The organism is Streptomyces sp. NPDC050759 (assembly GCF_044456945.1).
In the GTDB taxonomy this organism is placed as follows: Bacteria; Actinomycetota; Actinomycetes; order Streptomycetales; family Streptomycetaceae; genus Streptomyces.
Map to the genome: position 1 here is coordinate 111,527 of NZ_JBITGI010000022.1, position 43,305 is coordinate 154,831.

Here is a 43,305-nt window from a genome sequence, read left to right on the forward strand (position 1 = left end):
CTTGGCGTGCCGGGCCCGGGCAGCTGCCCCGACCGGTGTCACGGAAGGGTCCGGTCAAGGCGTCGCGCCCGGCACGCTGTCTCCGTACCCACGTTGGCCGAGCACACAAACCTGACAGGAACCGATGTCTGACGTTTCGCGCCCTTCGCCCGCCGAAGCCCGTGCGGAGGCCCGCACCGCGGTGGTGATTCCGGCCGCCGGAAGGGGCGTACGCCTCGGTCCGGGCGCCCCCAAAGCGCTCCGCGCGCTGAACGGCACCCCGATGCTGATCCACGCGGTCCGCGCGATGGCCGCGTCCCGTGCCGTCTCCCTGGTCGTCGTCGTGGCCCCGCCCGACGGCGCCGGCGAGGTCAAGTCCCTCCTCGACGCCCACGCACTGCCCGAGCGGACGGACTTCCTCGTCGTCCCGGGCGGTGACTCCCGTCAGGAATCGGTCCGGCTCGGCCTGGACGCCCTGCCCCCCGACTTCGGCATCGTCCTGGTCCATGACGCGGCCCGCCCGCTCGTCCCGGTCGACACGGTCGACGCGGTCATCGAGGCCGTACGGGAGGGCGCGCCCGCCGTCGTCCCGGCGCTGCCCCTCGCGGACACCGTGAAGGAGGTCGAGCCGGCGACCGCTCCCGGTGCGCCGGAGCCCGTGGTGGCGACCCCGGTCCGCGCGCGCCTGCGTGCCGTACAGACACCGCAGGGCTTCGACCGGACGACCCTGATCCGCGCCCACGAGAGCATCACCGAGGACGTCACCGACGACGCGAGCATGGTCGAACAGCTGGGGCTCACGGTCATGGTCGTGCCCGGCCATGAGGAGGCCTTCAAGGTGACCCGCCCGCTGGACCTGGTCCTCGCGGAGGCGGTCCTGGCCCGCCGGAGGCTCAACGATGGCTTCTGAGCAGCCCGTGATCCTGCCGCAGGTCGGCATCGGCACCGACATCCACGCCTTCGAGGAGGGCCGCGAACTGTGGTGCGCGGGCCTGAAGTGGGAGGGCGAGGGCACCGGACTGGCCGGCCACTCCGACGCGGACGTCGTCGCCCACGCCGCGTGCAACGCGCTCTTCTCCGCGGCCGGCCTCGGCGACCTCGGTCAGCACTTCGGCACCGGCCGTCCCGAGTGGTCGGGTGCATCCGGCGTCACCCTGTTGACGGAGGCGGCCCGGATCGTGCGTGCGGCGGGCTTCCGGATCGGCAACATCGCCGTACAGGTGGTGGGGCCGCGCCCGAAGATCGGCAAGCGCAGGGACGAGGCGCAGAAAATCCTGTCGGAGGCGGCAGGAGCCCCGGTGTCGGTGTCGGGGGCGACCACGGACGGCCTCGGATTCCCCGGCCGCGGCGAAGGCCTGATGGCGGTGGCGACGGCCTTGGTCGTCAGGGAAGGGTGACAGTCGGCCGTAAGGGAGATGCGACAGTCGGCCGTAAGGGAAGGGTGACAAAAGGACTGCTCCACGCACCCCCCTCCGCCCACTACCCTAGGTCCCGTGACTATTCGCCTGTACGACACCAGCGCCCGGCAGATCCGTGACTTCGCCCCGCTCACGCCGGGCTGTGTCTCGATCTACCTCTGTGGCGCCACGGTGCAGGCGGCCCCGCACATCGGCCACGTCCGGTCCTACCTGAACTTCGACATCATGCGCCGCTGGTTCCAGTACCGCGGCTACGACGTCACGTTCATCCGCAACGTCACCGACATCGACGACAAGATCATCACCAAGGCGGCCGAGCAGGGCCGCCCCTGGTGGTCCATCGGCTACGACAACGAGCGCGCCTTCAACGACGGCTACAACGCGCTCGGTTGCCTGCCGCCGACCTACGAACCGCGCGCCACCGGCCACATCACCGAGATGATCGAGATGATGCGCGGCCTCATCGAACGCGGACACGCCTACGAGGCCGACGGCAGCGTCTACTTCGACGTGCGGTCCTGGCCCGCCTACCTGGAGCTGTCCCGGCAGGACCTGGACGAGATGCGCCAGCCCGCCGAGGAGGGCATCACCGGCAAGCGGGACCCGCGGGACTTCGCCATGTGGAAGGCCGCCAAGCCCGGCGAGCCCGACTGGGAGACCCCGTGGGGCCGCGGCCGCCCCGGCTGGCACCTGGAGTGCTCGGCGATGGCCCACAAGTATCTCGGCTCCGTCTTCGACATCCACGGCGGCGGCCTGGACCTGATCTTCCCGCACCACGAGAACGAGATCGCCCAGGCCAAGGCCTACGGCGACGAGTTCGCCCGCTACTGGGTGCACAACGCCTGGGTCACCATGAGCGGCGAGAAGATGTCCAAGTCGCTCGGCAACTCGGTCCTCGTCTCCGAGATGGTCAAGACCTGGCGCCCGATCGTGCTGCGCTACTACCTCGGCACCCCGCACTACCGCTCGATGATCGAGTACAGCGAGGAGGCCCTGCGCGAGGCCGAGTCGGCGTTCGCGCGGATCGAGGGCTTCGTGCAGCGCGTGGTGGAGAAGGCCGGGGGAGCCGTCGAGCCCTCCGCCGAGGTGCCGCCCGCCTTCGCCGAGGCCATGGACGACGACCTGGGCGTCCCCCAGGCGCTCGCCGTCGTGCACACCACCGTCCGGCAGGGCAACAGCGCGCTCGCGGCCGACGACAAGGAAGCCGCCGTGGCCCGCCTCGCCGAGGTGCGCGCCATGCTCGGCGTCCTCGGCCTCGACCCGCTCGACGCCCACTGGGCCGGTGAGTCCGACCGGGGCGAGGACCTGCACGGCGTGGTCGACAGCCTCGTACGCCTGGTCCTCGACCAGCGGGAGGCGGCCCGCGCCCGCAAGGACTGGGCCACCGCCGACGCCATCCGCGACCAGCTCGGCCAGTCGGGCCTGACCATCGAGGACGGCCCGCAGGGGCCGCGCTGGTCGCTGGGTCCCCGCTAGCCCTTTCCTTGATCGATTGTGCCGCCCGGCCCTCCGGGCGGCACACTGCATAGACGTACGAACATTTCACCGACGCAGACACTCACGGAGAACAGGTAGGTCATGGCAGCCAACAACCGCCGCATGTCCGGCAAGAAGGGCGCGCAGGTCGGCAGTGGCGGCCAGCGACGCAGGGGCCTGGAGGGCAAGGGGCCGACCCCGCCCGCCGAGATGCGCAAGGGCCACAAGAAGAACCGTGTCGCCAACTCCAAGGCGAAGCAGGCGGTACGCCGTCCCGTGGCGCGCGGCCGCGGCGGCAAGGGCACCTCGGAGATGGTCGTCGGCCGCAACCCCGTCGTCGAGGCGCTGCGCGAGGGCGTGCCCGCGGTGACGCTCTACGTCCAGCAGTTCATCGACAACGACGAGCGGGTCCGCGAGGCGCTCCAGCTCGTCGCCGACCGGGGCGGCGTCCACCTCATGGAGGCCCCCCGCCCCGAGCTCGACCGCATGACCAACGGACTCAACCACCAGGGCCTGGTCCTCCAGGTCCCGCCGTACGAGTACGCCCACCCCGAGGACCTCGCCAACGCCGCCTACGACGACGGCGAGGACCCGCTGATCGTCGCCCTCGACGGCGTGACCGACCCGCGCAACCTCGGTGCCGCCGTCCGCTCCGTCTCCGCCTTCGGCGGCCACGGCGTCCTCGTGCCCGAACGTCGCGCCGCCGGCATGACCGCCGGCGCGTGGAAGTCGTCCGCCGGTACGGCCGCCCGCACCCCGGTCGCCCGCTGCACCAACCTGACGCGCGCCCTGGAGGCGTACAAGAAGCAGGGCATCGCGATCGTCGGCCTCGCCGCCGACGGCGAACACGAGATCGGCGACCTCGAGGCCCTCGGCGGCCCCGTCGTCATCGTGGTCGGCAGCGAGGGCAAGGGCCTGTCCCGCCTGGTCGGCGAGACCTGCGACTACCGGGTGCGGATCCCGATGCCGGGCGGCGCCGAGTCGCTCAACGCCGGTGTGGCGGCGGGAATCGTGCTCTACGAGGCGGCTCGTCGGCGGGCCTGAACGGCCGTTCGGCGCCGTCCCCCACATGGGGTGTTCCTGGCGTACGGGGCAAGCTTGACGGGGTCCGGACAGATCCGGCGAGTCAAAGCAGTGTCCTAAGCACACGTCACTCGGTTAGATGAGTGTGGACACCAGAACACCCCGCACACCCACGGGGGGCAGCTCGTCGGGATTCGATACCGGGTTCGATGACGCTCCCGCGCTGAGCATGGTGAAGGTGCCGAGCGATCCGGCGCAGATCATCGTCAACCACGCCAGTTTCCGCGTCCAGTTGGGCGCGTCGACCCGGCGTACTGCTCAATCCCCGCGGATCGCACGGCACTTGAGCGCCACCCAGGACACCGCACGCATCCCGGCCGCCGGCGGGGCGCCCGCCGCGGGCCGCCGTCGGCCCGTCGTGTGGAGCGGCAGGTCCGCCCCCGACGACACCGGCGCCCACCGCCTGCTGCAGGCCGTACGAGGCGGCAGCGTCGGCCATGCCGAGCCGCCCGCCGCCGACGCCGGAGCCACCCAGGTCCTCCCCCGCATCGACGTCGACCACGGCTACCAGGCCGACTACGGCGGCGAGTTGGCCCAGACCATGGAGACCCCGGTCGTCGGCGCCCAACGCACAGGCGACGGCACCCGACTCCTGCCCCACATGCGCACGGCCGGCAGCGCCTACGACGAACCCGCCTACCAGGGCGAGGAGTTCGACGACGACCTCGACGAGCCCCCCGCCGACCGCGCCACGAAGCGCCAGAGCGACGAAGCCGCGCGACACGCCTACTACCCGGGCCGCCGGATGAACCTGGGCGTCGTCCTCCTCCCACTCCGCATCTTCCTCGGCTTCATCTCCATCTACGCCGGCATGGGCAAGATCTGCGACCCCGTCTACTTCGACGGCGGCAAACGCGGCTCCATGGTCAAGTGGCTCAACACCCTGCACCCCTGGGAAGTGGCCGAACCACTGCGCCAGTTCGCCCTCCAGCACCCCGTCGGCTCCGGCCTCGTCATCGCCTTCTTCCAGGTCATCGTGGGCGTCCTCACGATCCTGGGCTGCTGGCAGCGCGTCGCCGCGGTCGTCGGCGCCGGCCTGTCCGCCGCGCTCCTCGTCACCGTCAGCTGGAAGAGCGTCCCCGCCTACGACACCCCCGACATCATCTACCTCGCCGCCTGGTCCCCGCTGATCATCGCCGGCGCCCCCGTCTACTCCATCGACGGCCGCCTCGCGGGCAGCGCCTGGCGCCGCCTCGGACCCCTCTCCGACATCTGGGAGCTACGCCGCTACGTCCTGCGCCGCGGCGCCCTCATCACGGCCATCGCCACCGGCCTCACCCTCCTGATCGGCTCCGTCCTCGGCGGAGCCGTCCGGGACGCCGACCGCGTGATCGTCCCCGGACCCGGCGAGGCCCCGCGCAACGAACTGCCCGGCTCCCCCCTCCCGCAGGACTCCGCCAAGGCCCGCAAGAAGAGCCCGTCGGCGTCCACCTCGCCGAGCCAGGGCGCCACCAGCGGCCCGTCCGCCGGCACCTCGGCCGCCCCCGACACCACCCGCGACACCGGCGCCACCACCGGCGGCTCACCCAGCCAGACCCAGGGCACCACGGGCCAGAGCTCCTCCCAGCAGACCTCCCCGGCCCAGCAGGCCCCCAGCACCACATCGGGCCCGACCGGAGGCACGAGCACCTCCGGCGGTTCAACAGGCGGCTCCGACACCGGAGGGTCCTCCTCCGGCGAACCGGGCCTGGTGGGCGGCCTGTTGGGGTAGGCGGGCCGGTGGGCGACGTACTGGGCAACCCCACCGGCTGAGAGACCTGGGCCCACGAAAAGGTCCCGCACCCATGGAGGTGCGGGACCTTTCGGCGTACGACGCCTGTATCGAGACGTCTCTATCGGCCGAGCGCTGCCAGTTCCTTCGCCGCCTCGGTCAGATCCTTCGCCGTGTCGATGGCCCGCCAGTACGCCCCCTGAGGGATCGGGAACCCGGCCAGCCGCGTCTCACGCGCAAGCGTGGGGAACGTCGTCCGCTCATGATCCCCCCGCTCCGGCAGCAGATCGGCGAACCCGGGCGAGAACACATACACACCCGCGTTGATCTCGAACTTCGACGGCGGCGCCTCGATGAAGTCCGTGATGTGCCCGAACCCGTCGGTCTGCACCGCCCCCCACGGAATCCGCGGCCGCGCCAGCGCGAGCGTCGCGACCGCGTCGCGCTCGGTGTGGAAGTCCGCCATGTCGCGCAGCGAGAAACGCGTCCAGATGTCACCGTTCGTCGCATACCACGCCCGGTCCGGGTGCGGCAGATGCGCAGCCGCGTACTTCAGACCACCACCGCGCCCCAGCGGCTCGGCCTCGATGACGGTCTCGACACGCACCGGCAGCTCGGCCGTCTTCAGCCAGTCCTGCAGCACCTCGGCGAGATGCCCACAGCTGACCACGACGTCCGTCACGCCCTCCTCGGCGAGCCAGACAAGCTGATGGCCGATGATCGGAGTCCCCGTACCGGGAATCTCGACCATCGGCTTGGGCCGGTCGTCGGTGTAGGGACGCAGCCGGGAACCCTGGCCGCCGGCCAGGATCACGGCCTGAGTGGGACGGGACGCGCCGTTCGGATCGGTCATGACCGGAACTCTACGGCGCGCCCCTTCCCCGACCTCCGTCGGCATCCCCTCTCACGGAATCAGCTGTGCGCGGCCGCCACACCCGTCGCGAACGACGTGTCACAGACCGGGCGGGCATACGACTGCGCCCGCGTGGGCCCGTACACACGGACCGCCGCGCGGCCCAGGGCCTTCGCGATGGACACGCAGTGCCTGGCGAGCGACGGACGCTCGTTCACGGCCTCCTGGAGGTGCGTGAGGGCGACGCCCGGGTTCTTCTCCTGGAGCTCGGTCAGAAGCTGCTCGCGCAGGACGTCCTGCGGCGCCATGGGCGCGCTGCGCGGCTTGCTGTCCGAGACCGAGGCGTCCGCGGCGGTGAGCACCGAGGAGCTCGAGGGATCCCCCGACCAGTTGACCCGGGTGACCGCGAGGGTCCCGGAGAGCACCAGGACGACGGGCAGGACAAGGGCGAGGGAGCGGCCGATACGGCGGGCGGGGCCCCGGCCGCGTCGCGTCTGTTGGTTAGTGGTGTGCTTCACGCGTGTGAGGGTAGCGTGCGGTAATGATTTGGCGACATTTAGTCACCGGTTCGGGGGATGAGACAGTGCCGATTTTTGGGTAGGGCGTTGACGCACACTGCTCGAAATGACCGGTGTGCCGGGGTATTTGTCGACACCCCCCAGGCATGTTCCAGACGCGAAGAGGGCCCCACAGACGCTCTGCGGGGCCCTCTTCGTCAACCTGGGTGAATTGTCGCCGTACGTCCTCAGTCGGAGAGGCGCTCGCCCGTGGAGGTCGAGAACACGTGGGTCTCGCCCGGACGCGGCACGACGTGCAGCGTGGCGCCCTTCTCCGGGACCGCGCGGCCGCTGACCCGGACGACCAGGTCCTTCAGCTCGCCGTCCACCTTCGCGGAGCCGTAGACGTAGCCGTCGGCGCCGAGCTCCTCGACCACGTTCACGGAGACCGCGAGACCGGCCGGGGCGTCCTCGGTGTCCTTGGAGAGGGCCGAGGCGGCGGCGCCATTGTGCTCGACGATGTCGAAGTGCTCGGGGCGCACACCCACGGTCACCGTGGTGTCACCCTTGTCGGAGGCGGCCTTGAGGGCCTCGCGGTTGACGGGCACCACACTGTTGCCGAACTTCACACCGCCGTCGGTGATCGGAACCTCGACGAGGTTCATCGCCGGGGAACCGATGAAGCCGGCGACGAAGAGGTTCGCGGGCCGGTCGTACATGTTCCTGGGCGAGTCGACCTGCTGAAGCAGACCGTCCTTGAGCACGGCCACCCGGTCGCCCATCGTCATGGCCTCGACCTGGTCGTGGGTGACGTAGACGGTGGTGATGCCGAGACGGCGCTGCAGCGAGGCGATCTGCGTACGCGTCGACACACGGAGCTTGGCGTCCAGGTTGGACAGCGGCTCGTCCATGAGGAAGACCTGCGGCTCACGCACGATGGCGCGGCCCATCGCGACACGCTGGCGCTGACCACCGGAGAGCGCCTTCGGCTTGCGGTCCAGGTACTCGGTGAGGTCGAGGATCTTCGCGGCCTCCTCGACCTTCTGCCGGATCTCCGCCTTGTTGATGCCGGCGATCTTGAGCGCGAAGCCCATGTTGTCGGCGACCGTCATGTGCGGGTACAGCGCGTAGTTCTGGAACACCATGGCGATGTCCCGGTCCTTCGGCGGCAGGTGCGTCACGTCGCGGTCACCGATGCGGATGGAGCCGCCGTTGACGTCCTCGAGCCCCGCCAGCATGCGGAGCGAGGTGGACTTGCCACAGCCGGACGGGCCGACCAGGACGAGGAACTCGCCGTCCTCGATGTGGATGTCGAGACCGTCGACGGCGGGCTTCGTGGAACCCGGGTAAATGCGGGTCGCCTTGTCGAACGAAACAGTGGCCATGGCTCAGAGGCCCCCTTCTACCGGCAGGAACGTGCCGGACGATCCGTTGTAGGAAGGTGGTGGTGTAGTCCACACAGGCGGACTGGGTCAGGACGGTACCTGGCATTCAGGCGTATGTCAGTACCTGGCGGACTGTGAACTTCGCGGAAACTTTCGACAGGGCTCCACGGCGACCTGGGTACACTGCTCGGGCGCGATGTTGCGGTAGCCGTGCACGCCTCCTTAGCTCAGATGGCCAGAGCAACGCACTTGTAATGCGTAGGTCGTCGGTTCGAATCCGACAGGGGGCTCCACTGAACCCCAGGTCAGACCCCGTCTGGCCTGGGGTTTTGTGTGGGTAGCTCCACGGTGATGCGGAGGCCGCCGGCCGGGCGCGGGGTCAGGGTGAGCGTGCCGTCGTGGGCGTGGGTGATGGTCTTGACGATGGCCAGGCCGAGGCCGACGCCCGCGTGGTCGGTGTGGATGCGTTCGGTGCCGCGCTGGAAGGGTTCGGTGAGGGTCGAGACCAGTGCCGGGGTGAGTCGCTCGCCGGTGTTCTCGACGGTGAGCGTCACCGTGCCGGGGTGGGCGTCGGTATGGACCCACACGGTGCCCCCGTCGGGCAGGTTGTGGACGATCGCGTTGTGGACGAGGTTCGTGGTGAGCTGGAGCAGAAGCGGCTGTGAGCCGGTCGTGGCGGTGATCTCGCCGCTGGTTTCGAGGGTGACGCCGTGCTTCTCCGCGAGGGGGAGGAGAGTCTCGGTGGCCTCTTCTGCCATGAGGGACAGGTCGACGCGTTGTCGGGTGAAGGATCGCTGCTCGGCGCGGCTGACCAGGAGCAGTGCTTCGGTGAGGTCGATCGCGCGGGTGTTGACGGTGTGGAGGCGGTCGATGAGTTCGGCGGTGTCGTGGTGGGGGTCGGTGCGGGCCACGTCGAGGAGTGATTTTGAGATGGCGAGCGGGGTGCGGAGCTCGTGGGAGGCGTTGGCCGCGAATCTGCGCTGTTCGGCGACGTGTGCTTCGAGGCGGGCGAGCATCGCGTCGAAGGCGTCGGCGAGTTCGCGGAATTCGTCCTTGTGGCCCGGTAGCTGGATCCGGTGGGAGAGGGATCCGTGTGTGGCTCTGCGGGTGGCGTCGGCGATGCGGGTGAGGGGGGCGAGCATGCGGCCGGCGAGGATCCAGCCGCCGACGAGGCCGAACACGAGCAGGAAGGCCAGTACGGCGGCCGCTCTCGGGGCGAATACGGCCAGGAGGGCGGAGCGGATGGGGAAGACGCCCCCTGTGGGCATGTCGTCGGGGTTGTAGAGCATGGCGCGGTCGGGGACGTAGCGCAGGAGGAACAGCCATACCGCGGCGAGCAGCAGGACTCCGGCCAGCATGAGGAATCCGGCGTAGCTGAGGGTGAGTTTGAGGCGAACGCTCAGGCCTGGTGCCCTATCCACGCTCGTCTCCCTCGATGCGGTATCCGGTGCCCGGCACGGTGGTGATGATCCAGGGTTCGCCGAGCCGTTTGCGCAGGGCGGAGACGGTGATGCGTACGGCGTTGGTGAACGGGTCGGCGTTGGCGTCCCACGCGCGTTCCAGGAGTTCCTCGGCGCTGACGACCCCGCCTTCTGCGCCGACGAGGACTTCGAGGACGGCGAACTGTTTCCGGGTCAGTGCGACGTAGCGGCCGTTCCGGTAGACCTCTCGGCGGAACGGGTCCAGGCGTAGACCTGCGATTTCCCGTACGGGTGGTCTGTTGTGGGCGCGTCTGCGGTCGAGTGCGCGGAGCCGGAGGACGAGTTCCTGGAGTTCGAAGGGTTTGGTGAGGTAGTCGTCGGCGCCGAGTTCGAAGCCGGTGGCCTTGTCGTCGAGGCGGTCGGCGGCGGTGAGCATGAGGATCGGCATGCCGCTGCCGGAGTCGATGATGCGTGTGGCGATCTCGTCTCCGGAGGGGCCGGGGATGTCCCGGTCGAGGACGGCGATGTCGTAGGTGTTGATGCTGAGCAGTTCCAGTGCGGTGTCGCCGTCGCCCGCGGTGTCGGCGGCGATGGCTTCGAGGCGTAGGCCATCGCGGATGGCTTCTGCCATGTAGAGCTCGTCCTCGACGATCAACACACGCATGCCTTCGATGCTACGAGGGGGCGCATATTGTCGGCGTATCGAAAACCGCATACGGGCCGGCAACACCGCGCTGTCTTGACTGGTCCCATGACGAGAAACCCGCCCTCGGTACGGACAGCGACCCCCCGGACTGACCCGTCTTCACAGGGTGGCTCCGGTCGGGGGGACGCCGCCTCCGGTGGCCGGCGGGCCGGCATTCGTCAGGTGATCCGTGCCTGCTCCCGGCCGGGTCCCTGGAAGCGGGGCCCGGTGCTCGCGGTGCTGGCGCTGCTGCTCGGTCTGCTGATGCTGTTGCATGCGGAGATCCCGGATTACGGGGGTGTCGGCAGTCTGGTGGAGACGTTCCTGCCGTGGTTCGGCGTGTTCGTGCCGGTGCTGCTGGCCGGGGCGCTGTGGCGTCGCTCCGCCTCCGCGGTGGTCGCGTTGTTGTTGCCGGTCACGGTGTGGCTGAGTCTCTTCGGTGGGCTGCTCGGTGACCGGTCGCACTCGGGCGGTGGCGTCGTCGTGGTCGGGCACAACGTCGGTGCCGGCAATTCCGACCCGGTCGGTACGGCCCGTGACCTGGTCGCCTCCGGGGCGGATGTGCTGGGTCTGGAGGAGATCACTCCGCAGGCGAGGCCGGTGTACGAGAAGGCTCTGGCGGGGGCGTATCCGTATCACACGGTGCTGGGCACGGTCGGGCTGTGGAGCAGGCTGCCGTTGTCGGAGGTCCGGCCGGTGGACACGGGGATGGACGCCGGGCCGTTGGGGGACACCAAGCCGGCCGCTGTGAAGTTGTCCTACAACCGGGCGCTGCGTGCCACGGTGGCGACGAGCCGGGGTCCGCTGGCGGTGTATGTGGCCCACCTGGGGTCCGTACGGGTGATGCCCAGGATGGGCTTCTGGACGGACAGCCGGGACCGTAACGCGAAGGCGTTGGCCAAGGCCGTGGCCGCTGAGCCGAGCGGGCGGGTGGTGCTGCTGGGTGACCTGAACGGCACCACGGACGATCGTGCGTTCGCCGGTCTGACCTCGCGGCTGCGTTCGGTCCAGGACGCGGCGGGGGACGGTTTCGGTTTCACGTGGCCGGCGAAGTTCCCGGTGGCGCGGATCGACCAGATCCTGGTGCGCGGTGTGGAGCCGGTGAGTTCCTGGGTGCTGCCGTCCACCGGCAGCGACCACCGGCCGGTGGCGGCCGGGATCAGCTGGTGACACCCGCGCATGGGTTCCCTACGGCTGTGGGAGTGGCAGTTCCCGGATGGTCCGGTCGGTGATCCGGGCTGTCAGGGCCTGCGCGAACCGTTCCGCGTGCAGGACGCGGTAGGGGCGTGAGTGGTACGGCCTCGTCGTGGGGTCGATCCGGTCGGTGAGGCCGAGCTGGTTGTGCAGGGCGGCGACGGTTTCGTAGGCGGTGGCGAGATGGTGCTCGCGGTCGTGCCGGTCGGTGGCGGCGAGGGCCGCTCTGAGGACCGGGGTGAGGCGGTGGCCGGAAGTGGTGTGGGCGAAGGCGCTGCCGAGCCATTTGGCGTACGGCGGGTAGCGGCGGTCCATGAGGAGGCACAGGCGCATCAGGTGGTGGGTCTGGCGGGCGGCGACGACGGCCGAGCCGAGTTCGTCGCCGACCTCGCCGCAGCGGCCGACGAAGGCCTCCTCGTGGGAGATGTGCTGCCACTGGCGGGCCAGGACGTGGAGCCACAGGTCGTGGGGGTACCAGCGGAGGGCGGCGCGGGCGGGGGCGAGGGTGTGCAGGCCGTCGTGGAAGACGGCTCCGGCGGTGACCTCGGCGAGGCGTTGGGTGGGGGTGCCGAGCCAGTGGGCGGGGGTGATCGGGCGGGTCGGGTCGAAGCCGAGGGTGTCGGTGAACCACGAGGAGACGTCGGTGATCTCGACGCGGTGGTGGACGGGGCCGTCGGTGGCGCGCATGACGCGGATGTCGTGGGCCTCGCCGGTGGGTGCGAAGTGCGTGGGCCAGCCGTGGAAGGTCTTCGGGAGGTGTTCGGAGAGGACGTGTCCGATACGGTCCGCGTGGCGCGGGACGTCCTGGGCGTGCAGGAAGATCTGGAGGCGCGGGCCCCATTCGTGGTCGGCGGAGCGCGGGGTGTCGTAGCCGAGGACTTCGGAGCCGGGGCCGATGCGCGCGGCGGAGTACGGGATGCCCGGGGCGGCTTCCTCCAGCAGGGGGCGCACGGCCTCGGCGTAGAAGAGGCGGGAGAGTTCGAGGCCGGGGAGGAAGGTGGGCGTACTCACGATGTGCCGGATGCCTTGACCAGGGCCTCGTCGGTCAGGCGGTACACCGTCCATTCGTCCTGGGGGCGGGCGCCGAGGGCCTGGTAGAAGTCGATCGCGGGGGTGTTCCAGTTCAGGACGGACCATTCGAGGCGCTGGTAGCCGCGCTCGACGCAGATGCGGGCGAGCTCGGTGAGCAGGGCCTTGCCGTGGCCGCCGCCGCGGGCCGTGGGGCGGACGTAGAGGTCCTCGAGGTAGATGCCGTGGACTCCGCGCCAGGTGGAGAAGTTGAGGAACCAGATCGCGTAGCCGACGACGGAATCCGTGGAGTCGGTCGCCACGTGGGCGTAGGCGGCGGGACGGGGGCCGAAGAGGGCCTCGTGGAGCTGCTCCTCGGTCGCCTTCGCCTCCTCCAAAGCCCTTTCGTAGTCGGCGAGTTCGCGGATGAGGGTGTGGATCGCGGGGAGGTCGGCGGGGGTGGCGGGGCGGATCACGGCTGTCGGCTCCGGTGGGTGCGCAGGCGGTGGGCGATCTCGAGTTGGCGGGGTTCTATGGGGCGGCCGTCCTCGATGTCCCAGAGGCTGTTCTGGAGCAGCCGTCCCAGGGTCCAGGCACGCGCGCGTGCGCGGTCCAGGCCGAGGATGTCGGTCATGGCGTCGAAGCGCCAGGTGATCTCGTCGGCGTCGAAGCGGTTGTCGAGGGCGGGCCAGAGTTCGAAGCCGGGGTCGCCGGCGAGGGGTTTGGGGTCGATGGCGAGCCAGGGCGCGCGGTGGGAGGCGAGGACGTTCTCGTCGTGCAGGTCCCAGTGCAGGAGCCGGTCGCCGGGTTCGTCGACGACCTCGCGTACGGCGGCGGCGCAGTCGGCGACGGTACGCCGGACCTCGGGGTCGGGGATGCGCTTGAGGGCCTCGGGGGTCCGGTCCAGCATGGCCCGCGCGATGTCACCGAGCCGGCGCATCCCGGCGGGGGCCGGCCCCGCGGTCAGGTGGGCCAGCAGACCGGCGATGACGAGGACCGCGTCCCGGGTGCCGGGCAGGGTGGACAGCATGCGGTCGGAGTCGAGGCGCTCCAGGAGCATGGTGTGGGTGACCGGGTCGTGGTCGAGGAGGCGGACCGCGCCGTCGCCGTCCCACAGGCGCAGGGCGACGGGTTCGCCGGCGCTCTCCTCGTCGAGGAGCTGGAGTTTGAGGACGGCCGGGGTGCCGTCGGCCCGGCGGACGACCGGCAGGACCAGCGCGGCGACGCCGTGCATCGGGGAGCCGTCCGGTCTGAGCTGCCAGCGCTCCAGGAAGTCCTCGATCAGGGCCGGCAGTCCGGCGATGAACTCCCGGCCCTTGTCGCCGTTGTAGCGCTCCTGTGCCGCCGCCAGTTCCTCCGGGATGTCGATCACGTGCCGGACCCTACCGGCGTGGGTGAATCGCCTCATGCGAATTAACCGGGGTGCCCACCGGGTGTGGGCCTACATCCGCAGCGCCCCCGGCACCTATGTGTGGCTGGCGGTCCTGTTCGTGACGACGGTGGCGCTGCACCACATGTCGCCGGAGTTCGAGGAGGAGTTCCTGCGGCAGCGCTCGACCAACATCCATGAGCTGTCGAGCAATCCGGTGCGGGTGCTGATCGCCAGCGCGATGTGGATCGACGGCGGGCACTGGCTGCCGTACGTCGTCCTCTATTCCGTCTTCCACGCGCCGGCGGAGCGGTGGCTGGGGACCGCGCGCTGGCTGGCGGTGTGTGCGGCGGCGCACGTGCTGGCCACGCTGATCAGCGAGGGGGCGCTGCTGTGGGGGATCCGGCACGGGATGGCGCCCGCGTCCGCGGTCAACACGCTGGACATCGGGGTGAGTTACGCCCTGGCGGGGGTGATCGCCGTGCTCGTGTACCGGATTCCGGCGCCTTGGCGGTACGTCTACGGGTTCGCGGTGCTCGTCGTGTACGGGGTGCCGCTGGTGACCGGGCGGACCTTCACCGACCTGGGGCACTTCACCTCCGTACTGATCGGATTCGCGTGCTGTCCGCTGGTGGAAGTGCGGAATCCGAAGGAGACAGCGGCCGTGCCGGCGGGTTAACGTCCCAGGCCATGAGCAGCAGTGTCGTGAACGGCGGCATCTCCTTCTGGTACGCGGACGACGGCTTCCCCGAGGCGCGGGAGCCGCTCGGCGGTGACGCGTCGGCGGACGTGGTGATCGTCGGCGGCGGGTACACGGGACTGTGGACGGCGTACTACCTGAAGAAGGCCGTGCCCTTCCTGCGGATCACCGTCCTGGAGCAGAAGTTCTGCGGCTACGGCGCTTCCGGGCGCAACGGCGGCTGGCTCTACAACGGCATCGCGGGCCGCGACCGGTACGCGAAACTCCACGGCCACGAGGCCGCCGTACGCCTGCAGAGGGCCATGAACGACACCGTCGACGAGGTCGTCCGGGTGGTCGGGGAAGAGGGCTTCGACGCCGGGCTCCACAAGGGAGGCGTCATCGAAGTCGCGCGTAACCCCGCGCAGTTGGCGCGGCTGAGGGCCTTCCACGAGCACGAGTTGTCGTACGGCGAGAAGGACCGTGAGCTGTACGGCGCCCGGGAGACGGCCGAGCGGATCCGGGTCGCGGACGCGGTCGGGTCGTCGTGGACGCCGCACGGGGCGCGGGTGCACCCGGTGAAGCTGGTGAAGGGGCTCGCGGCGGCCGTCGAGGCGCTGGGCGTGACCGTTCACGAGCAGACGCCGGTGACGGAGATCCGGCCCAAGCACGCGGTCACGCCGTACGGCACCGTCCGCGCGCCCTATGTCCTGCGCTGCACCGAGGGCTTCACCGCCGCGCTGAAGGGCCAGAGGCGGACCTGGCTGCCCATGAACTCCTCGATGATCGCCACCGAGCCGCTGACCGACGAGCAGTGGGCGGCGATCGGCTGGGAGGGCGGCCAGACGCTGGGGGACATGGCGCACGCCTACATGTACGCGCAGCGCACCGCCGACGGGCGGATCGCACTGGGCGGGCGCGGGGCGCCGTACCGCTTCGGTTCGCGCACCGACAACGACGGGCGGACGCAGGCGGCGACGGTCGAGGCGCTGCGGGAGATCCTCGTGGGGTTCTTCCCGATGCTGGCCGGGACGCGGATCGCGCACGCCTGGTCGGGGGTGCTCGGTGTGCCGCGGGACTGGTGCGCGTCGGTGACGCTGGACCGTTCGACGGGGATCGGCTGGGCGGGCGGCTACGTCGGTTCGGGCGTCGCCACCGCCAACCTGGCCGCCCGGACCCTGCGCGACCTGGTCCAGCAGGACTCCGGGCAGGGCGGCCGGACCGAGCTCACCGAACTGCCGTGGGTCGGTCACAAGGTGCGCAGATGGGAGCCGGAGCCGCTGCGGTGGCTGGGCGTGCAGGGCATGTACGCCACGTACCGCACGGCGGACCGGCGCGAAGTCATCAGTCACAGTGCGGAGTCGTCCCGGCTGGCACGGTGGGCGGACCGGATCGCCGGACGGCACTGACCTTCTCGAGGCCGGGTTCTTCTCGAGGCCGGGGTCTCACGGCTCCAGGACCACCTTTCCGGTCGTGCCGCGGGTCTCCAGCGCCCGGTGCGCGGCGGCCGCCTCGGCGAGCGGGAAGCGCTGTACGGCGGGGGTGAGACGGCCCGCGGCGGCTTCGGCGAGGGCGCGCAGTTCGAGGGTGCGGAGGGGGTCGGGGCCCGCCTTTTGGAGCATCACGGGGCCGAGGACCTGCTCGGAGACGCCCTCGACGAGGTACGGCTGTCCGTCGTGGATCCCCTCGCCGGACCAGCCGAAGACGATGTGCCGGCCCTGGCGGCCGAGAAGGGCGACGCACTCGCGGGCGACCTCTCCGCCCACGCCGTCGAAGACGACCGTGGCGGGCCGGCCGCCGAGGAAGGCGCGGACCTTCCCGGGCCACGCTGAGTCCTTGTAGTCGACGGCGAGATCGGCGCCGTTGGCGTGCACCTGTGCCGTTTTCGACGGTCCGCCCGCGAGGCCGATGACGGTCGCTCCGGCGTTCTTCGCATACTGCACGAGCAGCGTGCCGATGCCTCCGGCGGCCGCCGGGATCACGGCCACCGAGTCCGGGCCGAGCTCGGCGAACTGCACGATCCCCATCGCCGTACGGCCCGTGCCGATCATGGCGACGGCCTGGGCGAAGTCGAGGTTCCCGGGGATCTCGTGGACGCGGTCGACATCGGTGACGGCGAGTTCGGCGTAGCCGCCGGGGGCGAAGCCGAGGTGGGCGGTCACGCGCTTGCCGAGCCACAGCCCGGCGACGCCGTCACCGAGGGACTCGACGACTCCGGCGACCTCGCGGCCGGGGATGGTGGGCAGCGTGGTCGGCCCGGGCAGCGGTCCCTGCTGCCCCTCGCGCAGGGCGGTGTCCAGGAGGTGGACACCGGCCGCGCGTACGGCGATACGGACCTGGCCGGGGGCCGGTGCCGGGTCGTCGGTCTGCTCGTAGGTGAGGTTCTCGGCGGGGCCGAAGGTGTGCAGGCGGATGGCGTGCATGGAAAAAACTCCCTCTGTAGGCAGGGGCTCTGTCGGTAGGACACCCACCCTCCGACCTCAAGCATGCTTGAGGTCAAGGGCGTTCCTGCCGAGTGCCAGCGATACGGCGGTGAGCGCGCTGGTGAAGGAGACCTCCGAGAGCACCCCGGGCGCCGCGACCTGGTCGCCCGCGAGATAGACGCCGTCGCCCCGGTCGACGGCCGGCCGGTCGCGCCAGTTCGTGCCGGGCAGGTCGACGGCTCCCGTACGGCCGTTCGCGACGGACTCGCGCCGCCAGGTGACGCGTTCGCGCCAGCCGTCGAAGGCGAGATCGAGCAGCTGCTCGGCGCGCGCGACCCCGTCCGCCCTGGTCTCGTGCGGGGCGATCGGGATCTGCCCCTGGAGGAGTTGTTCGCCCGCGGGTGCCAGGGTGCGGTCCTGGGCGGTGAACCGTTCGATCCAGCCGGGGGAGTCGAGGTCGGAGACGGCGAAGGCGTCACCCCGCCGGGTGCGCAGGGCGAGGTCGATCAGTGCCGTACGGCCGCTCGGCCAGGTCAGCGAGTCGTCGCCGAGGAGCCGGCGGGCGGCGTCGAGGGAGGTGGCGACGACGACCGGGGTGTCGGTGGGCAGCGTGTCGACGCGGGACAGGGTCTCCATCCGGACGCCCAGGTTCCAGGCGCGGGCGGCCATCCGGTCGACGACCGTGGCCCAGCCGCCGCGCGGGTAGTGCGCCTCGGGCGGCAGCTTGGTGGCACGCCGCAGCCGTTCCTGCACGAACGCGGCGGACAGGGAGCCCGGGTCGTGATGGAACAGGGCGACGGCGGAGTAGTGGGCGGCGGCACGGGCGCCCTCCTCGCCGGCCTGCCCGGTGGCCCAGGACATGAAGTCCACGTCGACCGGAGCCTGTTGGGCACTGCGGCGCAGCAGCTTGAGCATCGCGAAGGGCGGGGTGCGGCGCAGTGCGCCCTTGTGCCTCAGCCGCAGCCGGGCTCCCTCCAGAGGGGGGAGCGGTGCGAGGGGTCCGATGAGGTCGCGCTGCCGGAGCCAGGACCAGTGCGGGCCGCCGTTGTAGAGAGCGTGCGGGCCGTCGTTCGTGCGGTACGGCCCCTCGGCGGTCCGGGCCCGGCCGCCGAGCGTGTGATGGGCCTCGTACACGGTGACCTTGGCGCCCGCCTCGGCGGCGGAGATCGCCGCGGTCAGCCCGGCGAGGCCGCCGCCGATGACGGTGATGCGGTGCATGGCTGGGGTCTCCCTCTGCTCGGGGGTGGGGTCCGTCGTCGGTATGACTGATGGAGGGCACCGGAATGTGACATCGGGGCTGTCTGTGCAGGTCAGGGGGATTGTCAGTGGTGGGGTGCAGGATGGGGGCATGGCGAGGAGAGCGACGGTTGCGGCAAGCGGGTCCGGTGGTGCCGGCGGTGGCGGTGGTGCGGGCGGCTCGCGGGTGAAGGGGGCGCGGCGGCCGGAGGTGCGGCTGCCACCGCTGGAGCCGCACGGGGGAGAGGGGCTGGAGCCGGACGGGGACTACGACGGGCTGGAGTTCCTGGAGGCGGACTTCGCGGGGCAGGACGGGGCGGGGGCCCGTTTCATGGACTGCGCCCTGAGAAGCTGCGCGCTGGACGAGACCCGGCTCCACCACGCCCGCTTCCTCGACTCGGTCCTCACCGGTATACGGGGCGTGGGCACCGACCTGGCGGAGTCGACCCTGCGCGACGTCGAGCTGATCGACGCCCGCCTGGGCGGAGTGCAGTTGCACGGCGCGGCCCTGGAGCGCGTCGTCATCCGAGGCGGCAAGATCGACTATCTGAACCTGCGCACGGCCGTCCTGAAGGACGTCGTCTTCGAGAGCTGCGTCCTGGTGGAACCGGACTTCGGCGGCGCGCGGCTGGAGCGCGTGGAGTTCGTGGACTGCACGCTCAAGGGCGCGGACCTCACGGCGGCGACCCTCAAGGACGTGGACCTGCGCGGCGCCGCGGTACTGGAGATCGCCCGGGGCATCGACCGGCTGGCCGGGGCGGTGATCAGCGCGTCACAACTACTGGACCTCGCACCGGCGTTGGCGGCGGAGGTGGGGATCAGAGTGGAGGGATGAGGTGGGACGCGGCCCCCGCGCCCTCTCTTCCGACTCTTCCGAGCCGGCGCTCTCCATGATCACTCAACCCTCGGGAACCGAGCCTGGAGTGTCCAGATCGCCGGGTTCTCGCCCAGGTCGTCGTGGAGGTCGATCAGGTCGGCAATGAGGTCGTGCAGGAAGTCGCGGGCCTCGCGGCGCAGCTCCGCGTGGGAGAAGGTGAGCGGGGGCTCCTCCACCGGCATCCAGTCGGCCTCGATGTCCACCCAGCCGAACCGGCGCTCGAAGAGCATGCGGTCGGTGGACTCGGTGAAGTCGAGCTCCGCGTGCTGGGGACGGGAGGCGCGGGAGCCCGCCGGGTCGCGGTCGAGGCGTTCCGCGATGTCGCACAGCGCCCACGCGAAGTCGAGCACCGGCACCCATCCCCAGGCTGTGGACAGTTCCCGGTCCTCCTTGGTGTCCGCGAGATAGACGTCTCCGCAGAACAGGTCGTGCCGCAGCGCGTGGACGTCCGCGCGGCGGTAGTCGGTCTGCGGCGGGTCCGGGAAGCGGTTGGAGAGGGCGTAGCCGATGTCGAGCACGTACGAGATGGTGTCACGAGGCCTCTCATAGGATCACCGAGTGCCCCGATCCGCGCCGCTCGTCCCCACCGCCCTGCTCCTCGCGGGAGCCCTCGCCCTCACCGCGTGCGGCGGCGGAGTGCACGGCACCCCCGGCGGCTCCGGCCTGCGCGACCCGTACTTCCCGAAGGCCGGCAACGGCGGCTACGACGTCACCCACTACGACCTCGACCTCGCCTACGACCCGGACACCGCACGTCTCTCCGGCACCGCGACCCTCACCGCCCGCGCCACCCAGGACCTCTCCGCGTTCAACCTCGACCTCGACGGCCTGGACGTCAAGAAGGTCACCGTCGGCGGCGACGGGGCCCGCTGGAACCGCGCCGGCCAGGAGCTGACCGTACGCCCGCACGACGACCTCGACGAGGGCAGCGCCTTCCGCGTGACCGTCGCCTACTCCGGCACCCCCAAGTCGATCACCGACCCGGACGGCACCGAGGAGGGCTGGCTGCCCACCGAGGACGGCGCGGTCGCCCTCGGCGAACCGAACGGCTCGATGGCCTGGTTCCCCGGCAACCACCACCCCTCCGACAAGGCGTCCTACGACCTCACGATCACCGTGCCCGAAGGCCTCCAGGCCGTCTCCAACGGCGAGTTGACGGCGAGCAGAACCAGCGGCGGCCGTACGACCACCACCTGGCACACCGCCGAACCCATGGCGAGCTACCTCGCCACCCTCGCGATCGGCGACTACGACATCCACCGCACCACCACCCCCGACGGCCTGCCCGTGTACACGGCGGTGGACCCGGCGGAGGCGGCCGCGAGCCGGAAGGTCCTGGCGCAGATCCCGGCCGTGATGAAGTGGGCGCAGGACACCTTCGGCCCGTACCCCTTCTCCTCCACCGGCGCGATCGTGGACCGCGAGGGCGACTCCGGCTACGCCCTGGAGACCCAGAACCGCCCCTTCTTCCCCGGCGCCCCCGACACCGGGACCCTCGTCCACGAACTCGCCCACCAGTGGTACGGCGACTCGGTCACCCCGAGGACCTGGCGGGACATGTGGCTCAACGAGGGCTTCGCGACCTACGCCGAATGGCTGTGGGCCGAGGACCACGGCGGCGACAGCGCCCAGAAGACCTTCGACGCCCTCTACGACCACGGCGAGGACGTCTACAAGGACCTCTGGGACTTCCCTCCGGGCAAGCCGTCGAGCGCCGCGCACCTCTCCGACAGCCCCGTCTACCAGCGCGGCGCGATGGTCCTGCACAAGATCCGGCAGCGGCTCGGCGACACCGCCTTCCGCGCCCTCCTCCGCGACTGGCCCACCACCCACCGCCTCGGCACCGCGGACACCGGCGACTTCACGTCGTACGTCGAGGACCTCGCCCCCGACGAGGACTTCGGCCCGATCTGGGAGGAGTGGCTGTACGGGGACGGGAGGCCGGAACGGGCGTAGCCGGGCGGGGCATGGCCCGGTCAGCCCTCCGGCAGCGGCTTGCGCAACACCGAGCAGGGGCGCCCGTGTTGCAGGTCGGGGCGGTGGTCGATGACCTCGTACCCGAGGGCCGTCCAGAAGGCGAGGGCGCGGTCGTTGCCGTCGAGGACGGCGAGGCGTACGGCGGTACGGCCCCCGGTGCGGAAGCGGTCCTCGACGAGGGCGGCGAGCCGACGCCCGTAGCCCTGCCGGTGCACCCCCGCGTCCACCATCAGCAGCCCGATCCACGGATCCGGGTCGGCCGGGTCCGGGTGCCGGGCCAGCGTGATGGCGATCCCGACCAGCCGGCCCTCACTGCGCGCCAGCAGCACCTCCGCGTCCGGATGCGCGAGGTCGTCGGCCAGCGCCGCCGCCACCTGCTCCGGCCGGATGTCCTCCGGGTCCGGGAAGTCCCCGCTGAGGGCCATGAAGTCACGGTTGGCGGCGTACAGGGCGGTGAGTTCGGTCAGGAGGGGCGCCGGGATGTCGTGGTCGGGGGTGAGGGGGAGGGGGGTGAGGAGCATGCGGGGCAGAGTAGTTGAGGCTTACGGCTGTGGCTGCGGCTGTGAGGTCTGGTCCTTGTAGCGCGGCAGGTCGTCCGTGGAGATCGTCCAGTCGCCGATGGTGACGTCCTCGCCGTAGACGAAGTCCTTGCGGGTGGCGTAACGGGGGCCGGCGACGATCTCCATCGGCATGGTCTTCTCCAGTCGCTTCCGGAGCCCGAGCCTCGTCAGCTCGTGGGGGCCGTTGGGCGCGATCATGTCGTGGACGATCCCTGCCCTGGTGATCTCGAACTTGCCGGGGAGGACGTCGTCCATGGCCTGAACGACCTCCCGCATGGCTCGGTAGACATGGATCGCCACGTTCATGGTCAGAATCCGAGATAGGTGATCTGAACGATGTAGACACGCTCGCTGCGCAGGACGACCTGGTATCGGAACCAGCCGCCGGAGACGATGATCTCGCCGCCCTTCGGGTCGATCCCCCGATGGGCTCGGCCGTGGAGATGAAGGGTTTCGGCTGCCCTGACCAGTTCGTCGGCCCGGCACGAGACAGTGGCCAAGAAGTCTGCCGGGGCGGAGCGGGCGGCTTCTTCAGCGCCGAAGGCGTACTCCCACTTCCAGCTCACTCGCGAACTGCCTTCAGCGCCTCCTCAAGGACCCTGCTCAGCTCTCGGAGGGCCTCCTGCGCAATGGCTGGATCCTCGTGTTCCAGGTTGTTCTCCGCCTGGGTGTAGCGGCTGGACAGGTCCGGGCGCCGGGCGATCTCGATGTCCCTGGCCCAGATCTGGACCCAGCTCTGCACCGGGCTGAGGGACTGCCATTCGACAGCTTTGGCGAAGGCCTCGTCCTTCATGGCCTGCATTTCGTCAAGACGACCCGGAGCGACCACGGCAAGGGCTGCACGCAGGGCGTCCGGCGTCAGCTCGGGACGGGGGATCAGCTCGTGCCCATGGTCGGCCTGAGTGCTCATGGTGTCCTCCAGAGAGTGCCCCGCCCAGCGTACCGAGGTGAGCTGGAGGGGACGCGACTGAGCGGTCTCAGGTGGCGGTGGCGGTGGCGGTGGCGACGGCAGTGCGGCAGTCACGGCAGATTCCTGGAGTCGGTGAGCGGAAGACGCGGGTGCAGCCGTCGCAGTCCTGGAACGGGTGCCGTACATCCGGGGGTGGGGCCGGAGACCGGTATGGGGGGAGGGGTGGCAGCTCAGCGGCGAGGCGGTGGGCCAGGAAGGCTGCCGGGCGGTACAGGGGCTCTGCGGGGAGGCGCGCGGTCAGGGCGTCTCGTACGGCGGTGGGTGTGAGGTCCCGTTCCAGCCAGGCGGCCACTCCCGGAGCCAGGTGTTCCGTGTCGGTGGCCGAGAGGAGCAGGCGGGGGTCGTGGCGGCGGAGGCCGGCGAGGAGGTCGGTGGCCTGTTGGAGGAGGGCGGGGGCGGGGTAGCCCGGCTGCGGTACGGCGGGGAGGAGTCTCTTGCGGGGCGGCGGCTGCCGGTGCTTCGGAGCAGCGGGGGTGTGGCTTTCGGCGGCCCGGCCGCGGTGACCCGGCTGGTTGCAGGAGACCGTGCGGGTGATGATGCGGCCGCCGGGGAGGCGTTCGCGGGTGCGGCGGAGGTAGCCGTGGGTTTCCAGTTCCCGTAGGGCGGCGGCGATACGGTCCCTTCCCTCGGGGAACCGGTCGGCGAGGCTCTTGATGTCGACGCGGGCCTCGGCGGGGAGGGACTGGATGTACAGGGCCAGCCCTCTGGCGACGAGCGAGAGCTCGGCGTGTTGGGCGAGATGGTTGCCGATCACCGTGAAGCGGGTGGTGTGGCGGGCGTTGTCGTGGATCAGGCCACCCGCGTGGGGGTGGTTTTTGTCCGCGGTACGGGACTGGGCGCGCGTCGGCGCGCTAGTGTTTTGGGTGTCCATCGGGAAGGGGCTTTCTTCCTTGGTGGTCAGGCCCTCGCATTGGGATGCCAGTCCCGGCGAGGGCCGTTGCATGTCTGCGGTTGTGTTGCGCCGACTGTAGGGCAGGCAACCGGGGCGAAATCCAGCTGAGTTGGTGATGTTCACCCGCGCGGGTGAGCTGTGCCGCGGGGCGGGAGGAAAGGTGGGGCTTGGTTGGGGTCCTTTCTCCCAGGGGTTCTTTATGAAAGACCGCCCACGTCACCGAAGCCCGGGTTTCCGGACGTCGGTGAGACGTCGATTTCCGCCCACACCGTCTTGCGGGGGCGGGGCCCCGGCGCGACACCCCATCGGTCGGCGAGCGCGTCCACGAGCACGAGACCTCGGCCCGACTCTGTTTCCGGTGCGGGGAGTTCGGTGCGTGGCAGACGGTCGCCCCGGGTGTCCGTGACCTCGATGCGCAGGGTGCCGCCGACGACGTAGAGCGTGAGGCGGAAGTCGCGCCCCGGTACCCGGCCGTGTGTGGACGCGTTCGCCGCCAGCTCCGCCACGATGTGCTCCGCCGGGTGCAACGGGAGTCCCCACTCGCGGAGTTGCTCGACTGCCAGCAGTCGGGCCAGACGGGCTCCGCGGGGCGTGGGGGACAGCATGACGCTGAAGTTCCGGATGACGGCGGTTTCTTGATTCACGTCACTCAGCGTGGCCGTGACTGCTTACCGTGAACAGTGACGATGCCGGTACGTACGGTGACTGTCCGGAGCTTGTCCGGTCGTGTCCGGGCTGTCGGGGGCGGTCGTCGGGGTAGGGCGTCGCGGGTATGGACTTACGGCGGAGGGGCGCGGAATGAGCGTGGACGGCGAGGCGGTCGAACCAGGGTGGGAGGTCGACCCCGACGACGAGTGGGGTGTCGCGGTGATCGCCACGGTGGGTCGCCAACTGAAGTTGCGGCGCGAGGCGGTGGGGATGCGGGCCGCCGAGTTCGGGGAGGCGGTCGGGTATGGGGAGGACCTGGTCTACAAGGTCGAAGGTGGGAAGCGGATTCCTCGACAGGAGTATCTGGACAGGGCCGACGAGGTGTTGGGGGCGGGCGGGCTCATCGCCGCGACTTGGGAGGACGTCAAGAAGGTCCGGTATCCGAAGAGGGTGAGGGAACTGGCCAAGTTGGAGGGACAGGCCGTTGAGATCGGCGTCTACGAGTCCAACAGCGTCCATGGGTTGGTGCAGACGGCAGAGCATGCTCGGGCTCTCTTCGAGGCGGCGCAGCCGCCGTACTCGCAGGACGACGTGGACCGGATGGTGGTCGCCCGTTTGGCCCGGCAGTCAGTCTTCGATCGTGACCCGGCTCCGTCCATCCACTTCGTGTTGGAGGAGGCGGTCGTACGTCGGCCGGTTGGGGGCACAATGGTGTGGCGACAGCAGCTCGAACGTCTGCTGGAGGTGGGGAGGTTGCGCAGCGTCACGCTTCAGATCATGCCGACGAGCAGCGACGCCCACCCGGGCCTGGACGGCAAGATCGAGCTGCTGAAGTTTTCGGATGGAACGGCAGTGGGGCGTTCGGACGGCGCCTTCAACGGCCGCCCCATCACGGACCCGAAACAACTCCGCATCCTTGAACTGCGGTATGGCACCATCCGGGCTCAGGCACTCCCGCCACGGGAGTCGCTGGCCTTCGTCGAGCAACTGCTGGGAGAGACATGATCCGCAAGTCCGCTGCTGGGGACGCCTCCGAGCTGGTGTGGTTCAAGAGCAGCTACAGCAGCGGCACGGACGGCAACTCCTGCGTCGAGATCGCCACCACCCCCGACACGATCCACGTCCGCGACTCCAAGAACGCCCCCACCGGCCCCCGCCTCGCCCTCACGCCCGCCGCCTGGACCGCGTTCGTCTCACAGGCGTAAAGACAGAACACCGGAGCCCCCGGCCGACAAGACCAGGGGCTCCGGCTCAGCGCAGCGAATCGCAGCGCGTGTCAGACGTTGACGCCGAAGTCCGTCGCGATGCCCACCAGGCCGGACGCGTAGCCCTGGCCCACCGCGCGGAACTTCCACTCCGCGCCGTTGCGGTACAGCTCGCCGAAGACCATCGCCGTCTCCGTGGCCGCGTCCTCGGAGAGGTCGTAGCGGGCGATCTCGGCGCCGCCGGCCTGGTTGACGATGCGGATGTAGGCGTTGCGGACCTGGCCGAAGTTCTGCGAGCGGTTCTCCGCGTCGTAGATCGAGACCGGGAAGACGATCTTGTCGATGTCGGCCGGGAGGCCGGCCAGGTTGACGTTGATCGCCTCGTCGTCGCCGGCGCCCTCGCCGGTGCGGTTGTCACCGGTGTGGACGATGGTCTGGTCCGGGGTCTGCTTGTTGTTGAAGAAGACGAAGTGACCGTCCGAGTAGACCTTGCCCTCCGTGTTGACCGCGATCGCGGAGGCGTCGAGGTCGAAGTCCGTGCCGGTGGTGGTGCGGACGTCCCAGCCGAGGCCCACGGTGACGGCGGTCAGGCCCGGAGCCTCCTTGGTGAGCGAGACGTTGCCACCCTTGGACAGGCTTACAGCCATGGTTTGGGAGTCCTTCCCTCGTTTTTGTACGGCAAGTACGGGCTTGAAGTTACAGCTACCCCTATGAACGCCGCGAGGGGCGCCGAAGGTTCCCCGTGTCTTTACTTTCTTTACCAAACTGAGGGCGGCCACCCGGGGATATTCGGGTGACGTGGACCGGACAGAGCCGGGAACATGGACCCCATGTCCGGTCCCCACGTCATCCGCGGCTCCGTCTCGCTCCCCGAGGCCGAGCTCATGTGGCGTTTCTCGCGCTCCTCCGGCCCCGGTGGCCAGCACGTCAACACCAGTGACTCCCAGGTGGAGCTGCGCTTCGACCTGGCCCGCACCGAGTCCCTGCCCGACGTGTGGAAGCAGCGGGCGCTGGACAGGCTGGCCGGGCGGCTCGTCGACGGCGTCGTCACCGTCCGCTCCTCCGAGCACCGTTCACAGTGGCGCAACCGCGAGACCGCCGCCGTACGCCTCGCCGCGCTTCTCGCCGAAGCCACCGCGCCGCCGCCCAAGCCGCGGCGGGCGACGCGCATCCCGCGCGGGATCAATGAGCGGCGGCTCCGGGAGAAGAAGCAGCGCTCGGACACCAAGCGGGGGCGGCAGGGGCGGGACTGGGGATAGCCCCGGCCCAGCGGCGCGTCATCAACAGACCTGCGCGTGTCACATCTCCCCCGTCCCATCCGTCAACTCACCGACGGCCAACGACGGCGAGAGCGGTGACCCATGGGCGACGACGATTTCGACGACGACTTCCTGGCCGAACGGTTCGAGGCGCACCGGGGGCAGCTGCGGGCGGTGGCGCGGCGGATGCTCGGGTCGGGGGCCGAGGCCGAGGACGCGGTGCAGGAGACGTGGGTGCGGATGAGCCGGTCGGACACCACGCACGTCGACAACCTCGGTGGCTGGCTGACGACCGTCGTGGGCCGGGTCTGCCTCGACATGCTCCGCTCCCGCAGGTCCCGTGCCGAACAGCCCCTGGAGCCCGAGGCACCGGTACCGGCCACCGTCGCCGATCCCGAACAGGACGTCCTCCTCGCCGACTCGGTCGGCACCGCCCTCCTCGTCGTCCTCGACACCCTCACCCCCGCCGAACGGCTCGCCTTCGTCCTCCACGACCTCTTCGCCGTCCCCTACGACGAGATCGCCGGCGTCATCGGCAAGTCCCCGGCGGCCACCCGCCAGCTCGCCAGCCGGGCCCGGCGCCGGGTGCGGGGCGCCCAGGCCACCGACACCGATCAAACGCGTCGGCGTGAACTCGTCGACGCCTTCCTCGCCGCCGCGCGCGACGGTGACTTCGACGGGCTGCTGGAGGTCCTCGACCCGGATGTCGTGGTGCGCACGGAGGTCGGGGTGACGACGGGGGCCCTGGCCGTGGCCAAGGGGGCGACGAGTTACTCGCGGCACATCGTCGGCGTCGCGGTGCCCGTTCTCGTCGAGGGCCGTACCGGCATCGCGCTCCTGCGGGACGGCCGCGTGGAGCGGACGCTGGCGTTCACGTTCGTACACGACCGGATCGCCGTGATCGACATCACCACGGACCCGGTCCGGGCGGCCCGGCTGGAGATCACTTTCGTCTAGTCGAGGCTCAGCACCCCGACGGTCTCACCGTCGCTCAGCTCCCCGGTCCGGCGGAAACCGAGCCTCAGGTAGAACTCCGCCGGGCCGTCGTCGCCCTCGTGCCAGGTGACGTACAACTCCTTCGTGCCCCGGCGGCGCAGCTCCGCGGCGACGGACTCGACGGCGAAACGGCCGTAGCCCTGGCCCTGGGCGTCGGCCGCGATGTTCAGCCGCCACAGGCCGGAGCGGACGACGGTGCCGCCGTCGGCGCGCCAGTCGATGTCGAGGAAGGCCATCAGGAAGCCGACCGTGCGGTCACCGTCGACGATCAGACGGGGCCAGGCGACGCCCGCGGGATGCACGTAGGCCTCGGCGAGGGACTGCACGACCGGGGAGACCGCGAATTCCTGCTCGGGGCGGACGCGTATGCCGGTCGCCGTTTCGAAATTCCCGGGTGTGATCTCTTCGAGGCGGGGTGCGAATGTCATCCGGGGACCTTATGCCGGAGTATCGGTGCCCGGCCACGGAATTCATCCCAGGTGGCGGTACCTGCCCCGGAAATAGGTCAGTGGTCCGCCGTCCGCGCTCGGCACGTCGGCCGTCAGGACGCGGCCGATCACCAGGGTGTGGTCGCCGGCCTCCACGCGCTGTTCGGTGCGGCACTCCAGGGTGGCGAGGGCGCCGCCCACCAGAAGGGCCCCGGTGGCCTTGCCACGGACGTAGGGGATGTCCTCGAACAGGAGGCGGTCGCTGATGCGGCCCTTCATGGCGAAGCGGCCGGCGATGTGGCGCTGGCTCTCGGAGAGGACGGAGACCGCCCAGTGGGGCTGCTCGTCGAGCAGGTCGTCCATGCGGGAGCCCGTGCGCAGGCTGACCAGCACGAGCGGCGGATCCAGGGAGACCGACAGGAACCCGGTGGCCGTCATGCCGACGTCCTCGCCGCCGGGTCCGTCGGCGTCGAGCGGGGGCTCGAACGCGGTCACCAGGACCACGCCCGCGGCCAGCCGGGACATGGCGGCGCGGAACTCGTCGTTGCTCACCCCCACAGCATGCCCGGAAGCGGGCGGAGGGATCATCGGGGCGGTGGCGGAGGGAGTGTTCGGCACGCCGGAAACGCTAGTGTCCGGTCCGTGCGCCGCGCATCGGGCCTTCGTCCGAGGCGGGACCTAGGTCTACCGGCGGAGATGGACAGGGTGTCCACAAACGCCCAAAGTTTGCGTTCAGTAAACGCACAGGGAAAGCGCAGAAACCCCACTCAATTGTTCATCTTTCGCTGTGACTTGAGTCACAAGGGGCGGTATTTGTTGACCCTGTGTACCGAGTGGGCAGCGCGCTGTGATTCAGTGGCGGGGAAGTACCGACGAAGCCGCACCAACGAAGCCGCACTGAAAGATACGCCGAAGAGAACCCTTGATTCGCTGCGAGGTCTCGGGGGGAGGGCGAGCAATGGAGAGCGAGTCGGAGCCGTACGTCCGTCTTGCGTCCCTGCGACAGCTGCACCAGGTCATGGCCGACATGAACACGGCCCGCAGCCTGGCCGACACACTGCAGACCGTCGCGAACGGCGTGGTCACCGCACTCGGTTACGAACTGGCGTGCGTCAATCTCGTGCGCCCCGACGGCGACCTCGTGGTCGCCGCCTTCGCCGGGAACCAGGCCGCCGAGTCGCTGATCACCGGGCGGGTGGGCTCCCGTGAGTCCTGGGAGCGCCGGCTGAGCATGGGGGAGACCTGGGGCGACCTGGTCTTCATCCCGCACACCGAGGGCTGGGTCCTCGACGACGACGACGTCCCGCAGTGGTACACCGACGGCCCCGCCCCGCGCTTCGAGGACGAGTGGCACCCCTCGGACCGGCTGTTCGCGCCGATGTACACACCGGGCGTACAGGGCGGCCAGTGCGGCGAACTGATCGGCGTGCTCTCCGTGGACCGGCCGCGCAACGGCCGCAGGCCGGGGGCATGGGGACGCGAAGCGCTACAGATGTACGCGTTCCAGGCCGCCATCGCGATCAGCAACGCGCGTCTGCGGTCGAACATGCAGCGTGCACTGGTCAGGCTCGAAAGGGAGCAGCAGGCCCTCAGAGCCAGTGAAGAGAGCTTTCGGCAGGCCTTCGAGTACGCCCCCTCCGGCATGGCCATCGCCGAGATGGGCGGCGACCAGCACGGCCGGATCCTGCGCACCAACGACGCCCTGTGCCGCCTCCTCGGCCGTCCCGCGTCCGCGATGCGCCGCTACTCCTTCTCCGACCTGGTCCACCCCGAGGACATAGGCACCCTGCTGCGGACCTCCGCGGAAGGCGGGCGCGCGGAGCTCCGCCTCGGGCGCCGGGACGGCACGTACCTCTGGGTGTCCCTGCGCAACTCGGTGGTCGCCGACGCCGCCGACGGGCCGCGCTTCCTGCTCACCCACGTCGAGGACATCGAGGAGCGCAAGCGCCGCGAGCTCCAGCTCGCCCACCGCGCCTCCCACGACTCCCTGACCGGCCTGCCGAACTCCGCCGAGCTGCGCTCGCGGCTGTCCTCCCGGCTCTGTCAGCAGCGCTCCACCCACACGGGCGCGCTGGAGCCGGTCGACGCGGCCTTCGGCCACCCGGCCTTCGACGCGAACGGCCACGGTTTCGACTTCCGGCCGGGCGGCGCGCAGGCGTTGGACACCTTCGACCACCATGTGCACACCGTCGCCCCCCAGGGGGAGCGCGACGACGGCACCAAGGGGCTCGCGGTGCTCTTCTGCGACCTCGACGGCTTCAAGTCGATCAACGACCGGTTCGGGCACAACGCGGGTGACGCGGTGCTCATCGAGGTCGCCCGGCGGCTGTCCCAGTGCGTGCGCGACGGCGACACCGTGGCCCGGCTCGGCGGCGACGAGTTCGTGATCCTCGCCGACGGGCTCGGCAAGGCCGACGCCGCCGATCTCGCCGTACGTCTGCGCAGCGAGATCATCCAGCCGATCCGCGCCGAGGGACGGGCGGTCCGGGTCGGTGCCAGCTTCGGCATCGGCTGGGCGCACTGCGGCATGACGGCGGACGAAGTGCTGAAGTCAGCCGACGAACGGATGTACGTCGAGAAACGATCTCGTCCCAAACAGCACAGACGCGCGGGATGATTCCCAGGTCAGCGAGCTGATGCGATCCGAGTCACCCGTTTGGGCCAGCGGGAGCGGGTAGGCTCGCCATTCTGACCATCCGTATCGCATCCGATGCCGACCTGTTTGAGGAGTACCTGGGATGACGTCCGGCAACAACGGGGCGAGCGCGCCCGAGGACGACGACCCGTTCGGCTACCTCTACGCCGACGGCCAGGCCAACGGCGCCCAGCCGCCGTCCGGCGGCGGCTACGGCTACGGCTACCCGAACTCCGTCAACCGGACGCGCTCGGTCGGCCAGCGGCAGTACGGCCAGCAGCAGGCACCGGCCGCGCCGAACGGCCCGTACGGCCAGGTCCCGCAGCAGCAGGGCCAGCAGGCCGCGAGCGGCTACAACCAGCCCAGCGCCCACTACGCCGCCCCGGAGACCTTCCCGGGCTCGGCCCCCACCACCCAGCAGCCCATGCCCGGCTACAGCGGTGGCGGCGGCCGGAGCGGTGGCCCCAACACCAAGGGCCTGCTGATCGGCGCGATCGCGGTGGTCGCCGCGGTGGTGATAGGCATCGGCATCGCGATGGCGGGCGGCGACGACAACGACAAGGCCGGCGACAGCGGGGCATCCGCGACACCGTCCACGTCACAGAGCTCCGAGCCGAGCGCGTCGAGCAGCAGCGGCAGCGAGGCGAGCGAGGAGTACAAGAAGACGATCGACGCGAAGGCGCTGCGTCTTGGCGGCGGCGCCGCTCTCGCCTCGGACGTCGAGGGCGCCCAGTCCGACGGCGGCATCTACGTCGGCAACCTGAACAACGTGGGCGCGTCCGTGACGTGGACCGTCAACGGCATTCCCTCGGACGGCACTTACACGCTGTTCGCGCACTACAGCACCGCCGGTGAAGACCAGTCGATGACCCTCACGGTCAACGGCAAGGTCTTCGGCACCAAGCTGGGCGTGGAGAACTACGCGCACGCGAAGGAAGGCGACTTCGCCAAGGGCTGGACGACCACCTACTCCTGGCCCACCCTCAGCAAGGGCACCAACACCATCAGCATCTCCTGCGGGGACGGGGACAAGTGCAACGTCCTCCTGGACCAGGTGTGGCTCAAGAAGGGCCAGGTCAAGAGCTAGGCCGCGCTGACCTCGCCGGTCACCGTGACCTGCTCCAGCAGCTCCTCGTAAGCCGCGCGGTCGAACTCGCCCGCCGTCGGGGCCAGTACCGTCGCCGCCGACAGGGCGACCGCGCGGGTCAGGCGGGCCGGCCAGGGGAGTTGCTCCACCAGGCCCGACAGGATGCCTGCCACCAGCGAGTCGCCGGCGCCCGTCGGGTTGCCGTGGACCCGGGTCGGAGGCGTGGCGCGCCAGCGGCCTTCCGGGGTTGCCGCCAGCAGGCCCCGCGTGCCCAGGGAGGCGACCACCGTGAGGGCGCCCCGGCGGCGGGCGTCCTGGGCCGCGCGGAGCGGTTCGTGGGAGCCGGTCAGTTCGGAGAGTTCGTCGGCGTTCGGCTTGAGGATGTCCGGGCGGGCGGCGACCCCGCGGCGCAGGGCCTCACCGCTGGTGTCCAGCAGGACCGGCACCCCGGCCGCCTTCGCCGTGCGGATCAGGCCCGCGTACGCCCCCACCGGCACCCCCGGCGGCAGGCTCCCGCACAGGGCCACCGCCGAGACCGACGGGACGAGATCCTCGTACGCCTCCTGGAAGGCCGACCACTCCGCCGGCGTCACCGTCGGACCCGGTTCGTTGAGCTGCGTGGTGTCGCCGGTGGTCTCGTCCACGACCGCGATCGTGCGCCGGGTCGGGCCGGCGACCGGGACGAGCGCGTCCACCAGGCCCGGTACGGCGGTGAGCCGGTCCTGGACGATGCGGCCCGTGGCGCCGCCCGTGAAGCCGGTGACCGTCACCTCGTGGCCGAGCGCGGCCAGCACCCGGGCCACGTTCAGGCCCTTGCCGCCGGGGCGTTCGGTGACCTCGGTCACCCGGTGGCTGGTGTGCGGCCGCAGCGACGGTACGCGATAGGTGATGTCGAGAGCGGTGTTCAGCGTGACCGTGAGGATCACCTGGGCCGACCTCCCCCGAACGACAGAATGTGCCCGTCCAGTCTCCCAGGATGGCACCGGCCCCAACAGCGGGACACATCAGCCCAGTTGGGGATCGACCACCCATTCCCCCCGCCGCATGACGCCCTTGAGGTCGAATTGATGGTCGAGGAGGACCAGGTCGGCGTCCTTGCCGGGCTCCAGTGAGCCGATGCGGTCGGACATGCCCAGCAGGCGGGCGGGATTCGCGGAGATCGCCGCGACCACGTCCTCGACCGGCAGCCGGTCGACGGTCACCGCGCGCTTGAACGCACGGTCCAGGGTGAGCGTCGATCCCGCGATCGAACCGCCCTCCACCAGCCGGGCGACCCCCTCGCTGACCTCGACCTCCAGCGGGCCGAGCAGGTAACGGCCGTCGCCGAAGCCGGCCGCGTCCATGGCGTCCGTGATGAACGCGACACGGTGTGCCGCCGCGTGGTGGAACGCGAGTTGCAGCGAGGCCGGGTGCAGATGCGTGCCGTCGTTGATCAGCTCCACCGTGATCCGCTCGTCCTCCAGGAGGGCGGCGATGGGGCCGGGGTCGCGGTGGCCGAGGGGCGGCATCGCGTTGAAGAGGTGGGTGGCCACGGTGGCGCCCGCGTCGATGGCCTCGACGGTCTGCTCGTACGTCGCGTCCGTGTGCCCGATCGCCGCGATGACGCCGTGCTCGGCGAGAAGCCGTACGGAGTCGATACCGCCGGGGAGTTCGGTGGCGAGCGTGACCATCCTCGCCTGTCCGCGAGCCGCGTCGATCAGCTTGCGGACCTCCGCCGGGTCGGGGTCGCGCAGGAGGTTCTCCGCGTGCGCGCCCTTGCGGCAGGGGGAGATGAACGGGCCCTCGAAGTGGATGCCGGCGATGTCGCCCTGCTCGGCGAGTTCGCTCAGCAGGCCGGCTCGCTGGGCGAGGAAGTCCATGTCGCCGGTGACGGTGGAGGCGACGAGGGTGGTGGTGCCGTGGCCCTGGTGCGTGCGGATGCCCTTGAGTACGTCTTCGATCGTGCCTGAGGTGAACGAGGCTCCGCCGCCGCCGTGGTTGTGGAGGTCGACGAAGCCGGGGACGAGCCAGTGGTTGGTTACGTCTATGACCTGGGCGTTCTCCGGGGCGGTACCGCTGATGCGGGTGCCCTTGATGACAACTTGGCCGTTCTTGACCGTTCCCGTGGGCAGGACCACGTCGGCGCCGGAGAGCACCAGGGGGGTTCCGGTCGTTGCGGGGTGCGGGTGCGTGGGGGCTGGTCGCGCAGTTCCCCGCGCCCCTGGGTGGGCTGCCATCAGCTCGTTGCCTCCGTACCGTCGGTCTTGTCTAGGAGATCCCAGGCCAGTAGGCCTGCGCCGAGGCAGCCCGCCGCGTCGCCCAGGGCCGCCGGGACGATCGTCGGGAGCTTCTGGAAGGTGACCCGTTGGCGGACCGCCTCCCGCAGGGGTGTGAACAAGGTTTCCCCCGCTTCCGCCAGGCCGCCACCGATGATCAGGGTGCGGGGGTCCAGGAGGGTGAGGGCGGTGAGCAGGCCGTCGGCCAGGGCGTCCACGGCGTGCTGCCAGACCTCCCGGGCCTTGTGGTCCTCGGCCTCCACCGCCTTCGCGCAGTCCGCCGCGTCCGCCTCCGGGTTCCCGGTGACCGAGGCCCAGGCCTCGCTGACGGCCGCCGCGGAGGCGTACCGCTCCAGGCAGCCCCGCTGGCCGCACGGGCAGGGCGTGCCGCCCGGCCGTACGACGATGTGGCCGATCTCGCCCGCGAAGCCGTGGGCGCCCGCCTCCACCCGCCCCGCGATGCCGATCGCGCCCGCGATGCCGGTACCCAGGGGGACGAAGAGGAAGCGGTCGGCGCCCTTGCCCGCGCCGATGCGGCCCTCCGCGAGGCCACCGGTGCGGACGTCGTGGCCGAGGGCGACCGGGACGCCCCCGAGGCGGTCGGTGAGCAGCCCGCGCAGCGGGAGGTCCCGCCAGCCCAGGTTGGCGGAGTAGGCCGCGATGCCCCGCTCCTCGTCGACGATGCCGGGCACGGCGACGCCGGCCGCGAGCGCGGGGGCGCCGAGGTGCTCGGTGCCGTACGCGCGCAGCTCGGCGGCGAAGTCGAGGATGCCGTCGACGACCGCGTCGGGGCCGCGGTCGCGGCCGGTCGCCCGGCGGGCCTGGTGCAGAAGCTCGCCGCCCGCGCCGACCAAGGCCGCCTTCATCCCGGTGCCGCCCACGTCGAGGGCGATGACATGTCTCACGGGGACAGTGTGACCCTTTGACCCGCAAGAGGTCTAGTCCACTTACGTGGTGTAGACCTTACGTCGGAGATATGTATGACTTTTCGAAAGTGTTCGAACGTGAGTGTGGGGCGGTTGTCGGTGCGGCGGCGTAGGACGGGAACGATCGCGGCGGTGTCCGCGCTGGGCATGACGGCGGTCCTCGGTGGCTGCGGGCTGGGGCGCGGGTCGGACGAGGTGACGCTGAGGCTGGTCGCCGCCGACTACGGCGACAGCTCGGCCAACAGCTCCCAGAAGTACTGGGACAAGCTCGTCAAGGAGTACGAGGCCGAGCACTCCGGCGTGAAGATCGACGTCAGCGTGTACTCCTGGACCGACGTGGACCGCAAGGTCAAGGAGCAGGTCGACGCCGGGAAGGCACCCGACATGGCGCAGATCGGCGCGTACGCCGACTACGCGGACAAGGGGCTGCTGTACAAGGCCGACGACCTGATCGGGATCCGGGAACAGGCGGACTTCGTCGCGCAGCTGGCCTCGGCGGGGCGGATCAACGGGATGCAGTACGGCATGCCGTTCGCCGCGTCGACCCGGCTGCTCTTCTACAACAAGACCCTCTTCGCCGACGCCGGACTCACCCCGCCGACGACCTGGAAGCAGCTCGCCGCGGACGCTGAGGCGCTCAAGGCGGACGGGGTGAAGTACCCGTACGCGCTGCCGCTCGGTCCTGAGGAGGCGCAGGCCGAGACCATGCAGTGGCTGCTGAGCGGGGGCGGCGGGTACATCGACTCCGTCGGGACCTACGGCATCGACTCCGGCGAGAACGTCACGACGCTGACCTGGCTCAAGGACGACCTCGTCGGCAAGGGGCTGACCGGACCCGTCGCGCCCGAGAACCTCAACCGGGCCGCCGCGTTCTCGGCGTTCGCCGACGGGGATGTCGGCATGCTCAACGGGCATCCCTCGCTGATGAAGACGGCCGCCGCGAAGGGGCTGAAGTTCGGGATGGTGCCCATGCCCGGGGCCCACGGGGAGAGCAAGAACTCCATGGGCGTCGCCGACTGGATGATGGCCTTCAAGCAGAACGGGCACGCCGAGCAGGTCGGCGACTTCCTCGACTTCGTGTACAGCGAGAAGAACGTGCTCGCGTTCTCCCGGGAGTACGACCTGCTGCCGGTGACCAACTCCGCGTCCTCGGTCATGAGCCGGGCCTCCCGGGACTCCGACCTCAAGCCCTTCCTCGACGCGCTGCCCGACTCCGAGCTGCCTCCGGTGGGCAAGACGTCCTGGGCCTCTGTCAGCGCGGCCGTCAAGCAGCAGATCGGGTCGGCGGTGAGTCCGGGTGGGAACCCTTCGGAGGTGCTGCGCGCGCTGCAGCTGACCGCGCAGAACGCGGAGTAGTCGCTGTCAGTGGCGGGCGTTACGGTTCCGGGCATGGAGCATCCGGAGCTGGACCGCAGGGAGCGGGACATCCTCGCCCTGGAGCGCCGCGGCTTCCCGGGGCCCGGCGCCAAGGAACGGGCGATACGGGAAGAGCTGGGGCTGGCACCGGTCCGCTACTACCAGCTGCTGAACGCCCTGCTGGACGACGAGCGCGCCCTGGCCTTCGACCCGGTGACGGTGAACCGTCTGCGCCGGGTCCGGCAGGCGCGGCGGCAGGAACGCTGAGGACCGGGTGGGGGTCAGGTGAGGCTCAGGTGAGCCGCTCGGCAAGGGAACGCAGCAGGCTCACCACGCCGCCCGGGCCGTCCACCACCAGGTCCGCCCGCTTACGCAGTTCCGTCACCTCGTCGCTGCCGCTGCAGACCAGGAGGCCGGGGGTGCCGGCGGCGCGGAGGTCGTCGACCGCGGAGAAGGCCGGGAGGTCACCCAGGTCGTCACCGCCGTAGAGGACGGACGTGGCGGACAGCTCGCGGACGTGGGTCAGCAGGGCCACGCCCTTGTCCATGCCCGGGGGGCGCAGCTCCAGGACCAGGCGGCCCGGCTCCACGATCAGGCCGTGCCGGGTGGCCAGGTCGGTGAGGGGGGCGCGCAGGGCGTCGAAGGCGGCCTGGGGGTCCGGGGCCCGGCGGGTGTGGACCGCCACTGCCCGGCCGCCCTTCTCCTCGATCCAGGCGCCCGTCCCCTCGAGGAGCGCCGGCAGTTCGGCACGGACCGTGGCCACGCCCGGGTGCGGTTCGGGCGCCGTGACCTCGCCGGTCACCGCGTCCCAGCGTTCCGCGCCGTAGTGGCCGAGGACCGTCAGGTGCTCCAGGCCGGGGACGCCCGCGAAGCCGCCGTAGCGGACGGCGATCTCGGCCGGGCGGCCGGTGATCACCGCGACGGAGGCCACCTTCGGTGCCAGTTCGGCGAGGACGGCCACCGCCTCGGGGTGCGCCCGCGCCCGCTCCGGGTCCGCCACGATCGGCGCCAGCGTCCCGTCGAAGTCGAGCCCGATGACGGCCCCGGCCGGGTCCGCCAGCAGGGAGTCGAGCCCGTCCCGCCCGGCGGGCGTCACCGGGCTCGGCAGGGCGCCGGGGTCTGGTTGGCTGCTCATGGGGTCCCTCTCCGCGGGGTGAAGTTCGGCAGTCGGGGCATCGACCTGTGGCTGGTCGGTCAGCGGCGCAGTGGCCGCAGTCGGCTGGTGGCCTGGTGGCCTGGTGGCCGTGTGGCGCGGCGGCCGGTCGGCCAGTCGGCCGGTCGCCTGACGGGCGCAGTCGCTCAGCCGCCTGCCGGGGTGGCTCGTTCACGGTGCTGGGCGCTCACCGGGGCACCCGCTCGCGGTGCTCGGTGCTCATCTGGGTCAGCCGTGCGCGGTGGGCGGTGCTCATCTGGGTCGCCCGCTCGCGGTGCTCGGCGTTCACCGCGCTCAGCCGCTCATGGTGCACGGCCTTCATCGGGGTCACGTCGCTCACCGCGGTCACCGACCCACCGCGTTCAGTGCGTTCAGCTGGTCCAGGAACCACTGGGCCGGCGGCAGCGCAGTCGCCGCCGCGGCGAGTCGCTTCGCGCGTTCGGCGCGTTCGTGGGCCGGCATCGTCAGGGCCTCGTGCAGGGCCTCCGCCGTCTGCTCCACGTCGTAGGGGTTCACCACGATCGCGTCGTCGCCCAGCTCCTCGTACGCCCCGGCCTCCCGCGACAGGACCAGCGCGCACCCCTCGTCGGACACCAGCGGCACCTCCTTCGCGACCAGGTTCATGCCGTCCCGGATGGGGTTGACCAGCGCCACGTCGGCCAGCCGGTAGGCGGCAAGGGAGCGCGCGAAGTCGTCCTTCAGATTCAGCAGGACCGGCGTCCAGCCCGGCGTCCCGTACTGGGAGTTGATCTCGTCCGCCACCCGCTGCACCTCGGCCGTGTAGTCCCGGTACACCGCCAGGTCCTGCCGCGACGGATACGCGAACGCCACATGCACGACCCGCTCCCGCCACTCGGGCCGCGACTCGAGGAGCCGCCGGTAGGAGAGCAGGCCGCGCACGATGTTCTTCGACAGTTCGGTGCGGTCGACCCGGACGATCGTCTTCCGCCCCGCGCCGATCTCCTCGCGCAGGGCGACGATGCGTTCCTCGACGTCGGCCTCGTGGGAGCGGGCGCGCAGGAAGTCCGCGTCCGCGCCCAGCCCGTGCACCCCGATCCGGGTGTCCCCGAGGCCCCCGGCGAACTGCTCCGCGCACGCCGTGAAGGCGTCTGCCCAGCGGCGGGTGAGGAAGCCGAGCCGGTCGGCGCCCAGCATGCCCCGAAGGACCTGGCCCGCGATGTCGTCCGGCAGCATCCGGAAGTAGTCCACCGGCGCCCACGGCGTGTGCGAGAAGTGGGAGATGCGCAGGTCGGGACGGAGTTCGCGGAGCATCCCCGGCACCAGGCACAGGTGGTAGTCCTGGACCAGGACCGCCGCCCCCTCGGCCGCCTCCTCGGCGAGCGCCTCCGCGAAGGCGCGGTTGTACGTCTCGTACGACCCCCACTGCCGCCGGAACTCCGCGTCGAAGGCCGGCTCCAGCGGGGTCTGGTAGAGGAGATGGTGGACGAACCAGAGGACCGAGTTCGCGATGCCGTTGTACGCGTCCGCGTGCACGTCGGCCGGGATGGCGAGCATGCGGACGCCGTCCTCGCCGATCCCCTGCCGTACCGCCTCGCGGTCGCCGTCGGACAGCGCCGAGCACACCCACAGCGCGCCCGCCTCCGGACCGATCGCCGACAGACCCGAGACCAGTCCGCCGCCACCCCGTTTGGAGCGCAGCGAACCGTCCTCCTGGACCTCGTACGAGACCGGGCCGCGGTTGGACGCGACCAGCACTTGAGCAGCACTGTTGGTTGACGCCATACGCCTCAACCTAGCCCGGCCCGGAAACGCTCAAACGTACGGGTGCGCGCTGTGCGCGGACGTATACGGAACGCCCCGTTCTGTCCTCCGGTCCGTCACGCGACCTTGCGCTCCGCGTACTCCGCGATCTCCACCATCGGCGGCCGCTCCTCCGTGTCCACGGAGTACGTACGCGGCTCGAAGCCGTCCCGGCCCCGCTCGAACTGGGTGAGGGAGGGCCGGATCATATGGCCGCGGGCCAGCCTCAGCTGGGCGGTGCGGTAGATCGCGGCGGACATCCGGCCCAGGGCCTGCCCGTCCTGGTGACGGTGCTTGCGCACACCGACGTCGACCTGGGCGAGCGCGTCCAGGCCCACCAGGTGCAGGGCGTCGACCAGCATGCCCAGTTCGACGCCGTAGCCGACGGGGAACGGGAGCTGTTCCAGCAGCGAGCGCCGGGCCGCGTACTCGCCGCCCAGCGGCTGCACGAAACCGGCCAGCTGCGGCCAGTGCATGTTCAGCAGCGGGCGCGCCATCAGCTCGGTCACCCGGCCGCCCTGCCCGGCAGCGCCGCCCAGCGGACGGTCGTACATGCCCTTGACCAGGTCGACCTCGGGGTCGGTGAGCAGCGGGCCCACGATGCCGGAGACGAAGTCCGAGGAGAACTCCTTCAGGTCGGCGTCGATGAAACAGACGATGTCCCCCGAGGTGGCGAGCAGGGAGCGCCACAGGACCTCGCCCTTGCCGGGCACGGCGGGTATGCGCGGGAGGATGTCGTCGCGGTGGACGACCCGCGCACCGGCCGCGGCGGCGACCTCGGAGGTGCGGTCGGTCGATCCCGAGTCGACGACGACGATCTCGTCGACGAGCGGGACCTGCTGCATGAGGTCATGACGGATCACGGAGACGATGTCACCGACCGTCTCCTCCTCGTTGAGGGCGGGCAGGACAACACTGACCGTCCGGCCCGTGCCCCGCTTCGCCGCCATGATCCGGTGCAGCGGGCGATCGGTCACGGACCAGGAACGCGTGGCCAGCCAGCGCTCGACTTCGTTCAGCACAGTGCGCGGCTCCTCTGCCTTTGATCCATCTCGCGGTTCGGACGTCTCTCTCAACTGTCCTGGCCGTCGGTTACAGTCTTGAACAACGCGGATGACCATCGCATGTCCTGGGTGGCCCGTCGTTCACAACTTCATACCGCTCATCCAGAGGGGCAGAGGGATACGGCCCGATGAAGCCCCGGCAACCCTCCAGTCGGTTCTCGTAGCGATCGCTGACGATCGTTTCCGCGAGGCTCCCGACTCGGGAAGGTGCCAAATCCGTCTCACGGCGAGATGCGTCGTGAGGAAGATGAGGAGAAAGGGCCTCGCCTCCATGGCTGTGCAGACTGTTGCAAGCACCACGAACTCCGTCGACCTTGGTCCCGCCGCGGCGCTGAGCTGCCGCGAATGCGGCCACCGCGTCCCGCTCGGCCCGGTCTTCGCCTGCGAGGAGTGTTTCGGCCCGCTCGAGATCGCGTACGACTTCTCGGCCTACGACACCGAGGAGCTCCGCAAGCAGATCGAGGCGGGACCCGCGAACATCTGGCGCTACGCCCCGCTGCTGCCCGTCCCCGCGGACGTGGCGGACAAGCCGAACATCAACCCCGGCTGGACCAAGCTCGTCAAGGCCGACAACCTCGCCCGCGAGCTGGGTGTCGACGCCGGCAAGCTCTTCGTGAAGGACGACTCCGGCAACCCGACGCACTCCTTCAAGGACCGGGTCGTCGCGCAGGCCATCGAGGCCGCTCGCGTCTTCGGCTTCACCACACTCTCCTGCTCCTCCACCGGCAACCTCGCCGGCGCCGTGGGTGCCGCCGCGGCCCGGGCCGGGTTCCGTTCCTGCGTGTTCATCCCGCACGACCTGGAGCAGGGCAAGGTCGTCATGGCCGCGATCTACGGCGGCGAGCTCGTCGGTATCGAGGGCAACTACGACGACGTGAACCGCTTCTGCTCCGAGCTGATCGGCGACCCGGCCGGCGAGGGCTGGGGCTTCGTCAACGTGAACCTGCGGCCGTACTACGCGGAGGGGTCCAAGACCCTGGCGTACGAGATCTGCGAGCAGCTGGGCTGGCAGCTCCCCGACCAGCTGGTCGTGCCGATCGCCTCCGGCTCGCAGCTCACGAAGATCGACAAGGGGCTGCAGGAGCTGATCAAGCTCGGGCTCGTCGAGGACAAGCCGTACAAGATCTTCGGCGCGCAGGCCGAGGGGTGCTCGCCGGTGTCGGTCGCGTACAAGGCGGGCCACGACGTGGTCCGGCCCCAGAAGCCGAACACCATCGCCAAGTCCCTCGCGATCGGGAACCCGGCGGACGGTCCGTACGTACTGGACATCGCGCGTCGTACCGGCGGTGCGGTGGAGGACGTGAACGACGAGCAGGTCGTCGACGCGATCAAGCTGCTCGCGCGGACCGAGGGCATCTTCGCGGAGACCGCCGGTGGCGTGACCGTCGGCGTGGCGAAGAAGCTGATCGAGAACGGTCTGCTGGACCCCTCGCTGACGACCGTCGTGCTGAACACCGGTGACGGTCTGAAGACTCTGGACGCGGTGGCGGGTACGGGGCTCACCGCCACGATCCGCCCCAACCTGGATTCGTTCCGCGAGGCTGGTCTCGCATAAACAGGTCGTTGTCCGTCTGCGGGCCGCGGGGGCTGGTCGCGCAGTTCCCCGCGCCCCTGTCGGGCGCGTCCACCTGACCGGAGGTCCTGAACATGAGCGTTTCCGTCCGTATCCCCACCATCCTGCGCACCTACACCGGCGGGCAGGCCGAGGTGCAGGCCGAGGGTGCGACCCTCGCCGACGTCATCGCCGATCTGGAGAAGAACCACACCGGTATCGCCGCGCGCGTTCTCGACGACCAGGGCAAGCTGCGGCGGTTCGTCAATGTGTACGTCAACGACGACGATGTGCGGTTCGAGCAGGGGCTGGAGACGGCGACGCCCGACGGGGCCGGCGTCTCGATCATTCCGGCCGTCGCCGGCGGGTGACCGTATGACTGGTCATTACCTTCGGTAACGGTAATTACCGAGAGTTCATCCCATTGCCCCCTCCGCGAGAGAAGCGGAGGGGGCAATTCTCTATGGTTGAGCGCGGTACAGTTGGGGAACCAGCGGCTTTCTTCTTGCCGCGCGCATATGAGTTCTCGCTCCACATGCGATGAGAAGTAGCCAAAGTGTGTGGGTTCTTTGCGTCTTATGCTCCTTTTATGGGGCCCGACTTGCCCCGAATTCAGGCGAATTCTCACTACATTCCGGACCCCTTCCGTCCAGAATTCTCGTCCGATTGACCTGTTGCAGACGGCAGTTGGACAGATACATTCAGCCGCGGTCGACGCGTTCCGGCGCACGCCCCCAACCATGTGGGGGGTGAGGTCTGACCCGGATCCACGAAGTGTGGGTCCGTGCAAGGGCCAGTAATAGGGGAGTTAGGCATGGCTCAGGGCACCGTCAAGTGGTTCAACGCGGAGAAGGGGTACGGCTTCATCGCGGTCGACGGTGGTGCGGATGTATTCGTCCACTACAGCGCGATTCAGATGGACGGCTACCGCACCCTTGAAGAGGGCCAGCGGGTCGAGTTCGAGATCTCGCAAGGTCAGAAGGGGCCGCAGGCGGACATGGTTCGTCTCGCGACTGGCTGAAGCACGCGCCGGGTAACAACAGCGTCGTTCTTCGTTCTTCTTCGAAGGGCTCGTACCCCATGGGGAGTCATGGGGTGCGGGCCCTTCGGCATGTGGGTGCGGGTGCGGGTGTGTTTACGGGTGCGGGTTCGGTGGGGGCGGGCGTTTTTGCGCAGTTCCCCGCGCCCCTGGGTGCCTGCGGCGGCCCGTTGCGGCTCCGGTGGGGGCTTGTGTAGCGCGTGCGGGTGTGTGGTGGGTCGGGGCCGGGGTGGGGGGGGGGGGGGGGG

At 70.4% G+C, this 43,305-nt stretch carries 48 protein-coding genes, 1 tRNA gene and 1 riboswitch; of the genes, 22 read left to right on the forward strand and 27 right to left on the reverse strand.

Annotated features, from left to right (window positions below; genetic code table 11):
- Positions 1 to 124 precede the first annotated feature (124 nt).
- From ispD to ACIBJB_RS41865, 5 genes are all read left to right on the forward strand, one after another.
- Positions 125 to 889 carry a 2-C-methyl-D-erythritol 4-phosphate cytidylyltransferase gene (gene ispD, locus ACIBJB_RS41845; RefSeq protein WP_398939160.1) on the forward strand — a complete coding sequence of 255 codons (765 nt, stop codon included), beginning with the start codon at positions 125 to 127 and terminating at the stop codon, positions 887 to 889.
- A complete protein-coding gene (ispF, locus tag ACIBJB_RS41850; RefSeq protein ID WP_398939162.1) occupies positions 879 to 1,376 on the forward strand; it encodes a 2-C-methyl-D-erythritol 2,4-cyclodiphosphate synthase in 498 nt (165 codons plus the stop codon). The genes ispD and ispF overlap by 11 nt, the downstream gene beginning before the upstream one ends.
- Before the next feature lie 96 nt (positions 1,377 to 1,472).
- Positions 1,473 to 2,873, forward strand: a complete 1,401-nt coding sequence (cysS, locus tag ACIBJB_RS41855; RefSeq protein WP_398939164.1) for a cysteine--tRNA ligase — start codon at positions 1,473 to 1,475, stop codon at positions 2,871 to 2,873.
- Between the two features lie 102 nt (positions 2,874 to 2,975).
- On the forward strand, positions 2,976 to 3,917 hold the full coding sequence (rlmB, locus tag ACIBJB_RS41860; protein ID WP_398939166.1) for a 23S rRNA (guanosine(2251)-2'-O)-methyltransferase RlmB: 942 nt from the start codon (positions 2,976 to 2,978) through the stop codon (positions 3,915 to 3,917).
- A 118-nt stretch (positions 3,918 to 4,035) separates the two neighbouring features.
- Positions 4,036 to 5,667 carry a DoxX family protein gene (locus tag ACIBJB_RS41865; RefSeq protein WP_398939168.1) on the forward strand — a complete coding sequence of 544 codons (1,632 nt, stop codon included), beginning with the start codon at positions 4,036 to 4,038 and terminating at the stop codon, positions 5,665 to 5,667.
- A 121-nt stretch (positions 5,668 to 5,788) separates the two neighbouring features.
- Here ACIBJB_RS41865 and ACIBJB_RS41870 read toward each other — a convergent pair whose 3' ends face one another.
- The 3 genes from ACIBJB_RS41870 to ACIBJB_RS41880 form a co-directional block, all read right to left on the reverse strand.
- Positions 5,789 to 6,520, reverse strand: coding sequence for an NDP-sugar synthase (locus tag ACIBJB_RS41870; RefSeq protein WP_398939170.1), 732 nt, complete (start codon positions 6,518 to 6,520; stop codon positions 5,789 to 5,791).
- 59 nt (positions 6,521 to 6,579) lie between these two features.
- Positions 6,580 to 7,038, reverse strand: coding sequence for a hypothetical protein (locus ACIBJB_RS41875; protein ID WP_398939172.1), 459 nt, complete (start codon positions 7,036 to 7,038; stop codon positions 6,580 to 6,582).
- Between the two features lie 227 nt (positions 7,039 to 7,265).
- On the reverse strand, positions 7,266 to 8,402 hold the full coding sequence (locus ACIBJB_RS41880; RefSeq protein WP_398939174.1) for an ABC transporter ATP-binding protein: 1,137 nt from the start codon (positions 8,400 to 8,402) through the stop codon (positions 7,266 to 7,268).
- Between the two features lie 216 nt (positions 8,403 to 8,618).
- On the opposite strand from ACIBJB_RS41880, the gene ACIBJB_RS41885 reads away from it, so the two are divergent.
- A tRNA-Thr gene (locus ACIBJB_RS41885) sits at positions 8,619 to 8,695 on the forward strand.
- Between the two features lie 12 nt (positions 8,696 to 8,707).
- Here ACIBJB_RS41885 and ACIBJB_RS41890 read toward each other — a convergent pair.
- On the reverse strand, positions 8,708 to 9,823 hold the full coding sequence (locus ACIBJB_RS41890; protein WP_398939176.1) for a sensor histidine kinase: 1,116 nt from the start codon (positions 9,821 to 9,823) through the stop codon (positions 8,708 to 8,710).
- Positions 9,816 to 10,487 (reverse strand): response regulator transcription factor, encoded by a 672-nt coding sequence (locus ACIBJB_RS41895; protein WP_398939179.1) that lies wholly within the window; start codon positions 10,485 to 10,487, stop codon positions 9,816 to 9,818. Before ACIBJB_RS41895 ends, ACIBJB_RS41890 begins: the two co-directional genes overlap by 8 nt.
- A gap of 87 nt (positions 10,488 to 10,574) precedes the next feature.
- Here ACIBJB_RS41895 and ACIBJB_RS41900 point away from each other — a divergent pair, with 87 nt between their 5' ends.
- Positions 10,575 to 11,678: an endonuclease/exonuclease/phosphatase family protein gene (locus tag ACIBJB_RS41900; RefSeq protein ID WP_398939181.1), complete on the forward strand. Its 1,104-nt coding sequence runs from the start codon at positions 10,575 to 10,577 to the stop codon at positions 11,676 to 11,678.
- 18 nt (positions 11,679 to 11,696) lie between these two features.
- On the opposite strand, the gene ACIBJB_RS41905 is transcribed toward ACIBJB_RS41900, so the two are convergent.
- The 3 genes from ACIBJB_RS41905 to ACIBJB_RS41915 are packed head-to-tail and all read right to left on the reverse strand — an operon-like array spanning position 11,697 to position 14,118.
- Positions 11,697 to 12,713 (reverse strand): DUF4037 domain-containing protein, encoded by a 1,017-nt coding sequence (locus tag ACIBJB_RS41905; RefSeq protein ID WP_398939183.1) that lies wholly within the window; start codon positions 12,711 to 12,713, stop codon positions 11,697 to 11,699.
- Positions 12,710 to 13,186, reverse strand: a complete 477-nt coding sequence (locus ACIBJB_RS41910) for a GNAT family N-acetyltransferase (protein WP_398939185.1) — start codon at positions 13,184 to 13,186, stop codon at positions 12,710 to 12,712. The genes ACIBJB_RS41905 and ACIBJB_RS41910 overlap by 4 nt, the downstream gene beginning before the upstream one ends.
- Positions 13,183 to 14,118, reverse strand: coding sequence for an aminoglycoside phosphotransferase family protein (locus ACIBJB_RS41915; RefSeq protein WP_398939187.1), 936 nt, complete (start codon positions 14,116 to 14,118; stop codon positions 13,183 to 13,185). Before ACIBJB_RS41915 ends, ACIBJB_RS41910 begins: the two co-directional genes overlap by 4 nt.
- Here ACIBJB_RS41915 and ACIBJB_RS41920 point away from each other — a divergent pair.
- Both ACIBJB_RS41920 and ACIBJB_RS41925 read left to right on the forward strand, forming a co-directional pair.
- Entirely contained in the window at positions 14,117 to 14,758 is a 642-nt protein-coding gene (locus ACIBJB_RS41920; protein WP_398939189.1) for a rhomboid-like protein, read from the forward strand. The two genes, ACIBJB_RS41915 and ACIBJB_RS41920, sit on opposite strands and share 2 nt — an antisense overlap.
- Before the next feature lie 11 nt (positions 14,759 to 14,769).
- Entirely contained in the window at positions 14,770 to 16,167 is a 1,398-nt protein-coding gene (locus ACIBJB_RS41925) for an NAD(P)/FAD-dependent oxidoreductase (protein WP_398939191.1), read from the forward strand.
- Between the two features lie 36 nt (positions 16,168 to 16,203).
- Here the strand turns inward: ACIBJB_RS41925 and ACIBJB_RS41930 are convergent, their stop codons facing one another.
- A complete protein-coding gene (locus ACIBJB_RS41930; protein WP_398939193.1) occupies positions 16,204 to 17,181 on the reverse strand; it encodes a zinc-binding dehydrogenase in 978 nt (325 codons plus the stop codon).
- Between the two features lie 57 nt (positions 17,182 to 17,238).
- Positions 17,239 to 18,399: an NAD(P)-binding protein gene (locus tag ACIBJB_RS41935; RefSeq protein ID WP_398939195.1), complete on the reverse strand. Its 1,161-nt coding sequence runs from the start codon at positions 18,397 to 18,399 to the stop codon at positions 17,239 to 17,241.
- A gap of 130 nt (positions 18,400 to 18,529) precedes the next feature.
- Here ACIBJB_RS41935 and ACIBJB_RS41940 point away from each other — a divergent pair, with 130 nt between their 5' ends.
- On the forward strand, positions 18,530 to 19,252 hold the full coding sequence (locus ACIBJB_RS41940) for a pentapeptide repeat-containing protein (RefSeq protein WP_398939197.1): 723 nt from the start codon (positions 18,530 to 18,532) through the stop codon (positions 19,250 to 19,252).
- Between the two features lie 59 nt (positions 19,253 to 19,311).
- Here ACIBJB_RS41940 and ACIBJB_RS41945 read toward each other — a convergent pair whose 3' ends face one another.
- A complete protein-coding gene (locus ACIBJB_RS41945) occupies positions 19,312 to 19,812 on the reverse strand; it encodes a hypothetical protein (RefSeq protein ID WP_398939199.1) in 501 nt (166 codons plus the stop codon).
- 40 nt (positions 19,813 to 19,852) lie between these two features.
- On the opposite strand from ACIBJB_RS41945, the gene ACIBJB_RS41950 reads away from it, so the two are divergent.
- On the forward strand, positions 19,853 to 21,250 hold the full coding sequence (locus ACIBJB_RS41950) for a M1 family metallopeptidase (RefSeq protein ID WP_398939201.1): 1,398 nt from the start codon (positions 19,853 to 19,855) through the stop codon (positions 21,248 to 21,250).
- 20 nt (positions 21,251 to 21,270) lie between these two features.
- Here ACIBJB_RS41950 and ACIBJB_RS41955 read toward each other — a convergent pair whose 3' ends face one another.
- The 6 genes from ACIBJB_RS41955 to ACIBJB_RS41980 form a co-directional block, all read right to left on the reverse strand.
- Complete coding sequence (locus tag ACIBJB_RS41955) at positions 21,271 to 21,792, reverse strand: GNAT family N-acetyltransferase (RefSeq protein WP_398939203.1); 522 nt, start codon at positions 21,790 to 21,792, stop codon at positions 21,271 to 21,273.
- Positions 21,793 to 21,813: 21 nt separating this feature from the next.
- Positions 21,814 to 22,137, reverse strand: coding sequence for a hypothetical protein (locus ACIBJB_RS41960; protein ID WP_398939205.1), 324 nt, complete (start codon positions 22,135 to 22,137; stop codon positions 21,814 to 21,816).
- A 2-nt stretch (positions 22,138 to 22,139) separates the two neighbouring features.
- Positions 22,140 to 22,331, reverse strand: coding sequence for a hypothetical protein (locus tag ACIBJB_RS41965; protein WP_398939207.1), 192 nt, complete (start codon positions 22,329 to 22,331; stop codon positions 22,140 to 22,142).
- Between the two features lie 62 nt (positions 22,332 to 22,393).
- Complete coding sequence (locus tag ACIBJB_RS41970; protein WP_398939209.1) at positions 22,394 to 22,741, reverse strand: hypothetical protein; 348 nt, start codon at positions 22,739 to 22,741, stop codon at positions 22,394 to 22,396.
- A 67-nt stretch (positions 22,742 to 22,808) separates the two neighbouring features.
- Entirely contained in the window at positions 22,809 to 23,672 is an 864-nt protein-coding gene (locus ACIBJB_RS41975; protein ID WP_398939211.1) for a helix-turn-helix domain-containing protein, read from the reverse strand.
- 218 nt (positions 23,673 to 23,890) lie between these two features.
- Positions 23,891 to 24,337 (reverse strand): ATP-binding protein, encoded by a 447-nt coding sequence (locus tag ACIBJB_RS41980; RefSeq protein ID WP_398939213.1) that lies wholly within the window; start codon positions 24,335 to 24,337, stop codon positions 23,891 to 23,893.
- A gap of 154 nt (positions 24,338 to 24,491) precedes the next feature.
- Between ACIBJB_RS41980 and ACIBJB_RS41985 the strand changes: the two genes are divergently transcribed.
- Together ACIBJB_RS41985 and ACIBJB_RS41990 are read left to right on the forward strand one after the other, a co-directional pair.
- A complete protein-coding gene (locus tag ACIBJB_RS41985) occupies positions 24,492 to 25,346 on the forward strand; it encodes a helix-turn-helix domain-containing protein (protein ID WP_398939215.1) in 855 nt (284 codons plus the stop codon).
- Positions 25,343 to 25,546: a DUF397 domain-containing protein gene (locus ACIBJB_RS41990; RefSeq protein WP_398939217.1), complete on the forward strand. Its 204-nt coding sequence runs from the start codon at positions 25,343 to 25,345 to the stop codon at positions 25,544 to 25,546. The genes ACIBJB_RS41985 and ACIBJB_RS41990 overlap by 4 nt, the downstream gene beginning before the upstream one ends.
- 71 nt (positions 25,547 to 25,617) lie before the next feature.
- On the opposite strand, the gene ACIBJB_RS41995 is transcribed toward ACIBJB_RS41990, so the two are convergent.
- Positions 25,618 to 26,193 (reverse strand): TerD family protein, encoded by a 576-nt coding sequence (locus ACIBJB_RS41995; protein WP_062044736.1) that lies wholly within the window; start codon positions 26,191 to 26,193, stop codon positions 25,618 to 25,620.
- Between the two features lie 183 nt (positions 26,194 to 26,376).
- Here ACIBJB_RS41995 and arfB point away from each other — a divergent pair, with 183 nt between their 5' ends.
- Together arfB and ACIBJB_RS42005 are read left to right on the forward strand one after the other, a co-directional pair.
- Positions 26,377 to 26,805, forward strand: coding sequence for an alternative ribosome rescue aminoacyl-tRNA hydrolase ArfB (gene arfB, locus ACIBJB_RS42000; RefSeq protein WP_062044734.1), 429 nt, complete (start codon positions 26,377 to 26,379; stop codon positions 26,803 to 26,805).
- A 102-nt stretch (positions 26,806 to 26,907) separates the two neighbouring features.
- Entirely contained in the window at positions 26,908 to 27,762 is an 855-nt protein-coding gene (locus ACIBJB_RS42005) for a sigma-70 family RNA polymerase sigma factor (RefSeq protein ID WP_398939220.1), read from the forward strand.
- Here the strand turns inward: ACIBJB_RS42005 and ACIBJB_RS42010 are convergent.
- Positions 27,759 to 28,229: a GNAT family N-acetyltransferase gene (locus tag ACIBJB_RS42010; protein ID WP_398939222.1), complete on the reverse strand. Its 471-nt coding sequence runs from the start codon at positions 28,227 to 28,229 to the stop codon at positions 27,759 to 27,761. The genes ACIBJB_RS42005 and ACIBJB_RS42010 overlap by 4 nt on opposite strands.
- 42 nt (positions 28,230 to 28,271) lie before the next feature.
- A complete protein-coding gene (locus ACIBJB_RS42015; protein WP_398939224.1) occupies positions 28,272 to 28,847 on the reverse strand; it encodes a flavin reductase family protein in 576 nt (191 codons plus the stop codon).
- Positions 28,848 to 29,187: 340 nt separating this feature from the next.
- On the opposite strand from ACIBJB_RS42015, the gene cdgB reads away from it, so the two are divergent.
- Positions 29,188 to 30,846 (forward strand): diguanylate cyclase CdgB, encoded by a 1,659-nt coding sequence (cdgB, locus tag ACIBJB_RS42020; protein ID WP_398939226.1) that lies wholly within the window; start codon positions 29,188 to 29,190, stop codon positions 30,844 to 30,846.
- A 121-nt stretch (positions 30,847 to 30,967) separates the two neighbouring features.
- Positions 30,968 to 31,951: a carbohydrate-binding protein gene (locus ACIBJB_RS42025; RefSeq protein WP_398939228.1), complete on the forward strand. Its 984-nt coding sequence runs from the start codon at positions 30,968 to 30,970 to the stop codon at positions 31,949 to 31,951.
- Here the strand turns inward: ACIBJB_RS42025 and ACIBJB_RS42030 are convergent.
- From ACIBJB_RS42030 to ACIBJB_RS42040, 3 genes are all read right to left on the reverse strand, one after another.
- Positions 31,948 to 32,877 carry a 1-phosphofructokinase family hexose kinase gene (locus ACIBJB_RS42030; RefSeq protein ID WP_398939230.1) on the reverse strand — a complete coding sequence of 310 codons (930 nt, stop codon included), beginning with the start codon at positions 32,875 to 32,877 and terminating at the stop codon, positions 31,948 to 31,950. The genes ACIBJB_RS42025 and ACIBJB_RS42030 overlap by 4 nt on opposite strands.
- A gap of 78 nt (positions 32,878 to 32,955) precedes the next feature.
- Positions 32,956 to 34,167 carry an N-acetylglucosamine-6-phosphate deacetylase gene (gene nagA / locus ACIBJB_RS42035; protein ID WP_398939232.1) on the reverse strand — a complete coding sequence of 404 codons (1,212 nt, stop codon included), beginning with the start codon at positions 34,165 to 34,167 and terminating at the stop codon, positions 32,956 to 32,958.
- Positions 34,167 to 35,111: an ROK family protein gene (locus ACIBJB_RS42040; protein WP_398939234.1), complete on the reverse strand. Its 945-nt coding sequence runs from the start codon at positions 35,109 to 35,111 to the stop codon at positions 34,167 to 34,169. The genes nagA and ACIBJB_RS42040 overlap by 1 nt, the downstream gene beginning before the upstream one ends.
- A 168-nt stretch (positions 35,112 to 35,279) precedes the next feature.
- Between ACIBJB_RS42040 and ACIBJB_RS42045 the strand changes: the two genes are divergently transcribed.
- Together ACIBJB_RS42045 and ACIBJB_RS42050 are read left to right on the forward strand one after the other, a co-directional pair.
- The gene (locus tag ACIBJB_RS42045) at positions 35,280 to 36,488 is read left to right on the forward strand and encodes an ABC transporter substrate-binding protein (RefSeq protein WP_398939253.1); all 1,209 of its coding nucleotides are present in this window, start codon (positions 35,280 to 35,282) and stop codon (positions 36,486 to 36,488) included.
- Positions 36,489 to 36,521: 33 nt separating this feature from the next.
- Positions 36,522 to 36,755 (forward strand): DUF3263 domain-containing protein, encoded by a 234-nt coding sequence (locus ACIBJB_RS42050; RefSeq protein ID WP_398939237.1) that lies wholly within the window; start codon positions 36,522 to 36,524, stop codon positions 36,753 to 36,755.
- Positions 36,756 to 36,780: 25 nt separating this feature from the next.
- Here ACIBJB_RS42050 and otsB read toward each other — a convergent pair whose 3' ends face one another.
- From otsB to ACIBJB_RS42070, 4 genes are all read right to left on the reverse strand, one after another.
- On the reverse strand, positions 36,781 to 37,623 hold the full coding sequence (otsB, locus tag ACIBJB_RS42055) for a trehalose-phosphatase (protein WP_398939238.1): 843 nt from the start codon (positions 37,621 to 37,623) through the stop codon (positions 36,781 to 36,783).
- A 205-nt stretch (positions 37,624 to 37,828) separates the two neighbouring features.
- Complete coding sequence (locus ACIBJB_RS42060; RefSeq protein ID WP_398939240.1) at positions 37,829 to 37,981, reverse strand: hypothetical protein; 153 nt, start codon at positions 37,979 to 37,981, stop codon at positions 37,829 to 37,831.
- A 5-nt stretch (positions 37,982 to 37,986) separates the two neighbouring features.
- Positions 37,987 to 39,384: a trehalose-6-phosphate synthase gene (locus ACIBJB_RS42065; RefSeq protein ID WP_398939242.1), complete on the reverse strand. Its 1,398-nt coding sequence runs from the start codon at positions 39,382 to 39,384 to the stop codon at positions 37,987 to 37,989.
- A gap of 95 nt (positions 39,385 to 39,479) precedes the next feature.
- Positions 39,480 to 40,424 carry a glucosyl-3-phosphoglycerate synthase gene (locus ACIBJB_RS42070; RefSeq protein WP_398939244.1) on the reverse strand — a complete coding sequence of 315 codons (945 nt, stop codon included), beginning with the start codon at positions 40,422 to 40,424 and terminating at the stop codon, positions 39,480 to 39,482.
- 137 nt (positions 40,425 to 40,561) lie between these two features.
- A riboswitch (SAM riboswitch) is annotated at positions 40,562 to 40,720 on the forward strand.
- A gap of 17 nt (positions 40,721 to 40,737) precedes the next feature.
- On the opposite strand from ACIBJB_RS42070, the gene thrC reads away from it, so the two are divergent.
- The 3 genes from thrC (at position 40,738) to ACIBJB_RS42085 (ending at position 43,039) form a co-directional block, all read left to right on the forward strand.
- The gene (gene thrC, locus ACIBJB_RS42075) at positions 40,738 to 42,021 is read left to right on the forward strand and encodes a threonine synthase (protein ID WP_398939246.1); all 1,284 of its coding nucleotides are present in this window, start codon (positions 40,738 to 40,740) and stop codon (positions 42,019 to 42,021) included.
- Between the two features lie 92 nt (positions 42,022 to 42,113).
- Positions 42,114 to 42,389 (forward strand): ubiquitin-like small modifier protein 1, encoded by a 276-nt coding sequence (locus ACIBJB_RS42080; protein ID WP_057608614.1) that lies wholly within the window; start codon positions 42,114 to 42,116, stop codon positions 42,387 to 42,389.
- A 443-nt stretch (positions 42,390 to 42,832) separates the two neighbouring features.
- Positions 42,833 to 43,039 carry a cold-shock protein gene (locus ACIBJB_RS42085; protein ID WP_007382895.1) on the forward strand — a complete coding sequence of 69 codons (207 nt, stop codon included), beginning with the start codon at positions 42,833 to 42,835 and terminating at the stop codon, positions 43,037 to 43,039.
- The last annotated feature ends 266 nt before the right edge of the window (positions 43,040 to 43,305 follow it).

Excerpts from the sequence above, each read along its gene's own strand:
- ACIBJB_RS42045 (WP_398939253.1), top strand. The coding sequence starts at position 35,280 with ATGACGGCGGTCCTCGGTGGCTGCGGGCTGGGGCGCGGGTCGGACGAG.
- nagA (WP_398939232.1), bottom strand. The coding sequence starts at position 34,167 with ATGGCAGCCCACCCAGGGGCGCGGGGAACTGCGCGACCAGCCCCCACG.
- ACIBJB_RS41900 (WP_398939181.1), top strand. The coding sequence starts at position 10,575 with ATGACGAGAAACCCGCCCTCGGTACGGACAGCGACCCCCCGGACTGAC.
- ACIBJB_RS42010 (WP_398939222.1), bottom strand. The coding sequence starts at position 28,229 with ATGACATTCGCACCCCGCCTCGAAGAGATCACACCCGGGAATTTCGAA.
- ACIBJB_RS41880 (WP_398939174.1), bottom strand. The coding sequence starts at position 8,402 with ATGGCCACTGTTTCGTTCGACAAGGCGACCCGCATTTACCCGGGTTCC.
- ACIBJB_RS42025 (WP_398939228.1), top strand. The coding sequence starts at position 30,968 with ATGACGTCCGGCAACAACGGGGCGAGCGCGCCCGAGGACGACGACCCG.
- ACIBJB_RS42065 (WP_398939242.1), bottom strand. The coding sequence starts at position 39,384 with ATGGCGTCAACCAACAGTGCTGCTCAAGTGCTGGTCGCGTCCAACCGC.
- ACIBJB_RS41865 (WP_398939168.1), top strand. The coding sequence starts at position 4,036 with ATGAGTGTGGACACCAGAACACCCCGCACACCCACGGGGGGCAGCTCG.
- ACIBJB_RS41970 (WP_398939209.1), bottom strand. The coding sequence starts at position 22,741 with ATGAGCACTCAGGCCGACCATGGGCACGAGCTGATCCCCCGTCCCGAG.
- ACIBJB_RS42080 (WP_057608614.1), top strand. The coding sequence starts at position 42,114 with ATGAGCGTTTCCGTCCGTATCCCCACCATCCTGCGCACCTACACCGGC.
- ACIBJB_RS41960 (WP_398939205.1), bottom strand. The coding sequence starts at position 22,137 with ATGAACGTGGCGATCCATGTCTACCGAGCCATGCGGGAGGTCGTTCAG.
- ACIBJB_RS41995 (WP_062044736.1), bottom strand. The coding sequence starts at position 26,193 with ATGGCTGTAAGCCTGTCCAAGGGTGGCAACGTCTCGCTCACCAAGGAG.
- ACIBJB_RS41990 (WP_398939217.1), top strand. The coding sequence starts at position 25,343 with ATGATCCGCAAGTCCGCTGCTGGGGACGCCTCCGAGCTGGTGTGGTTC.
- ACIBJB_RS41975 (WP_398939211.1), bottom strand. The coding sequence starts at position 23,672 with ATGGACACCCAAAACACTAGCGCGCCGACGCGCGCCCAGTCCCGTACC.
- ACIBJB_RS41870 (WP_398939170.1), bottom strand. The coding sequence starts at position 6,520 with ATGACCGATCCGAACGGCGCGTCCCGTCCCACTCAGGCCGTGATCCTG.
- ispF (WP_398939162.1), top strand. The coding sequence starts at position 879 with ATGGCTTCTGAGCAGCCCGTGATCCTGCCGCAGGTCGGCATCGGCACC.
- ACIBJB_RS42005 (WP_398939220.1), top strand. The coding sequence starts at position 26,908 with ATGGGCGACGACGATTTCGACGACGACTTCCTGGCCGAACGGTTCGAG.
- thrC (WP_398939246.1), top strand. The coding sequence starts at position 40,738 with ATGGCTGTGCAGACTGTTGCAAGCACCACGAACTCCGTCGACCTTGGT.
- cdgB (WP_398939226.1), top strand. The coding sequence starts at position 29,188 with ATGGAGAGCGAGTCGGAGCCGTACGTCCGTCTTGCGTCCCTGCGACAG.
- ACIBJB_RS42085 (WP_007382895.1), top strand. The coding sequence starts at position 42,833 with ATGGCTCAGGGCACCGTCAAGTGGTTCAACGCGGAGAAGGGGTACGGC.
- ACIBJB_RS41955 (WP_398939203.1), bottom strand. The coding sequence starts at position 21,792 with ATGCTCCTCACCCCCCTCCCCCTCACCCCCGACCACGACATCCCGGCG.
- ACIBJB_RS41985 (WP_398939215.1), top strand. The coding sequence starts at position 24,492 with ATGAGCGTGGACGGCGAGGCGGTCGAACCAGGGTGGGAGGTCGACCCC.
- ACIBJB_RS41920 (WP_398939189.1), top strand. The coding sequence starts at position 14,117 with ATGCGAATTAACCGGGGTGCCCACCGGGTGTGGGCCTACATCCGCAGC.
- ACIBJB_RS42050 (WP_398939237.1), top strand. The coding sequence starts at position 36,522 with ATGGAGCATCCGGAGCTGGACCGCAGGGAGCGGGACATCCTCGCCCTG.
- ACIBJB_RS41935 (WP_398939195.1), bottom strand. The coding sequence starts at position 18,399 with ATGCACCGCATCACCGTCATCGGCGGCGGCCTCGCCGGGCTGACCGCG.
- rlmB (WP_398939166.1), top strand. The coding sequence starts at position 2,976 with ATGGCAGCCAACAACCGCCGCATGTCCGGCAAGAAGGGCGCGCAGGTC.
- ispD (WP_398939160.1), top strand. The coding sequence starts at position 125 with ATGTCTGACGTTTCGCGCCCTTCGCCCGCCGAAGCCCGTGCGGAGGCC.
- ACIBJB_RS41915 (WP_398939187.1), bottom strand. The coding sequence starts at position 14,118 with ATGAGGCGATTCACCCACGCCGGTAGGGTCCGGCACGTGATCGACATC.
- ACIBJB_RS41895 (WP_398939179.1), bottom strand. The coding sequence starts at position 10,487 with ATGCGTGTGTTGATCGTCGAGGACGAGCTCTACATGGCAGAAGCCATC.
- ACIBJB_RS41940 (WP_398939197.1), top strand. The coding sequence starts at position 18,530 with ATGGCGAGGAGAGCGACGGTTGCGGCAAGCGGGTCCGGTGGTGCCGGC.
- ACIBJB_RS41925 (WP_398939191.1), top strand. The coding sequence starts at position 14,770 with ATGAGCAGCAGTGTCGTGAACGGCGGCATCTCCTTCTGGTACGCGGAC.
- otsB (WP_398939238.1), bottom strand. The coding sequence starts at position 37,623 with ATGAGCAGCCAACCAGACCCCGGCGCCCTGCCGAGCCCGGTGACGCCC.
- arfB (WP_062044734.1), top strand. The coding sequence starts at position 26,377 with ATGTCCGGTCCCCACGTCATCCGCGGCTCCGTCTCGCTCCCCGAGGCC.
- ACIBJB_RS41930 (WP_398939193.1), bottom strand. The coding sequence starts at position 17,181 with ATGCACGCCATCCGCCTGCACACCTTCGGCCCCGCCGAGAACCTCACC.